Raw genomic sequence first — 57,671 nt, 5'->3', positions numbered from 1 at the left:
GGGGAGTGATACGGTCAAGTAACGTATTTATTTCTTCTATAACCATTCCATCCGGCATAGAATCTTTATATCCCATCGCCTCGTAGATATCGGACGATGGGATTTGCAGTTTCTGGTAAGTAAGTTCCTGTTCAACCATTATTGAACTCTTCCAATGCGGTATAAAATGCGTCTATATTAATAGAAGACGTATGTGGCGGAATATCACAACCACTTGACAATACGAAATTAGGATATGCACGGGTAGTCTCCAATAGTTGCAAAGTCGCTTCCTTCATAGTCTCCGGGCCTGCCATCTTGAAAAGGCTCACCGGGTCCAGATTTCCCATTGCCAGTGCATCGGCCGGAACCTCTTTCAACGCTTCCTCCATCTTGATTTTATTCCCGAAGTGGTAAGCGGCTGCACCGGTATAAACCATCGCTTGCGTGCAATTCCCTGTGTTTCCGCAATTATGAAGTACTACGGCAAAGTGATCATCCTGTACCTTCTCTATTATTTCTTTCACAAATAAAGAAGAATATTGCAGGCAATCTTCGTTGGATAACAGTCCTGCAGCAGGTTCAGCCATGACTACACCGTTCACACCAGTTGCTTTCAATGCCATGCAATAGCGGGTGATGAAGTCACTGCATTTTCTTAATAACGTATTGGCTGCATCGGGATTAATATAAATCAGCATCATGATTTCCGACATATCATACAAACGTCCGGCCAGCGAATAAGGACCGATGCAACCGGCAAAAACCGGACGGTCTGTTACATTTCTGGCTGTCAGCATATTTGCTTTAAGGTATTCAGGGATTCTTCCTTTATTCAATGCCGGAACTTCCAGCTTTTCAATAGCAGCTTCATCCGCCAGTAAACGGCCGGACACACTGGGCACCTCATTTTCCGGAAAGATAATCTCTGCCCCGAAAGCTTCCGCTTCTACCGTCAGATCCATGATAACGGTTGCTGCCGCAGCCGGATACTTGTCACAAAGAGCCTTGATAGCCTCATAATGAACCTGTCCGTTTGTCACTGCATCATGTACCGTTTTCCCGATAAACTCAATACCCGGATGTGTCATGATCGGAATTGCTATCGTTTCCTTACGTTGGATCGTTTGGCTGATCCATTCTTTCATATTCAGTTTACCCATAATTTCAGTTTTTATTATTTCGTCTTCTATAAAGACGAACCAACCGCTTTTTTGTAATCTTGGAATTCACTTAAAAATATCTGTTGGCGGAGTTAATTCATAAATGTACGGAAATGAACGCTTAACTACCCCGAAGGACTTGACAAACGCATTTTTATGTTGTATATTTGTAGACGAAACGTGCAGTAAAACTATAAATTAAAATTTGAAAATGAAAGAATATAATCCATATAAGCGTCTATATTTAGCTACGATAAAGTGCAATATTATAACAAATTCCATGGCTGATACTTGTGGAAATTAGGGCATAACTAATCCATTTAAAAGCTTAAGGCTGCAAACTCTTACGGGTTTTGTAGCCTTTTTTGTTGTATAAATTCAAATATAAACTACTGAAATGTCCTATAAGAGTTTATAATAAACTGTAGACCCGTTTCTAATAAACTATAAACGTTTTTATTATAAACTTAAAAAGAGTTTGTGTAAAAAAGATAAACTATTTTCAATGGATTGCGAAGGTGAGAATACGAGTGAATGGTTTTAGAATGTTTGAATGGTAAATATTGAATACATATTTCCTAGATGTGCGATTCAGTTATTCAGAAAAATAAAGGCAGCTATTTTATTTGAGGTTATCCCCCGAATAATAATAGCTGCCTTATTTGTTTTTATCTTCAGGCTTTATTTTACCGGAATCTTATCAATACGGTTCTGATGACGGCCGCCGTCAAATTTGGTAGAGAAGAACTCTGTCAAAATCATGTCCGCTTCTTCAGTGCTGATGAAGCGTCCCGGCATAACCAGTACATTAGCGTCATTGTGCTGACGAGCCAGGTGTGCGATTTCTGCATTCCAGCAGAGAGCAGCACGAACCCCTTGGTGCTTGTTCAGCGTCATATTGATTCCGTTTCCACTGCCACAGATAGCGATACCGGGATAACATTCTCCCGATTCCACTGCAAGAGCCAGCGGATGAGCATAATCCGGATAGTCTACGCTTGCGGTAGAGTTAGTTCCGAAATCCTTGTAAGCCCAGCCTTTTGCTTCCAGCCAGCCGCGAACATATTCTTTCAGTTCAAAACCGGCATGGTCGCATGCTAATCCGATTGTTTTCATTAGAGCATTGCTTTTACTTGGTTATATACGTTCTCGGCAGTAAATCCAAGTTTCTCATCCAACACTGTGTAAGGAGCAGAGAAACCGAAAGATTCCAATCCCCAAACTTTACCGTGGCAACCTACCAGACCTTGAAGAGTGACAGGCAGACCGGCAGTCATACCGAAAATCTTCGCATCTGCCGGAAGGATAGCTTCCTGATATTCTTTCGGTTGGTTGCGGAACAGACCTTCAGACGGAGCAGATACAATGCGTACCTTCACGCCATCTTTGCGAAGTAACTCTGTGCCGGCTACCAATGTAGCTACTTCAGAACCTGAAGCTACCAGAATAACATCCGGATTTTCGTCGGAACCTGCTACGATATAAGCACCCTTGGCTGCCTGTTCGTAATCTGTTCCTGCCGGTAAATTGGCAATATTCTGACGAGAGAAGATCAATCCTGTCGGAGTAGACATGTTTTCCATAGCAAGTTTCCAAGCGATGGTTGTTTCTTCTGCATCAGCCGGACGAAGTACCAACATGGAGTTGTGTCCCTTATGGTTTTTCAGTTTTTCCATCAGGCGGATTTGAGCTTCCTGTTCTACCGGTTCGTGAGTAGGACCGTCTTCACCTACGCGGAATGCGTCGTGTGTCCAGATGAATTTCACCGGTTGTTCCATCAAAGCAGCCATACGTACAGCAGGTTTCATGTAATCGGAGAATACGAAGAATGTACCGCAAGCAGCGATCACACCACCGTGGAGAGACATACCGATACAGATACAAGCCATTGACAATTCAGATACACCTGCCTGGAAGAATGCTCCGCTGAAATCACCTTTCTTGAAAGAATGAGTCTTTTTCAGGAAACCGTCAGTCTTGTCAGAGTTAGAAAGGTCGGCCGAAGCAACGATCATGTTTTCTACCTGTGTGGCAAGTGCGCCCAATACGGTTGCAGATGCAGCACGAGTAGCGCTACCTGCTTTCTGTTCGATAGCAGCCCAGTCCACTTTCGGAGCTTTGCCCGAGAAGAAGAGTTCCAGTTTTGCAGCCAGTTCCGGGTTTGCTTTCGCCCATGCAGCTTTCTTTGCATACTTTTCAGCAACGATCTTTTTCAGTTCTTCTGCTCTTTTTGCATACAATTCGGCTACTTCCGGGAATATAACGAACGGGTTAGTAGGATCACCACCCAGATTCTTGATTGTATTTACGTATGCGTCGCCGCCGAGAGGAGCACCGTGTGTAGCGCAGTTAGCTTCATAGCTGCTGCCGTCTGCCTTGCGTGCACCTTTACCCATTACGGTTTTACCGATAATTAGTGTCGGACGTTCTTTTTCAGCCTGTGCTTCTTTGATTGCCGCACGGATTTCGTCAGGATCATTACCGTTGATATTAAGTACGTTCCATCCCCATGCTTCATATTTCATGGCAGTATCTTCAACGGTTACGTCTTTCGTTTCTGTAGAAAGCTGAATATCGTTGGAGTCATAGAACATAATCAGGTTGTCCAATCCCAGTGCACCGGCAATACGTCCGGAACCTTGAGAGATTTCTTCCTGAATACCACCGTCAGAGATGTAAGCGTAAATGGTCTGATTCATCACCTCGTCGAAACGGGCTTTCAAGAATTTGGCAGCGATAGCAGCACCTACTGCAAAAGTATGTCCCTGTCCCAACGGACCAGAAGTATTTTCGATGCCACGCATGATGTCCACTTCAGGATGTCCCGGAGTAGGGCTTCCCCATTGACGGAATTCTTTCAGCTCGTCCAGCGTGAATTTTCCTGTCAATGCCAACGTAGAATAAAGCATCGGAGACATGTGGCCCGGGTCGAGGAAGAAGCGGTCACGTCCTTCCCAACGGGGATTTTCAGGATCGTATACTAGAAACTCAGAGAAGAGTACATTTACAAAATCAGCACCACCCATGGCGCCACCCGGGTGACCGGAATTGGCTTTCTCAACCATTGAAGCAGCAAGAATACGGATGTTATCCGCTGCACGATTCATAAGTTTGTTATCGTTCATATCATTAAAATTTAATTGATTTCTGTCAGATTGTTCGCAAAGATAACTCTTTATGTGGATTTAACAATCCAAAAGAGCTATCTTTTTTATCGACAATTTTACGGTCTTCTTGTTTGTGATACAATAAGTAATTGCTCTAAAATTACTGTAACTCTAAAGTAACAATGGACTTAGCAGGAAGTTTTACCTTCATTGTACCTTTATTGATTTTTACCTCTTTGAAAGGTGCCGGTTTTACAATATTAGGTTTTTCAAAAGAATTGTAATCGGTCAGTTTGGAAGCGGTCAGAATCTCTCCGATAGCTTTCTTGGCTTTCGTATCACCCAGATTGATGGTGATTTCCTGCGCTTCATCAGCATCTACATTGGAAAGAGAAATATGGATCACCCCATCTTTATTTTTGGAAGCTGTGGCGCTCACCATCGGTACAGTGCGGTTATCACGTACACTTATCTTTTCGCAAGTCAGGTCGATAGGAAGATAAGTGGCATCCTGGTGTACTTTATACATTTTGAAGACATAATAAGTAGGCGTCAACACCATTTCTTTGTCTTTCGTCAGAATCATCGATTGAAGTACGTTGACAATCTGTGCGATATTTGCCATCTTCAGGCGGTCTGTATATTTGTGGAATACATCAAGACTCAAAGAAGCCACGAAAGCATCACGCAATGTGTTCTGCTGATACAGATGTCCTTTGATGGTTCCCGGTTCCTCATCCCACCAGGTTCCCCATTCGTCCAGTAAGAGAGCGATTTTCTTGTCCTTGTCATATTTGTCCATGATGGCACAATGTTTCTTGAGTACATCTTCTACTTCCAGACATTTGCCCATCGTCCAGTAATAATCATCCTTGTTGAATTGAGTGGCTGATCCTTTGCTGCCACTCCATCCGGTTACGGTATAATAGTGCAGAGAAAGACCGTCCATCCGGTGTCCTACACGATTCATCAATACATCTGTCCATTTGTAATCATAGTCACTTGCGCCACTGGCAATCTTGAACAGACGGTTGCCGTCATAATTGCGGCAATAAGTAGAATAACGACGATATAAGTCTGCGTAATATTCCGGACGCATGCTGCCACCGCATCCCCAGCTTTCATTTCCTACGCCGAGATATTTCAATTTCCATGCTTTGTCGCGACCATTCTTACGGCGAAGGTTGGCCATAGGCGAGTCTCCGTCAGAAGTCATATATTCCACCCATTTAGCAAGCTCTTCCACTGTGCCGCTACCTACATTTCCACTCACGTATGGTTCGCAACCCAGCATTTCGCAAAGATTCAAAAACTCGTGCGTTCCGAAACTGTTATCTTCAATGGTACCGCCCCAGTTGTTGTTCACCATCTTCGGACGGTTCTCTTTCGGACCAATGCCGTCCATCCAGTGGTATTCATCGGCAAAGCATCCGCCCGGCCAGCGAAGAACGGGAACGGACAAGTCTTTCAGTGCATTGAATACGTCTGTGCGATATCCCTTGATATTAGGAATATCCGAGTTTTCGCCTACCCAAAGACCGCCGTAGATACATGAACCCAAGTGTTCGGCAAACTGGCCGTAAATTTCCTTCGGTATGATTTCTTTGCCTTGGTCGGCATGTACGGTTATGGTAGCACTCTTTTGTGCAGAAAGAGATACAGATGCTGCCAGAAAAGCCGTGCTGACTAATAGTTTTGCTTTCATAAATGGTATTTGTTTAATGATTATTTTTTACCACAGATTACGCAGATTATCACAGATTGATTTTATTCTGACTACTATCATGTTATAACCCATAAATAATCTGTGTTAATCCGTGTAATCTGTGGTGACTTCTATTTTAGTAAACGAACTTCATAAACGGCAGAGGTCCATTCCGTCCCGTCAGGGATAAAACGTATCGGACAACTACCCGTATTCAGTTTTTGAGGCAGAACGTATGAAAGGGTTATGAAACCGTCTTTATCCGCTTCACTGACAGTCGGATGAACAGCCAACTTTTCGTTATTCAGAAGAATAGCCACTTTATTGCGGTCATCTTTCCGTACCGTAATCAGGAGGCGGCTTGCTTCCTCTTTTACCTTCAATTGATAGCCGAACCAACCTTTGGCGCGACGGAAATGTCGGTCTTTATTCGTTCCTGTTTCTGCCTGCTCATACTGGATGCCATGGTCAGACTCCGGCTGCTGTTCACCGGGGAAGATAAGGTCAATGGTTTGATTAGCCAACTCCGTTGCTTTTCGTTCAGCTGTTGCCATCTCTTCCTGAATCGCTTTAAACTGCTCTTCGCTTGCCTGCCGGAAATAAACGGCATAACGGGAATTATGCAGGCGGAAGAACGGAACGAGTTTCAATGCTTTGCCTTGTGCAGGATAAACCTCTCCGTTATAGCTGAAAGTAATCCGGCTATTCTGTTCTTTCTGAAGAGACTTGCAGATTGAATCTGGATTTCCTATCAGCATCGGAACTTCTTGCAGAGGAATTTGTTTGCCATGAGCGATATGTCCGCCACGGCTGTCATCGGCATATAAACCGTCAAGATGTTCTGTGCCTGTGGAAGCTGCAAGAACGATCGGACCATATAAGAAAGCATAATAATCTTTCTTGTCGGGAATTTGTTCCACGCTGACTTTCATAGGCAAGTGGAAAGTAATGACATCCCCTTTTTTCCATTTGCGGGAGAGAGGAAGATATTGGTTACCTTTTGCCATAACGAACATTTTTCTTTTTCCATTGATGCTGACGCTATATCCTTTGGATTGGTTCGCCCATTCCGGAATACGTATCATTAAAGTACGTTTTTTCTTAGGGGCTTCATCTATTCGTAAAGTTACCTTGCCGTCATCGGGGAAACGGGTTTCCTGTGTCAAAATAATGCCTTGCTCTTTCCAGGTCAGTTGTGAAGGAATGAAGAGATTGACATAAAGAGTGTCTTTCCGATACGCATAGATAAATTCACCGTATTTGGTATGATTCTCCAAGCCTGAACCTACACAGCACCACATTGATGTTTCCGGTTGTGAGTACACGCGATAATGTCCCGGACGCATAGGAGTGAAGTAGACAAATCCACCTTTATCCGGCTCTTGTGACGCTAGAATATGATTGTAAAGCGCACGTTCGTAATAGTTTACGTAGTTGGGATCAGGTTCGTTTGTTTGATTCGGATTGTGAGAATTCTGATAAAGCATTTTGGTAAGACGGAGCATGTTGTAAGTATTACAGGTCTCCGGTCCTTGAACGTCGTTCAGCATGGACGTGAAGTTATCCGACGGATGGAAATGTTCGCGGACGCTATTTCCTCCGATGCAGACAGAACGGTGATTGACTACCGTGTTCCAGAAAAAACGGGCGGCATGATCCCATTCTGCAGCATGATTCCAAGTCTTGTCGTCTTGTGACACTTCGGCTATTCGCTTGTAGCCGATCACTTTCGGAATCTGTGTGTTGGCGTGCATCCCCGTCAATTTGTCTTCCTCTTTGATAAGCGGGTCTAAGATAAGCTTGTGAGAGAAACGGCGTGCCAGTTCCAGATACTTCTTGTCGCCTGTGATTTCGGCCACGTCAGCGAACGTTTCGTTTAATCCGCCATGTTCGCTACGAAGCATATCCTGCATTTGTTCGTCGCTCAAGCCGGAAGTGATATCGATCATCCAGTCTGTAAAAGCGATAAGCATTTGGCGTGCAAGGTCGCTTCCTGCATAGAGATATGCATCCCGCAATCCGGCGTAAGTCTTATGTATATTGTATAGAGGCACCCATTTGCCGTTAAGGTCGAAACCTCCGGCACGGATTTTTCCTGCTTTTATATCTTTCCAAAGTTGAAGGCTTCCCGGAGTTCCTCCGATGAATCCTGTGCCGACAGTTTGCTGTGCCCGGTTCAACTCATTCAGCATGTAGTTGAGGCGATTATAGACTGCGGTATCTCCGGTGGCGGCATACATCATAGAAAGTGCGGATAAATAATGTCCGCCGATATGTCCGTCCAATCCGGTATTTTCCCAATTGGTGTAGCTGGGGGCTTTAGGCTGTAACCCTGCTTCGCGGAGAAAAGGAGCGAGCAGACGGTCGGGGTCTAATGCAAGTATGTAATGTAAATCAGTCTGTTGAGCTTGCAGAAACGGACTATCCAATAGTTTCACATTCTGTAAAGGGAAGTAAGACACTTGTGGGGCGTTTTGAGCTTTGCCCAGTGAGGTGGACAGGACAAGTGCAAGTATGAACGAGGTGGTTTTCATGATAATAGTCTCCCCATCTCCCTCTCCAAAAGAGGAGAGGGGTGGAGATAATTAATGTTAATACTTAGTTAGAATTGACTCTTGATAAACAGCGATTTATCGGCAATCTTTGATGAATAACAATGGATTGCCGACTGTCAATTATTTAAATTTGACTGCTGCCTCTTCGATAGGCAATCCTGCCTTATAGTTTTCGATGTATGTATTGAAGCCGGCTACATCTTCGGGTGTAGGTGATACCTCGATACCCGCGTCACCGACAAATACACTGTCATCCAGAAAATCGGCAAGAGATTGTTTCTTTTCATTGTTCACGAGGTAAGAACCTAACAGGGCAATACCCCAGGCACCACCTTCGCCGGCTGTTTCCATCACAGAAATAGGCGAGTTGATAGCTGCAGCAAGTATTCTTTGACCTACTCCTTTGGTTCTGAATAATCCTCCGTGACCAGTAATTCTGTCCACTTTGATTTTTTCTTCGTTGAACAGGATATCGTTGCCAATCTTGAGTACTCCTACTGAAGCATACAAGTGAGTACGCATAAAGTTTGCCAGGTTGAACTTGTCATTTGCCGAGCGTACAAACAACGGTCTTCCATCAGCAAATCCTGTTACGGGCTCGCCTGAAATATAATTGTATGAAAGCAAACCTCCGCAATCGGTATCACCGGTGAGCGCAATATTGTAAAGTTTGCTATAGATTTCATCCATATCTACAGGTATGCCCAGAAGTTCCTGATATTCCTTGAACAGGTTGACCCATGCGTTGAGATCAGAAGTACAGTTGTTGCAATGCACCATGGCTACCAGACTTCCGTCAGGAGTGGTCACCATGTCAATCATTTCGTATGGCTTCGACAAATCTTTCTCCAATACAATCATAGAGAATGAAGAAGTACCTGCCGATACATTTCCGGTGCGTTGTTTGACTGCATTGGTTGCCACCATTCCGGTACCTGCATCTCCTTCCGGCGGACAAACCGGTATTCCTGCCTTCAAATGACCCGATGCATCGAGCTTTTTACTTCCTTCCGGAGTGAGGACGCCGGCATTTTCACCTGCCGACAATACTTTAGGCAAAATATCCTCCAGTTTCCAGCTATATTCTTTCGGAGCAATCAGTTTATCGAACTTAGCCACCATTTCAGCCGAATAGTTGTGGGTTGTCGGATCGATAGGGAGCATACCCGATGCGTCACCGATACCCAATACCTTTTCGCCAGTTATCTGCCAATGCACATAACCTGCCAGAGTAGTCAGGAAATCAATGTCATTCACATGCGCTTCATTGTCCAGGATAGCCTGGTACAAATGAGAAATGCTCCATCGTAGCGGAATGTTGTAGACAAACAGTTCTGATAAGGCTGCTGCTGCCCGACCTGTATTCGTATTTCTCCAGGTGCGGAAAGGTACGAGGATTTCTTCTTTTTTGTTGAACGGCATATAACCATGCATCATGGCGCTGACACCGATAGCAGCCAGCGTCTCAATCTCTATGCCATATAAGTTCTTTACGTTAGCGCGAAGGTCAGCATAGCAATCTTGCAGTCCCGACCAGATAGCTTCAATATTATAAGTCCAAAGTCCGTCAACTAACTGGTTTTCCCAAGTGTGGCTACCTTGAGCAATCGGCTTGTTTTCCTGGTCAATCAAAACTGCTTTAATTCGTGTTGACCCCAGTTCTATACCAAGAATGGCTTTGCCTGCTTCGATGGTTGATTTTGCATCTAATTTCATGTTGAAATCAATATTTTAAGGTATAACGATAATGATAGAAAAAATCAAGTTTCGCAGGTGCTTAATGATTGGATTAAGCTCTTGCGAAACTTGAGAGATCGGCTTTTTAGCAAAGCGCTTTATTCAACATGTAATAAACTTCGTTCATGCGCAGTTCTTTTTTGAAGCAGCTGATCGTAGTATCCTTGTTGATATGTACCATTTCGATACCTGCGATTTCAGCATAATCTTCCCAATATTCTGCTGTCAGGTCGTAAGAGAAGCAAGAGTGGTGAGTTCCACCAGCCAGGATCCATGCACCTGCACCTACTTCGAGGTTAGGCATCGGAATCCAGAGAGCAGAAGCAACCGGCAACTTAGGCAGCGGTTTCGGTTCGATACATTCCACATCGTTCACAATCAGGCGGAAGCGGTTACCCATATCTACTACTGTAGCAGTGCATCCTGCGCCTGTCTTTGAAGTAAATACCAATCTTGCTGTCTGGCTCTTGCGGATACCTATACCGAGGAAGTGTACTTCCAGGCGCGGTTTGTTGGCTGCGATAAGCGGGCAGATTTCCAACATGTGTGACTGCAGGATAGAGCTGTTGGCACCGTCGAAGTTCAGCGTGTAGTCTTCCAGGAATGAACAACCTCTGGGAAGTCCCTGATTCATTACCCATACTGTACGGTAAAGAGCAGCCGATTTCCAGTCACCTTCAGCACCGAATCCGTAACCTTCCGCCATCAGACGTTGTGAAGCAAGACCCGGGATCTGATCGAAACCATTGTATTCGATGTCGCCCAAATCGTCGAAGTTGGTTGTAAATCCTTTAGCGCCTTTAGCTTTCAGGATAGCACGCATGGCAAGTTCTGCTTTAGCGGCGTTCCATACTTTCTGATAAGCTTCAGTCGATTTGTCTTCCAAAGAAGCATCGTGGTCGTATTCTTTGAAGTAGGTAGCTACCAATGCATCTACATCTTCATTCTTGATTTCTTTGTGGTATTCCATCAATTCGCTTACCGGACAATAATCTACGTGGTAACCCATACGTTGTTCAGCTTCCACTTTATCACCGTCGGTTACAGCTACATTGTTCATCTGGTCGCCGAAACGGATAATCAGCATATCCTGTGAATCTGCCCAACCGGCACAAACACGCATCCAGACAGCGATCTTGTGCAAAGTGTCTTCCTCTTTCCAGTAACCTACCACTACTTTACGACGGATGCGCATACGGGTACAGATATGTCCGAATTCGCGGTCACCGTGAGCTGACTGGTTCAGGTTCATGAAGTCCATGTCCATTGTGTCCCAAGGAATTTCCTTGTTGAACTGTGTGTGCAGGTGCAACAACGGTTTCTTCAACTGTTGCAGACCATGAATCCACATCTTAGCAGGAGAGAAAGTATGCATCCAAGTGATTACGCCGACACATTTTTCATCGTTATTGGCTGCTTTGAATATAGTTTCTACTTCTTTAGAAGAGTTGGCAGTACCTTTGTATACCACCTTGACAGGAAGTTTACCGGATTCATTCAGTCCGTTTACCATTTCATTAGAGTGTGCGTCTACTGCGATTACTGCGTCACCTCCGTACAGAAGCTGTGCTCCTGTTACGAACCATACTTCATATTGATCAAATACGTTATTCATAATGTTATTGCTTTAATTTTTAATATCTGTTTTTTTAATTGTTATTGTCCATAATAAGCATTCGGACCATGCTTGCGGCTGAAATGTTTTTCTACCAGCAATGGGTTCATTGTTAAATTCGGGTTTACCGCATAAGCGATACTTGCCATTTTGGCTACCTGTTCCATTACCACAGCATTGTGTACAGCATCGTGCGCATCTTTTCCCCAAGAGAAAGGACCGTGATTCTTCACCAACACTCCCGGTGTATGTACAGGATTCAATCCTTCAAAACGTTTCACTATCACATTACCGGTTTCCAGCTCGTAAGCGCCTTTCACTTCCGCTTCCGTCATATCTGCCGTGCAGGGAATGGCATCATGGAAATAATCCGCGTGAGTCGTTCCGATGTTCGGAATGTCGCATCCCGCCTGTGCCCAGGCAGTCGCATAAGTAGAGTGAGTGTGTACCACTCCGCCAATCTCCGGAAATGCTTTGTAAAGTACTACGTGAGTAGGTGTATCCGAGGATGGCTTCAGTCGTCCTTCAACGACCTTGCCATCCAGATCCACTACTACCATATCTTCGGCTTTCATATCATCATAACTTACACCACTGGGTTTGATTACTACCAATCCACTTTCACGGTCGATAGCAGAGACATTGCCCCAGGTAAAGATGACTAATCCATGCTTTACCAATTCAAGATTGGCATGAAATACTTTTTCTTTTAGTTCTTCCAGCATAATGATTATATTTTAAATTTCGGGTCTTTGCGGTAAGCCTTGCCGTTGAACTTATACAAGGCAGCCCCCCGTTTGGAACCCAGTTTATCAATTTTATCAGTCTTTTCTATATAATCCATTTCAGCCACTCTTTTACGGAAGTTCCGTTTATCCATTGTTTCACCGTAAATGGCCTCATATAAACTTTGTAATTGGGATAATGTAAAGAGTTTCGGAAGCAGATTGAATCCGATAGGTTCTACGGATGCTTTCTGTTTCATCAGTTCCCGTGCTTTTTCTACCATTTCAGGATGGTCGAAGATAAGCGGGGGAAGTTCGTTCATATTCACCCAGTAAGCATTGTGCTTCTGAACCAGTTTTCGGTCATACTCATTGATGTTAATCAATGCATAGTAAGCCACGGAGATAACCCGTTCACCCGGATCGCGGTCGATTGCTCCGAAAGTTCCTACCTGTTCCATGTAAACGTTTTCCAGTCCGGTAAGCTCATGCAATACACGTTTGGCGGCATCATCCACACTTTCATTGTTTTGCACAAATCCTCCCATCAGTGACCATTCACCCATTGCCGGCTCGAAGTTTCTCTTCAACAATAGCAAGCTGATTTCCCCTTCGTTGAAACCAAAGATGATACAGTCGATGCCGACATAAAAGGTGGGATTCGAGCTATAATAAGCCTCCCCCCGGTTCTTTCCAAAAGAGAGGGAGTTTGAGCTTATCATTGACTCTTGTGAATTATCTTTATCCATTTAGATTGTGATTTTAGTTATAATAAACCAGTCTTTCCGTTGGCAAGACTATTTTTAGCTTCCTTCAACCTTTCCCAAAGAGAAGATTGAAGGAAGGGCTTATTTTTTACCAGAAATACCAGTAGAAAGCACCTGTAATAGCCAGGATAATTACAGTATGAATAATATCCCAGTGATTCCAGCTAGCACGTGTAGCAGCTTTTTGTTCTTTGGTAGCCGTACCGAATACCAGTCCCTGAATCTTTTCTGCAGTCGGAGCTTTGGTTGCCAGGCTGACTACGATTACTACAATAATGCAGAACAAGAACATCCATCCACAGAAGAATAACCAATTCATATCATAGAACAAATATTTGAATGTAGAATCTGCTACTTCACCTGCATTGCTATAATATACTTTTGCACCGAGGCGAGTTAAACCGATTACCATACCAGCAATCAATCCCCACATACCACCCTGGGCGGAAGTACGTTTCCAACAGATACCCAGTAAGAAAGCCGCAGCGATACCTGGTGCCAGTACGGATTGAACGTCCTGCAAATAAGTATAAAGTACATCGCCTACACTACGCATGATAGGAATCCAGAGAATACCTAAAATAACGATTACAACCGTTGCAACCTGACCGATACCTACCAGTTTCTTCTCCGGAGTTTCCGGTCTGAAACGTTTGTAGAAGTCGATAGTAAACAGCATGGCTGACGAGTTAAACAGAGATGCAAGAGAACTCATCAAGGCGGCAAGAATACCACATACTACCAAACCTTTCACACCGGCAGGAAGTAATTTGGCTACTAATGTCGGGAAAGCGGCATCAGCATTTGCTGTTCCGTTGGCCAGCATCGGCAAGAAACCTTCGCCACCGGCACCGATATATTTTTGATGTAATGCAAATGCGATCATACCAGGAATCAAGAAAAGGAATACAGGCAACAATTTCAGATAAGCACCGAAAATAGTACCACGACGAGCTTCCATTTCATTTTTACCTGAAAGTACACGTTGAACGATGAACTGGTCGGTACACCAGTACCAGAAACCGATAATAGCCGAACCGATCAAAGCGCCCAACCAAGGGAAGTTTGCATCATCATTGCTACGGATCAGGTTAGTCATTGTATCACCGTAATCATTTACGGTAACAGCCCCACAGACTCTCATCATTTCGTCCCATCCACCTAATTCTTTGAAGCCGAGTACCAGAATTATTAATGATCCTAGCAGTAGGATAGGGGTTTGAAGAACAGAAGTGTAAAGAACTGATTTCATACCACCGAAGATCGTATAAAGTGCAGTTAACACTACCAGACCGATAGCTGCAATCCAGAAGAAATCAATTCCCCAAAGCTCTTTGATACCGAATACTTGTTGGAATACAAGACCACCGGCATATACAGTCACAGCTACTTTGGTTAACACATAACTTACCAAAGAGATGACCGACAGGATGGTACGTGATTGAGGATTATAGCGGCGTTCCAGAAATTCCGGCATTGTATATACCATGCTTCGTGTGTAGAAGGGTACAAACACCCATCCCAGAATCAAGATCATCCATCCCTGAATTTCCCAGTGTGCCATAGCCATACCACTGGATGCACCGGCTCCTGCCAGTCCGATCAAGTGTTCCGAACCGATGTTGGATGCGAAAATAGAGGCACCGATCGCAAGCCATGTTGCGTCGCGTCCGCCCAAGAAATAATCTGCCGAGTCATTTTGTTTTTGTCTGACTACCCAAACAATAATACCGATCAGAGCCAGAAAAAAGACTCCGATTACTAGCCAATCTAATGCTTCCACAATAAATATGATTTATGAGTTAATATTATTTCTCTACAGAAAATTTGAAAATACATTCACTATTATAAGTTTGTCCCGGTTCCAGTACAACAGAAGGCCAGTCTGCCTTGTTAGGACTGTCAGGATAATGTTGTGTCTCCAGACACACAGAAGCACGTTGGTTGTAAACGATGCCTTTCTTTCCGGTTACGGTTCCGTCGAGGAAGTTTCCTGTGTAAACCTGTACACCCGGTTCGTTGGTATATACTTCCAGAGTAATACCGCTTTCAGGTGAGGTGAGTTTTGCAGCAACTTGCGAAAGATCTCCCTTTGTGTTGAGTACCCAGTTGTGGTCATATCCTTTTCCGTTCTTCAGTTGAACGAAATCGTAGTTGTCGATCTCTTTGCCTACAGCTTTCGGAGTGGTGAAGTCCATCGGAGTGTCTTTCACCGGAGCGATTTCGCCTGTAGTCATAAAGGTGCTGTCTACTGGGGTATAGTAGTCTGCGTTCACATACAATATATTGTCGGTTGAAGCTTTTGACGGATCACCAGCCAGGTTGAAGTAAGAGTGGTTGGTCATATTGATGATCGTCTTTTTATCGGTAGTTGCGCTATATTTGATGTCGATAGCGTTGTCTTCAGTCAGTTTGTAAGTCACTTTAGCTGTCACATTACCCGGGAAGTTTTCGTCTCCGTCCGGTGAGACAAGTGTCAGTTCCAGCGTTGTCGGATCAATCAGATTAGCTTCATAAACTTTGTATTGCCAACCTTTCGGACCTCCGTGCAGGCAGTGGCCGAAATTGTTTTGCGGCAGTTGGATCGTGTCACCGTCCAATGCGAAACGTCCTTGGTTGATACGGTTTGCATAGCGTCCGATAGAAGCACCGAAGTCGCTGGGTACATTAATATAGTCAGCAATGCTGTCAAAACCTAAAACTACATCTTGCATCTTACCGTTCTTGTCGGGTACCATGACAGACACGATACGTCCTCCGAAGTTAGTGATGCATACTTCCATGCCTGCCTTGTTCTTTAAGGTGTAAAGAGCTGTTTTGGCATTGTTCACTTCTGTTTGAAATTTTACCGGATCAAGACCGGACAAGGTCAGCTCGGAAGCCGGCTTGTTATTGCACGCAACCAGCATCAGCGCGGCAAATCCTGCAAGTAGAAAATGTTTTTTCATGGCTTTATTTTTAATGTAAATGAGATATTTATCTTATTTTGGGTGTAAAAGTAACACTTTTGTTTGGTGTATCAAATACACTCTTGTATGTTATGCAGCATAAACGGTATATTTTATGATTTCCCATACACCTTATTATATATATAAATGTACGCTTTCCATCCGTTTATTTTTCATATAATAGAGCGGGTTAATAGGTATTTTTTGATCTGGTTTCGTATTATAAATATCAGATACGGATGGAAAATTGTGCAAATGAATGGAATTTGATCCTTTTTGACCGATATACACCTGTTAATGATAAAATCGGGTACGGGGAAAATAGAGAATCTGATTATCTTTGCATTTTAACTATATATAATTTTTTATTGAGAACCATGAGAAGATACGCAAATTTATTGGCAGTATTAGCCTTGTCTACTAACCTTGCGCTTCATGCGCAAACTAATGAGTTGGTGATACAGACGAAGAAGCTGGGTGCAGAAATCCAACCTACTATGTACGGACTCTTTTTTGAGGACATCAACTATGCTGCCGACGGCGGACTTTATGCCGAACTGGTGAAGAATCGTTCCTTTGAATTTCCACAACACCTGATGGGATGGAAAACGTATGGAAAAGTATCCTTAATGAATGATGGCCCTTTTGAACGCAATCCGCATTACGTGCGCCTTTCTAACCCCGGACATGCACATAAACATACCGGATTGGATAACGAAGGTTTCTTTGGTATCGGTGTCAAGAAGGGGGAGGAGTATCGCTTCTCCGTTTGGGCGCGTTTGCCGCAAGGAAGTACGAAAGAAACATTGAGAATCGAACTTGTAGATACCCAATCAATGGGCGAACGTCAGGCGCTTGTCGCAGGGAATCTTACGATTGATTCTAAGGACTGGAAAAAATACCAGATAATCTTGAAGCCCGGCAGTACTCATCCGAAATCCGTACTTCGTATTTTCCTTACTTCCAAAGGAACAGTAGATTTGGAGCACGTCTCTCTTTTCCCGGTTGATACTTGGAAGGGACACGAAAATGGTCTTCGTAAAGATTTGGCACAAGCATTGGCGGATATTCATCCCGGAGTCTTTCGCTTTCCCGGTGGTTGCATTGTAGAAGGTACCGACCTGGAGACTCGTTACGACTGGAAAAAATCAGTTGGCCCGGTAGAGAACCGTCCCTTAAATGAAAATCGTTGGCAGTATACTTTTACTCACCGATTCTTCCCTGATTATTATCAAAGCTATGGATTGGGATTCTACGAATATTTCCTGCTGTCTGAAGAAATGGGTGCGGCACCTCTGCCGATTCTGAATTGCGGACTTTCCTGCCAATATCAGAATAATGATCCGAAAGCTCACGTAGCCGTTTGTGATTTGGATAACTATATTCAGGATGCACTCGATCTGATTGAGTTTGCTAATGGAGACGTGAATACCAAATGGGGAAAGGTACGTGCCGATATGGGACATCCTGCACCGTTTAACCTGAAGTTTGTCGGTATCGGTAACGAACAATGGGGAAAAGAATATCCCGAACGTCTCGAACCGTTTATCAAAGCCATTCGTAAAGCTCACCCGGAAATTAAAATAGTAGGTAGCTCCGGTCCGAATTCCGAAGGAAAAGAATTTGATTACTTGTGGCCTGAAATGAAACGTCTGAAAGCCGATTTGGTGGACGAACATTTTTATCGTCCCGAAAGTTGGTTCCTGGCACAAGGTGCCCGCTATGATAACTACGATCGTAAAGGTCCGAAAGTCTTTGCCGGCGAATATGCCTGCCATGGAAAAGGAAAGAAATGGAACCATTATCATGCTGCTTTGCTCGAAGCTGCTTTCATGACCGGATTGGAACGTAATGCTGACATCGTTCACATGGCTACCTATGCTCCGCTTTTCGCTCATGTGGAAGGATGGCAATGGCGTCCTGATATGATTTGGTTCGATAACCTGAATTCTGTACGTACCACTAGCTATTATGTACAACAATTGTATGCACAAAACAAAGGAACAAATGTACTTCCCCTTACCATGAACAAGAAAAATGTAACGGGAGCCGAAGGACAGAACGGACTCTTTGCCAGTGCTGTTTTCGATAAGGATAAGAATGAACTGATTGTAAAGGTTGCCAATACTTCCGCCACAATACAGCCAATTACCTTGAATTTTGAAGGATTAAAAAAACAAGATGTATTGTCTAATGGCCGTTGTATCAAACTTCGTTCGCTTGATTTGGATAAGGATAATACACTTGAACAACCTTTTGCCATTGTTCCGCAGGAAACTCCGGTATCTATTGAAGGCAACGTGTTTACTACCGAACTGGAACCCACTACGTTCGCGGTATATAAATTCACGAAGAAATAAGTAGAACTAATTAGATGTTACTAGATCAATAGGTTTTAGATTTTTGTTAATTGTAAAAAGTAAGGGCGGCTCCCATCACGGAAGCCGCCCTTCTTACTTATTTAATAACGAATAAATTCTTATTCCAGTCTACGAGAACCGTCACCGATTACTACGTCATACACTTTCGGGCTTCTGCCGAATTTAGCTTTGAAAGCAGCTTTTGTTTTTTCAACGAAGTTGTCATACAACTCATCCTTAACAAGGTTGATCGTACAACCACCGAAGCCACCACCCATTACGCGTGAACCGGTTACACCGTATTCTTTAGCGCAGTCATTCAGGAAGTCGAGTTCTTCGCAGCTTACTTCGTACAGCTTGCTCATGCCGTGATGAGTTTCGTACATCTTCTTACCTACAGTTTCGTAATCATCCTTTTCCAATGCCTCGCAAACATCGAGTACACGTTGGATTTCTTCGATTACATATTCTGCACGCATATAGTCTTCAGCGCTGATATCAGCTTTCGCTTCTTCCAGCATAGCCATCGTACAGTCGCGCAGGAATTCTACGTGCGGATGTTTTTTCTGGATAGCGGCAACAGCAGCTTCACAGCTTTGGCGACGCTTGTTGTAAGCAGAAGAAGCCAGTTCGTGTTTAACCACTGAATCCATCAGAACCAGACGATAGCCTTCCGGATGGAATGGGAAATACTGATATTCCAGTGAACGGCAATCCAGACGGATCAAGCTGCCTGCTTTACCGAACACAGAAGCAAACTGGTCCATGATACCGCAGTTAACACCGCAGTAGTTGTGTTCTGTTGCCTGGCCCACTTTAGCCAATTCAAATTTATCTATTTTGTTTTCACCGAACAGTTCGTTCAATGCGAAAGCATACGTACTTTCCAAAGCAGCAGAAGAAGACATACCTGCACCCAGAGGCACATCACCTGCAAAAGCAGTATTGAATCCCTTCACGTCAACGCCACGTTTAATCATTTCACGGCATACACCGAAAATATATCTTGCCCAGCTGGCACGTGGAGCATCCTCTTCGTTCAGACCAAATTCTACATAGTCTTTCAAGTCGATAGAGTAAGCTTTAACCTTATCAGTGCCGTTTGGTTTGATTTCAGCAATCATGCCTTTGTCTACGGCTCCCGGAAATACGAATCCACCGTTGTAGTCAGTGTGTTCACCGATCAGGTTGATACGGCCCGGAGAAGCATATAAAAATCCAGTAGTTCCGTCAAAGTGTTTAATGAAGCGACTTCTTACGTATTCTGTATCCATGATATTTATATTTTAAAGGTGAATAATAATAATAATAATATAGAGATTTCTGATTTATGATTTCTGAATTATGAGCAATTCAGAAATCATAAATCAGAAATCGAAAATTATTCCACAGGAATATCCTTGTTTACATTTTTGCAACCTACTAGGCCGTAGAACAGCAGGTAAGCAAGTGCGGCGATGATAACCCAGTAGCTAGGCATGAAACCGGCGATGTCAGCCACCCAACCTTGGATAACAGGCAGGATACCTCCACCACAAACCAGTACCATAAACAGACCGGAAGCAGCAGCCAGATATTTTCCTAGTCCTTCTACTGCAAGGTTGAAAATACCACCCCACATGATAGAAGTACAAAGACCTACTAATACCAAATACATAGCGTTGATAGGTACTTCAGCAAAACCGAATGACAAACCGCCGGTAGCACTCTGTTGAAGTACAGGCAGGTTAACCAATGTTCCGGTAGAAGAGAAGATAGCAAGGAATACTAAAATCAAACCCAGTGCAGATGTAAACGTAAGCATCGCTTTACTGGAAATTTTAGCACCGAGTGATGCGCCTGCCAGACGGCCGATCAACATTAAGAACCAATAAGTTCCTACCACGAAACCTGAAATAGTAGAAGCGATACCTGCTCCGCCTTTTTCTACAGGGTCTGTCAGGAATAGATTCAAAGTACCCGGTACACCAACTTCAATACCTACATATACAAAGATTGCAATAGCTCCCAAGATGAAATGACGGAACTTTAAAGCACCCTTCATCAATTTGCCGATAGGCTCTGTTGCAGCATTGGCATTAGGTTCGGGGATTTGTACAAACAGAAGTACGAAGAATGCGAAAGCGAACACAGCCATAGCAGTGTACATCACAGGGAATATTTGAGAAATAGTAGCTTTTTCGATAGATCCGGCGATCAGGATACCTACAAACATCGGAGTAATGGTAGCCATTACAGAGTTGAAAGATCCACCTACCTGGATAAGCTGGTTACCTTTGTTACCTTCGCCACCCAGTTTGTTCAACATCGGGTTTACAACAGTGTTAAGCAAACACATAGAGAAACCTGCTACGAATGCACCAATCAAATAAACGGCAAATGCCATTTCCGGGCTTGAATGACCGGATAAGAATTGGATACCTACGCCAATGAAACCGATAGCTACTGCGATCAGTGCTGTTTTCTTATAACCCACGCGTTGCAACAGGATACCGCTCGGAATACCCATTACTGCGTATGCAATAAAGTTTCCGAAGTTTCCCAGCATACCTAATGCGTTTGATACGTCAAACTGGTTTTTCAACACGATACCCATAGGAGCAGCGAGGTTGGTAACAAATGAAATCATACCAAAAAGGAAAATCATCGTAATGATTGCAATGATTTTACCGTTCTTTTTTTCTTGTGTCATGGTTCAAAAAAAATGTTAGTTTATAAAATTAGGTTAGTTGTTTTTTCAAATCTTATTCTTCCACAGCAAACTTGTAGACAGTGATCTGTTGGTATTCATCACCCGGCAGCAAAGTAGCCGATGGGAAATGCGGTTTGTTCGGGGTATCCGGGAAACACTGTGCTTCAAAGCAGATAGCGCTTCTTGCAGGGAATGTAGCTCCGTGTGCGCCTTCAAATCCATTCAGCCAGTTGCCTGTATAGAGTTGCACGCCGGCTTCGGTGGTATACACTTCCATGATACGGCCGCTTTTTGGGTCTTTGCAAGTAGCAGCCAGGTCGAGTGAGCCGCTCTCTATCTTGTTCAGTACATAGCAGTGGTCGTAACCGGCACCGAAAATCAGTTGCTGGAATTTGTCATTGATACGTTCGCCTACGGTATGCGGAGTGCGGAAATCCATCGGAGTACCCTCTACTTTGGCAATTTCGCCTGTTGGGATAGAAACTTCGTCGATAGGCGTATAGAAATCAGCGTTAATAGTAACGATGTGGTCGTTGACGGTAGGAGTAGGAGTGGAGATACCGGCGAGGTTGAAGAAACCGTGGTTAGTCAGATTAACGACTGTGGCTTTGTCGGTTGTTGCGCGGTATTCGATAGTCAGTGCGTTTACTTCGTTTTCCAGGCGGTAGGTCATTTCTACTTCCAGGTTGCCGGGGAATCCTTCTTCGCCATCGGCAGAAACATAGTTGAATTGCACTGTGCTCTCGTCAAGTTGTATAGCGTCCCATACACGAGCGTGGAAACCGGTAGGTCCTCCGTGCAGGGAGTTAGGTCCGTTGTTGATTGTGAGTTCATGTTCTTCGCCGAACAGAGTGAATTTTCCTTTGGCGATGCGGTTGCCGTAGCGTCCGATAGTAGTGCTTAGGAAAGGTTCCGGGCTGTTGATGACGTGGTCGATGCTGTCGTGTCCGAGGATTACATTGGCATACTTACCGTTTTTGTCCGGTACCATGATAGAAAGAATGGCGCATCCGTAATTTGTTACAGCTACTTCCATTCCCTTTGTGTTTTTGAGGATAAATAAATCAGTTTTCTTATCATTTATATCCTTTTGGAAATCTTTCCGGCTGAGCCCTGATAGATTCCCTTCTGTTGGGAATGTGTTATTCATGTCTGGTATTATTAAAAATTTCCTGCAAATAAAGGGAAATTCTTTCTTACTCACAAATTATTCCGACTAAATATAACAGGTACTTTAGGAAAGTTTAGCTTTATTACTTCATGTTTTTTTCGGAAATGACAAAAGTCTTGCCGTTAATACAGAATTGGAATTGAAAAATATTCGATATAAAAACGAAAGAATCTTTCTTAAATGAATTTTCATCCTCCTTTTCTTAAAAACTGAACAATTTTTTGTATGTTTGTTCCCGGATTGTAACAATCCGAGCGAATTTAATCTAGGTTTATAACAAGAAAAACAAAAATGTATCCATTAAAATTCGAACCAATTCTGAAGCAGACGCTTTGGGGGGGCGACAAAATTATTCCGTTCAAGCATTTGAACTCTGACTTGAAAGGAGTAGGAGAAAGCTGGGAGATTTCTGGCGTTGAGGACAATGAATCCGTAGTGGCTAATGGCCCGGATAAAGGTTTAACCTTAGCCGATATGGTAAGAAAGTATCGTGAGGAACTGGTTGGTGAAGCGAATTATGCCCGTTTCGGCAACAAATTTCCGTTGCTCATTAAGTTCATCGACGCCAAACAGGATTTGTCAATCCAGGTACACCCAACAGATGAGTTGGCGAAGAAACGCCATAATTCGATGGGAAAAACCGAGATGTGGTATGTGGTAGATGCCGACAAAGGAGCTAAATTGCGTTCAGGATTCTCTGAACAGATTACCCCGAAAGAATATAAAGAACGCGTGTTGAACAATACGATTACCGACGTATTGCAGGAATATGAGATCCATCCGGGTGATGTGTTTTTCCTTCCTGCCGGACGCGTACACAGCATCGGGGCAGGTTCTTTCATCGCCGAGATTCAGCAAACCTCTGATATTACTTACCGTATCTACGACTTTAACCGTAAAGATGCGAATGGTAAAACCCGCGAACTTCACACCGACTTAGCCCGTGAAGCCATCAACTACGAAGTGTTGGATGACTATCGCACTAAATACGAACCGCTGAAAGACGAACCGGTAGAACTGGTTGCCTGCACCTACTTCACGACTTCTCTGTATGACATGACTGAAGAAATCAGTTGCGACTATTCCGAACTCGATTCATTCGTGATCTTTATCTGTATGGAAGGATCCTGCAAGATGAGAGACAATGAAGGCAATGAACTGACTGTTAGTGCTGGAGAATCTATTTTGTTGCCTGCAACTACACAAGACATCACAATCACTCCTGAAGGAGGAAATGTGAAATTGTTGGAAACATACGTATAAAACTAGGAAACAGGAAGTATAAAGGGGCATTCTTTTGAAGGATGTCCCTTATTATTTGGCAAAGTGGAAAAATTGGCAATAAAATGTGTAGAATGTTATGCATTATCCATGAAATCGATGATGAGAGCCATCATTTTTAGAAGTCTTTTTTCCAAATCAATATTGGAAGTGCTACTTCCTCCATGGGTGTTGTTGTTTCTTGTAGAGTTTAATTCCAATAATGTCATGAAATGTCGGTTTGTGGTACGGGCAAACATCCATGAACCAATGCGTGCGTATGGTGTCAGTTCTAACTCTTTTTCTTTATGAGTACCTTGTGTTTGTTGAATCAAATTGCCCTTCCAGGTTTTATCATATATCATTTTTAGCTTTTCAGAACAATTAATATCATTTCCGTTTATATCTTCGCAATAAATATCCTTTTTGTTTTTGATTTTGATATACATATCAGGGCTTGGTTCTGCAAAAAGTTCTAGAATCTGATAATATGACAAGTAAGCATATCGTAGATATCTTTCATCAAAGCGGTAATTTGTTAACATGATCCATGCTATTTCTATTTGTTCCCTTATATTATCAAGCATCTTTTTTCTAATAGGAACACTTATTGTGCTTGTTTTATCGTTTAATCTGTCCAAAATCTTTTTTTCATTTTCTGCCACTTTCTTGAGAAAATGACTTTTAGAGATTGCATTGACAGATTGTTTTAATAACTCTTCCAGTTTTTCTTTAGAGCAACTTTTATCAAAAATAGATTCTTTAGTGATATAAGCAAATACATTTTTGTTTAAAGTATATTGTAGGTTCCATGCCTTATTGGAGGCTGTCACGATGATAATTTGGATTCCCTTATTAAGTGTTTGCAACATATTGATAACATCAAAGCTGGAGAAGTCTGTTTTCTTGTTAAAGTCATCTTGCAGTAGCCGGATGTCAAGTAATACTAAATGGTATGGTTCAAACGGTTTTTCTTCAATCGTCTCCTTTACTTTTGGAAGTAAGGCTTCTTTGGTGTCAGATGCATAATCAAAGCCTTTCAGCGTATTTACTTCAATGTTGGAGTAGTGGGAAAATAGTCTCTTATAAAGTTCACCCCATCCTTTATCTGCTTCATCATCAATAATAAGAATGCGTTTTTTTTCCGACTCTGATTCTGATGGATATGGAGGATAATCAATCGTTACTTTATCGCCGCACTCGGGGTGTTGTGATGTAACATACCTGTAATATAAATTCCTTTCAATATGATTTTCTATAGCCGATTTGATATTCAGACATTTAGACCATTGGTAGAGAGACCACTCGCTTGTTATAGAATGATGGGAAAGATAGTTGTTAGGTTGAGGTATATGAGTTTTTTTTAGATATCCTTCATAATTTTCCAGATGTTTATAGGTATGAATATTGTCAATGACATTTTTCACTTTTTCTTTAGAATAAGGTAAAAGTTCCACCGCCGGAGTCTGTAGAATGGAGGAATAATCTGAAAGACGTAATAATTCGGTGATATTTTCTGAACCAATTAAGAAAATGGGCAGCTTTCCTACTCCTTCGCCTCTGGTTATAATACGTATATAGTGTGCCATCTGAAGTCCTTGCAATTCTATAGCATTATCAGATAATGTGTTCATAATGAAAATGGCTGTGATTTCTTCTTTGTTGTAGCTTTCTGATAAGTCATTGAATGTCAGATAAAATCTTTCATCAACAGTGTGTCCGGAAGTGGCTAAACGGATGTTTTGAAAATAATCAAGTTGAGAAAATACATTTTCTTTATAGTAAATCAAGGCAGGTTTCATATTTTTTGTTTTATAAGTGAGGATATACTATTAATCTGTTCGCGTAATAGGGTCGGATTATACCCTTTATCTTCATGCACACATTCGGTTAACGAAGCATCGTTGGCTAATTCTAATACATAACTGTCTAAATCAAGTTCTGAATATGTCTGCGTGTCGTCTTCAGCTTCAAGCCATTCTATCAATTTATTTCTTGTGTTCATTAATATGGCAACTTCATAATCTTCTCCGAATTCTATTTTTTCAAGTATCAGCGGATTTTCTGCTTTTATATCTTGCACTATGCATGGCAATGCCTGTGTGTAAAATTTGTCGACGCTCAGTTGCAATACATTATCACTCATGTAGGAGTAGGAATAACGTCCGGAAAAGAAAATTAGTGGAATACTGTTTTTCCGGCATATCTTTTTTAGCTGATCTTCTATTTTTTCCACAAATGTGTGGTGGCAACAAATGATTGCATACTTCGCAATATGGGATGTCTCTTTGTTGGAACGAATTTCTTCAATAAAAGAAGTACATTCGTTCCCTGTCAGGATGTGAAGCTGGTCACAGTTCTTCAATATGTTGTTTACTTCCTTATTTATTGAAGCAAGCTCTTCTCGCCGTGTTTTCTTTTCATCTATAATTAGGATTTTCATAAGCATAATGTTTATATATACGGATTCGGTGAGTGAATCCCTTTACTCCATCTAAAAGTAAAGGTTCTGCTATTGTCCGATCAGACTGAATACTATTTAAATACTTGATGCGGAATACTCCATCTTTACATTGTGCTTCCACATACCAGTCGCATAAGTTTATCATTTTTCTTTTCCATTCACAAAAATCTCCTGATTCAATTTCCTGCATCAGTTGTTGGTGAGTGGCGTAATAATTCGAATCTTGTTGACTAAGTAAGATGTCTACATAATCAGAACCAAGGTCTTCTACTTTTACGAGAATGTTGGGAAACTGCTTCCTTTGTGCCATGTCATGTAGTATGTCGGATAGAATATTACGTATCATATATACGTTTGTGTATAATTTGGTGTCTGTTAGTTCAAAAGTAACATGAAAATCGAAATTTAAATATTGCTTGACTAGTTCTCGCAGAAGTTTCTTTAGTTGATGTGTCTCCAGCCTGAACTGAAATTCAGACTTAAATAGTTCTACGATATCACTGAAATAGTTCAATTTTACATTTTTTGCTATTTCGCGTTTATTTTCCGGAATCGGGCAATCGAAAGGAGAACGTTCCGGATGTTCAGAACACCATGCTTTTAGCCATGAAGAACTCCATCCGGATTTTATTTTATATTGCCCCCATCCTCTGTTGTTGAGGGGATTATGTAGAAAACCGTAAAAACAGTAAAAAAGATTCTTATCTATTGTTTTAAAACGTTCGGTTATCTCTTTAAATGCAATTTGTTCCTTTCGGATAAAATCCTCATATCCTTCAAATTTGCAATTGTCAGCATTTCCATCCCAGATATGAGTGATAAATTTGAGCGGATCGTTTTTGCTGAAATTCTCATATAAAAAGGATGGTAGTAGTGTGGCATTGTGTATTTGTTCCTTAAAGACAGTCTGTGTGGGAGTATCAGATGCTTTTAAAGTTAAACAAGACAGAGCTTTGGTAAGTGAAGTATAGAGGGGTGTGTCTTTTAGCAGGTGTATGTTGATGTTTGTACTAATTGTTTTATACCATTTATTTAGCTCTTCTATACTTAATTTAGAGTTCTGTACCGCATCACAGAAGTCGAGTATATTCTTTTTCCATTCTTTCCACTGAGGAATATATAAGTAAATAAATTTATTTTGCAATGTTTTATAAGTAGTATCACCATTTCCTTTTATCATCCGCATATATTGGATTTTTCCACTTAAATAGTTGGATAATTGAGGAATGTCAGAACAGTTGTCTTTCGTTTTCTTTATATCTGAATCGAGATACATCTGCGCGCGTTCGTATCCATATCGTTCCCATAAATATAAATATAACCGAATCTCTTTGACATACGATTTTGAGACATTTACCTTTTCATTGATCGTTAAGCCGCAAACAGTCTGTCTGTAGCCTCTGCCTTCTGCTCTGGTTTTGGAAGGTTGAATTTGGAAGTTCTGTCCCGAAATGATCCTGACTAGTTCTTGCTGGAACTCTGTGTTGTTTGCGATGTCCTGATAGGATGAAAAAGTTATATCATCTGCATAGCGTGTATATCTAGCACTGAATCTTTTGGCAAGTCCGGTAAGTTTACGATCCAGACGCAGACTTACAATGTTAGATAAAATGGGAGAAGTCGGTGCGCCTTGAGGTAAGAAGGCTCTGTTGCCGTCATTAGTACAACATATATTGGCAATACAATAAGCTATTCTTTCTTTATCTCCATTCAGATTGAATGGAGGTAATGTAAGACAGGCCTTTACCCGATAAAGAGAAATAGAAGTAAAAAAGTCTTTTAAATCTAAATGAAAAACATAAGGCATTCTTACATGTGGTTTTGCTGCGTCACCTATGTTTTGTCCCAAAATAAAACCCTTAGCGGAAGGATGAGGGTGATAGAGACTGGACAGGATAAAGTTCAGACATATTTGCAGACGTTTTAAATCTTTTATGGGTGCTTGTATTTCACGTGTTTTTCCGCTTTTTTTAGGAATTAAAAACTTGTAATATGCATCTTTAGCCAATTTATAATTACTAAAATAGGTCACGTCTTTTAGTGGAATTCTTTTATGTACACCTTTGCATAAGTATGACCAAACCTCATTCATCAGTTTAGTCAAATCTGCAACAGTCTTTATATCTTGAAAAGACTGAGCTACTTGCTGACGTATCTTAATTTCTTGCTCTGTCATTAATAGAGGAAAGTATACTAAAAAATTCTTTATGTATAAACGAGCACGCAGAGCAGTCTGCGACTACGGCAAATGATAAAACCTATAGTCTTCCGAAGAAGACATCAAGCCGATCTGTTAATTTCTTAACCAGCTTGCTAAATTCAATTTATGTAATAGCATACTTTCCTTGCTGCAAAGATAAGATTTTCGTTTGAAATAGGAAAGAATTAGAAAGTTTTTCGTTCTTTTGCCACTTGCCAAATGGCATAATATACCAAATAATTAATGATGTAATGAGGAACAAAAATGGATTTAGCCGGTGTGCGGAATTCTACATCGGTCGTTTGCGAAAGGAGGGACGGCATTCTACGGCGCATGTCTACAAGAATGCCCTCTTTTCTTTCAGCAAATTTTGCGGCACGTCTAACGTGTCGTTCAGACTGGTCACCCGTGAGCGTTTACGGCGTTACGGTCAGTATCTTTATGAGTGTGGCTTGAAGCCCAATACGATTTCTACGTATATGCGTATGCTTCGTAGTATCTATAACCGTGGAGTGGAAGCGGGCAGTGCGCCATACGTGCCGCGACTGTTTCATGATGTTTATACAGGTGTGGATGTCCGCCAGAAAAAGGCTCTGCCTGCTACGGAATTGCATAAGCTTCTGTATGAAGATCCAAAATCGGAGCGTTTACGTCGTACGCAAGCTATCGCTGCCTTGATGTTTCAGTTTTGTGGAATGTCATTTGCCGATTTAGCCCATTTGGAGAAGTCGGCTTTGAATCAGAATGTGTTGCGATACAACCGTATCAAAACCAAAACTCCGATGAGCGTGGAAGTGCTGAATACAGCAAAGGAAATGATTAACCAGCTCCGTAGTAAGGAAAGTTCTCACCCCGATTGTCCGGATTATCTGTTTGATATTCTTCGTGGGGATAAGAAACGGAAAGATGAAAGAGGTTATCGGGAATATCAGTCCGCTCTTCGTCGATTTAATAATAATCTGAAGGATTTGGCAAGAACCTTGCATTTGCAATCTCCTGTCACTTCCTATACGCTTCGTCATTCCTGGGCAATGACTGCGAAGTATCGGGGAGTCTCCATTGAAATGATTAGTGAATCATTGGGCCATAAATCTATAAAAACCACACAAATCTATTTGAAAGGCTTTGAGCTTAAAGAACGTACGGAGGTAAATAAAGGGAATTTATCTTACGTAAGAAACTGTTGTGTAGGCAGAAATAAAAGTGTAAAGTTCTAATAATCAGGACTGATATATGTGTGTTACTTCTTAGGTAACGGAACTTAAATTTGACGCAAAGATAGACAAAAACATAAATAGTAAGCAAATATTCTTCCATTTTTTTTCGTTTTATCTAAAATATAGGAAAAAAACTATCCGAACATGAAATAAGATTATTTTCATGCCCTATACTTTTTATTGCCTAATCTCTGAATTCTTCCCGTTGAGTATTAGGCTGTTTCCTTCTTATGCCCTATTTCTATATGTGATTTCCATTTTTTGTTGAGATGTGTGTCCTGTGTATGTATTGTCCGTTACCTAAGAAGTAACGGAAGAACATGAGGTAAAAAACATGATTTTAACAAAGCCGAAATCAATTAGTGCTGGGCCTAGCGATGGGACAGGGGAAGGCGTAGCACACTCTAAACGCTGGTATGTTGCTCTGGTTCGTATGCATCATGAGAAGAAAGTAGCCGAACGTTTAGATAAAATAGGGATTGAGAATTTTGTTCCTGTTCAGCAGGAAATTCATCAGTGGAGTGACCGGCGCAAGATGGTTGAGTCTGTCCTTCTTCCAATGATGGTGTTTGTACACGTTAATCCGAAAGAACGCAAAGAAGTTTTAAGTTTTTCTACAGTGAGCCGTTATATGGTGATGCGTGGTGAGAGCTCTCCAGCGGTGATTCCAGATGAGCAGATGGCTCGTTTTCGTTTCATGCTCGACTATTCAGAGGAAGCTATTTGTATGAACAGCTCTCCTTTGGCACGTGGTGAGAAGGTTCGTGTTGTGAAAGGACCTCTGACCGGGCTGGTTGGTGAACTGGTTAATGTAGATGGCAAAAGCAAGATTGCCGTCCGGCTGAATATGCTGGGATGCGCTTGCGTGAATATGCCTATTGGTTATGTCGAAGCTATCTGCGAGAAAAACTAGTACTCGTCATCATTTATCCACAAATTACATGAATATGAAGTTTTCTTGTGCTTTTGCACTGATATTCTCTTTCTTCTTCTTTTCAGCTTGTCAATCCTATAAGAAAGTACCTTATTTGCAGGATGCGGAGGTTTTGAAACAGGTGAATACGCAAGTTTCCCCTGTTCAGGACGCCAGGTTGATACCGGGAGATGAGGTTTCCATTCTTGTTTCTACTTCCGATCCGGTTGTTTCGCAGCCATTCAATGCACAAGGCAGTACCTTTTTGTTGGATGACCAGGGAAATATCAATTATCCGGTTTTAGGTAAACTCCCTTTAAACGGATTAACGAGTCGCGAAGCTGAAAACCTGATAACGGAGCGACTGAAATCTTACGTGAAAGAAAGACCTACGGTAGTAGTCCGCATGTCCGGTTTTAAAGTTTCGGTTTTGGGAGAAGTGGCCTCTCCGGGTGTTTATCCGGTGGTGAATGAGCAGATCAATGTACTCGAAGCCCTTGCCATGGCAGGAGATTTGACCATTTATGGTGTTCGTGATAATGTGAAACTAATCCGCGAAGACAAGAACGGGCATAAACAGTTTGTTACACTCAATCTGAACGACGCGGATTTGTTATTATCTCCTTACTATCAGTTGCAACAGAATGACATCCTGTATGTCACTCCCAATAAAACCAAAGCACAGAGCGCGGACATCGGAACAAGTACCACGATGTGGATTTCGGGATTTTCTATCTTAGTGTCTATTGCCAGTCTGCTGGTCAATATACTTAGATGATCCTTACAACTCTCCATATTCTTTGATACAGTTAAAACACGGACATTCCTTCATCGGATTTAAATCATGATGGCCTACAATCAATGCTTTGGGGAATCTTTTCCTCAATTCGCGGAGCAAAGCGAGCAAGGAACCTCGTTGCGCCAATGTACGTGTGTCTTGGGGACGTCCGGCAATATCCAGCCCTCCTTCGTAACAAATACCTATCGAATGGGTGTTATGGTCACGGCAGTGTGCCCCGACCTTTTCCAGAGGACGGCCCTGGCAAATTTCTCCATCGCGGGTGATGTAGAAATGGTAACCAATGTCACGGAACCCACGGTGTTGGATATGATCTTGTCGGCAAGCCTCCGCCGAAAGGAATTTTCCTTCCGGCGTGGCACTGCAATGAATGATAATCAGCGTAATGGTGCGCATGAGCTACATACAACTTTGTACTCCAATCAGGCCTCCGATAGCGGTGGCAACGGTGATAATCACTTTGATAATGAAGCTCCATACGGAGCGGGGAGAAGATGAATTACTCATAAATAAGAGGTTTTAAATAAATTAATAATATTCCCTTAGGCAGCCGGGTCAGGTGCTTCACCGCTTCCGCCCGGATTCGGATTCGGCGTATTGCCTGAATCGGAATCTCCACCAGGGGTGGTTGGTTTCTGATACTCCGCTTGCTGCTTCAGTTGACTGTCGAGTTTCAGGTTGGTAGTCGACAAATTACCGGTGGCACGAGCTTTAAGGCGCATACCAGTGATGTTTTTCTCTAACGAAAAATCTTCCAGTGTTTCAGCCGCCTTACTTCGGATGCCTACCCCAAAGATGGCAAGGTCGTCGATTTTCACGCATTTGCCGTCGAGCAGCAATTCTTTGATGCAGTCTACCATGTCAGAAAGTACACCTTTGATGACACCACCGGAATACGGTGAATTGTGTTTCGACATGTGTTCGGCAAGCTTGGCCAAATCAAACGTCTCGTCGCTTACCGCACGGGCGAACCACTTGCCTGCATTCAGGCCTTTCTGCTGTTGGTTTTGATAAATTTTGTAACGAATCATAAAACAATAAATTAAAGGGTTAAACATATTGTCCGGGGATTCTTTTCCCCTTCCGACAATACAAAGATACTACCCTGAAATATCGATAAATCAATTGTTTGCGATTGCACACGATTGTTGTCAATTATATGTCGTAATGGTCGTTTATTCAATGGAAAAGCGTTGGTTATGTGGTACTATTTTGTTATTTTTGTAACTGTAAATCAAAATTTTATCCATTATGACCGAATTCAAAATACGTGCCTATGGGCGCATGGAACTGGCGCAACTTTATTCTCCGACACTTACCGACATTGCTGCTTATCGAAAAATGAAGAAATGGATCTCTTTATGTCCCGGACTTCTGCAACGTCTGTACGACTTAGGGTACGAATCAAAGCGTCGCTCATTCACACCGTTGGAGGTGAGAGTGATTGTGGACGCTTTGGGAGAACCTTGAAGAAGTTGAGAGTTGAGAATTGAGAGTTGAGAGTTGAAAAATGAAAGTGGGAGATGGAGAGAGGAATAGAGGCGGTTTGTGTGGGATAAAGCGGTGCTTTATGGTTGCTAAACCTATGCTTTACGAACGCTAAAGCGATGCTTTATTAAAATACAAGAAATACACTTTTACCCCCCTCTCCCTAACACACGCACACGTGCGTGCGTGTATAGATGCCTTTATCGTCTGCGTTGGTAAACAATCCTTTTTTAATCAGACGGTTCAACCAGCCGAAAGCAGTGTTAGGTTTGATTTTCATGGTTGTAGCCTGTTCCGACAGCTGTGCACGGGTGAATTGGTTGCCCATTGCTTCGAAAAGTGCATCCCGGTCGGCATTGGCTCTGTGTTTGACTTCTGTGGAAGGAAGAAAAGACAAGATATGCGTGGCATGACGATAAAGCGGAGTTACAAGTTCCAGAACCGCATGAAAATCTTCGGCGGTGATCGTTACATCCCAACGGGTGATAATGCCGTCTTTGATATTATCAGTGGCAATCTCCTTATCAGGAGTAAGCAGATGGATAGAAGAATTCTTGAATTGGTAAGGTTGATCACATTCCAATGCACGTATCATAGCTACTTCTGCCATGATACGGCACGTGTTGACAGCCAGTCGGGCGATGGAACTGCTCATTTCGTTGTCGTTGGCAAGTCCCGAACGGAAGAACAAATCGGAAAAGAGAGCGTTGAACTCTTGCTTTTGCTCGTCGGTGAGCCGGAGCGTATGGACTCCATGTGTTTTCATCAGGTCGAGTTGCTTTTTCCATTCCAGGCCTATGTCTGTGAAGATAGCTTCCAGATCGGCTTCGCCACTTTCAAACTGATTGATCCATGCCCATATACCATGCATGTAATAAAACAGTTGGCGCGAGAACAAGCCGTTCTCTGTCGAGGGAATAAGTGGTTTCACTTGTGCGGGCGTACCGGAAAGCAGGACGGACAGATAGCTTTTCTTTACTTCCCGGTATTCCTGGTCGGTACGCCGGTTGTACGACAAACGGTCATGGTCGAACGCTTTGCGGAGCGTGTCGCTCCAGTGTCCGTATTCCGAGCCGATGGCAGCAGAAATAGTATCTGCTTCCGTTTCGCAGATAAGTCCTGTGCCGTTGGCATCCATGATATTTTGCAGAATACCTGTTCCGGTGTTATTGCCCGAGATGAGAAACATTCTGTTTTTGGGCATTTGGGGAGCTTCCACTTTGCTACGCTCTTTTCCCATGACGTCGTAGGCGGCTTTCTCTTTTTTGTAAGCCTTGACCTCTGCCGCTACTTGCTGGCGGATCTCGTCATGGATAGGTTCGACGAGCAGACGGATAAGCGAAAGAATTCCCTTACCCGAGGCAGAAGGAGCCACGATGAAACTTTGCAGGCAAGGAGACTGGAGTTTGCCAGCGTATGGACATCTCACATATCGTTCCATGCTGGCACCTATGGCAGTCAATGCTCCGAGCAGCATGACGTCACGCTGGGTAGGGCTGGTGGCATAGCTCATGATGAGCAAGAGGATTTTCGGCCAGTCCGCTTCGGGGAAAGTAGGCAATGGCTGGTTGGGGTCACTACCGTTCAGCAGCTCTTCGGATTCGTCCGGTTCGTCATTCTCCACCTTATTATATACGTGTGCGTGTGTGAGAACTTTGGATGGTGTATTTTCCGTATTTTCTGTATTTCTACGGTTGTTCATAACTTCCGTATTACAGAGTTTCACATTTGCCGTCTCGGCAAGATGGAAAGCTGTACCCAGGTGCACTTCCCCATGTCGGGTAGTGAGAGCATTGGAGAATATCCGTTCGGCATGTTCACGTTGGTACTTGGCGGACATCCGGCACAAACGGTGGAAAAACTCGCGTCCCGCTTCTCCGCAATCCGTTGCGATGGCAAACGCCAGTTGTACATATTCAGCATAGGTAGGAGCAATATCCGCTCCTGCAGTTTCAACCGCTTCAGTGAGGCGGCGTAAAGATTCAATATCAGTCATTTTTTTGATTTATGATTTATGATTTATAATTTATGATTTATGGTTATTCGTTGGTGGCTCTAAATAATGCTCCCGGGTCATGGCAAAGGAAGCAGGATCTCACAATGTCTTTACCGGAAAAGTCCACGCCTTTTTTCTTTTCTCCGAAAGGAGGAGGTGTTTCTGTACCATAGATCATCACAGTGTATAACATTGCTAACTTCATTTTTTCCGTAATACAGTTTGCGTCATCGACCGTGGGTAAATGATTATAGGGTATGAAGGCTTTTACGCCTCGTCCGCTAGGACTGATAAACGTGAGCACAGGGTGGAGGAGAGGATCATTGAACAACGTCTTACGCATCTCCACTGCTTCCTGATAGGAGGTGAGGTAGTCTATATCTACTACTGTTAGGAGGGAAGGACCTATGAGGCATTTGCTGCTGCGACGCGAGAATGTACCACAGGGAGTCACGTATGGTAATAGTGATGCTTTTGCCGTCCGTATATCTTCGGAGTTGCGTACTTGTTCGGTCAGAACTTTGAGATTCTCGTTGCAGGTAATCATTTGAAAGACTTGCTCTACGGAGACTTCGCAGCAGGGAATAAGCGTAGGAGGAGTAACTAATTGTCCGTGTTCGTCTTTAATGGGCGCAATGGGAGGCATGAAATAAGACATTCTAAAATCGTTTGTCATAACGTATCTAATTATTTGATTATCGCCTTGAATTTTCAAAACGCGGGGCGAAGGTAGGAATAGCTTTTAAATCAACTGTTCTGACATATCAGAACAGTTATAGGTAGAATCATGTATTATTTAATAACTTTAACAATTAACAGAATTACAAAAATGAAAAAGTACTCTCATGTAGCACTCGGTCTTTTCATCGCCGAGCAGTTTAAGAAAGCAGGTGTGAAGATAGCTCCCATGTGCGCTGAAATAGGCTTGGGCAAAGCTGTCTACTATGCAAAGGTTATAAAAGGGGAGACGTTCGTTTAAGCCATTTCACCCGTCTTTTGGCTTACTTCTATGACTGTCATACCAAAGAGGAATTTCGAGCCAAAGCAATTGAATGGGTCGACCGTTATATTGATTATCGTGAGAAACACGGGTGATGGGAAAGAAATTTAATCAGTTGATAATAAAATAATGCAGGAAGTCCAACGTTTCAATAAAGTCCTAAAATCTTTTGTCCTTCTAGGGGACATCATCTTATTGAACTTGCTGTTATGGATGTTTACTTCGATCTGGGAAAACCGGTCTCCATTTGAGTATTCAATGCCTCTTCTCCAGAACATGGCTCTGATGACTTTATGTTATCTGGTTTGCAACATCCGTTCAGGAGTGATCCTTCATCGTCCGGTGGTTCGCCCGGAACAAATTATGCTTCGGGTGGCCCGGAATATGATTCCTTTTGTGTTGATAGTCTTTGGGCTTTCATACATATTCCATTTTGAATGTGTCAATCTGCGTCAGTTAGGGGTATTTTATATAGTTCTCATTATCGTTATCATTTCCTATCGTCTGACGTTCCGATCTATTCTGGAGCTTTATCGCAAAAGTGGGAAAAATGTCCGAAAGGTAGTGCTGGTGGGTAGCCATGAAAATATGCAGGAACTTTATCATTCCATGACGGATGATCCGACATCCGGGTATCGTGTATTGGGATATTTTGAAGATTTTCCGTCAGACCGCTATCCTATGAATATAGCTTATTTGGGACAGCCGTGTGAAGCTGTTGATTATTTGACTCGTAATGCGGGAAAGGTGGATCAGCTTTATTGTAGCCTTCCTTCCGCCCGTAGTGCTGAAATTGTGCCGATTATCAACTATTGTGAGAATCATCTGATTCGTTTCTTTAGCGTTCCCAATGTCCGGAACTATTTGAAACGGAGAATGTATTTTGAAATGTTAGGTAATGTCCCGGTACTTTCTATCCGTCGTGAGCCACTTGAGTTATTGGAGAACCGTATTATGAAACGTGGCTTTGATATTATTTGCTCGCTACTGTTCCTTTGTACCCTTTTCCCGATTATATACATCATTGTGGGACTGGCTATAAAGATAAGTTCACCTGGACCTGTCTTTTTCAAACAGAAACGAAGCGGGGAGGATGGTCGTGAATTCTGGTGTTATAAGTTTCGTTCAATGCGGGTAAATGCTCAATGTGATACATTACAGGCTACAGAACATGATCCTCGTAAAACCCGAATCGGTGATCTGATTCGTAAGACGAATGTGGATGAACTTCCTCAATTTATTAATGTCCTGAAAGGGGATATGTCTTTAGTGGGTCCCCGTCCGCACATGTTGAAGCACACAGAAGAATATTCCCATTTAATAAATAAATATATGGTCCGTCATTTTGTAAAGCCTGGTATTACAGGTTGGGCACAAGTGACAGGTTTCCGTGGAGAAACGAAGGAGCTTTGGCAGATGGAAGGACGTGTGCAACGTGACATCTGGTATATTGAGCATTGGACGTTTCTTTTGGATTTATATATCATGTATAAGACTGTGTATAACGTAATCCGCGGGGATAAAGAGGCTTATTAGGTGAAGAGTTGGAATTTGAATAAAAATTAAATCAATAGTTGTAAAATTACATGAGTAGGTGGTTATGAGAAAATTGAAACGATTGACTTTGGGTGCGTTACTTGCTTTTTTGCTGGTATCCTGCCAATCATATAAGAAAGTGCCTTATTTGCAGGATACGGCTTTTGTGAATGATACAGAACAGAGTGTTCGTCAGACAGGTGTGAAGGTTATGCCCAAGGATTTGTTGACGATTGCCGTATCTTGTTCTACTCCGGAACTGGCTGCACCTTTCAATCTGGTAAATTCGGGTACTGCTAGTGGAACGGAGGGAAAGACGGTAGGACAAAGAAACGCGTCATCTGCTCTAAAGCAATATTTAGTAGATAATCAGGGGAATATCAACTTTCCAGTATTGGGCGAGATTCATGTAGGTGGATTGACTAAACTGGAGATAGAAAATCTGATTATAGATAAGTTGAAGGTTTATTTGAAAGAAGCACCGCTTGTAACTGTGCGTATTGTTAATTACCGGATTTCGGTATTGGGAGAGGTTACTAAGCCAGGAAGCTTTGTAGTCTCTAACGAGAAGATTAATTTGCTGGAAGCGCTCGCTATGGCTGGTGATTTGACTATTTATGGTATGCGTGATAATGTGAAATTAATCCGGACAGGGCAAGATAACAAGCAGGAAATTATTACTATGGACTTGAATAAGGCTGAAACGGTATTGTCTCCTTATTATCAGTTACAGCAGAATGATATTATTTACGTGACACCTAATAAGACTAAGGCTAAGAATTCGGATATAGGAACTAATACGGGATTGTGGGTCTCTGCCACTTCTATCTTGGTTTCACTTGCAAACATATTGGTAATTTTATTAAATAAGTAATTAGTAATGAAAGAGAATTCGTATGACAATAATATGAGTGAATTAGACGAAGAGAAAGTTAATTATCAGGAACTTCTCTTTAAGTATATAATTCATTGGCCTTGGTTTGTTGCTTCGGTTTTAGCTTGTTTTATTGGTGCTTGGATGTATTTGCATTTTCAAACTCCCGTGTATCAGGTTTCTGCTTCTATCATGATAAAGAATGATAAAAAGAATGGTGGTGGAAATACTGCAGATTTGGAAAGTTTGGGATTAGGTGGAGTGATTACTTCTACGCAGAGTATTGATAATGAGATAGAAGTGCTACGCTCAAAAACAATACTGAAAGAGGTCGTTAATAATCTGGAACTTTATATTACTTACTATGATGAGGATGAGTTTCCTAAAAAGGAACTGTATAAAACCTCTCCCGTAATTGTGAATTTGACGGCACAAGAGGCGGATAAATTGCCAAATGTAGCTTTGGTTGATATGAAGTTATCTCCAGAGGGTGGTCTGGATGTGAATCTAAAGATAGGCTTGAATGAATATAATAAGCATTTTGATAAACTTCCAGCAGTGTTACCTACGGATGCAGGTACATTTGGGTTTACATTGAAAGATTCTTTATCAAATGGGAAGATAGTAGGGCAAAGTGTAGTACGAAATATCAGCGCTGTAGTTAGTCAGCCTTTTGGGGTGGCAAAAGGATATCAGTGGGCATTGGAAATAGCACCTACCTCAAAAACGACTTCTGTAGCAGTTGTTTCATTGATGAATACGAATATACAGCGGGGACAGGACTTTATTAATAAGTTAATGGAAATGTATAATCGGAATACGAATAATGATAAAAATGAGGTTGCCGAAAAGACGAGAGAGTTTATCAATGAACGTATTAAGATTATTGATGAGGAACTTGGCACTACAGAGGATAAGCTGGAAGCTTTTAAAAGAAATGCAGGATTGACGGATATCAGTAGTGATGCCCAATTAGCAGTATCGGGAAATGCTGAATATGAAAGAAAACGTGTAGAAAATGGAACTCAAATTAATTTAGTTCGTGATCTTAATAAATATATCAATAATCCGTCGAATGAGTATGAAGTATTACCTAGTAATATTGGTTTATCCGATAATGGTTTAACTACTCAAATAGATCGTTATAATGAATTGATTATTGAACGTAAGCGTTTACTTCGTACTTCTACGGAAAGCAACCCGATGATTGTAAATCTGGATACAAGTATTCGTGCCATGAAAGCAAATGTAAAAGCTGCTATTGATGGGACTTTACAAGGCTTGCTTATCGTGAAGGCTGATCTGGATCGTGAGTCCAGTCGTTTTTCCCGTCGTATCAGTGATGCTCCGGGACAGGAGCGCCAGTATGTAAGTATTGCACGTCAGCAGGAAATCAAGGCTGGGCTTTATCTGATGCTTTTGCAGAAACGTGAAGAGAATGCTATTACTTTAGCCGCTACTGCGAATAATGCGAAGATTATTGATGAGCCAGCAGCTGAAGGTGCTCCAGTTTCTCCTAAGCCTAGGATAATCTACTTAATTGCTTTAGTGGTAGGAGTGGGATTGCCTGTTAGTATTATTTTTTTAATTGGTTTGACTAAATTTAAAATAGAAGGGCGTGGTGATGTAGAGAAGTTAACAAGTCTGCCTATTGTAGGTGATGTACCGTTGACAGAAGAAGCAAATGGTTCTATTGCTGTGTTTGAGAATCAGAATACTTTAATGAGTGAAACTTTCCGTAATCTCCGTACTAATCTTCAGTTTATGCTTGAGAATGATCAGAAAGTGATTTTAGTGACTTCGACAGTTAGTGGTGAAGGTAAATCTTTTATTTCTTCCAATCTAGCAATAAGTCTTTCTTTATTAGGAAAGAAAGTAGTGATTGTGGGGCTTGACATTCGCAAGCCCGGTTTGAATAAAATTTTTAATATTCCGAGGAAAGAGCAGGGAATTACTCAATATCTGTCGAATCCGGACAAGAATCTGATGGATTTCGTTCAGCCTTCGGATGTTAGTAAGAATTTGTTTATTCTTCCAGGAGGAACTGTACCACCTAATCCAACAGAGTTATTAGCTCGTGATAGTTTGGATAAAGCGATTGAGGTATTGAAAAAGAACTTTGATTATATAATTTTGGATACTGCCCCGGTTGGTATGGTAACTGATACTTTGCTCGTAGGTCGTGTGGCTGATTTGTCAGTTTACGTATGTCGGGCAGACTATACTCGGAAAGCAGAGTTTACCTTGATTAATGAATTGGCTGATAGTAATAAGTTGCCTAATCTTTGTACTGTAATCAATGGTTTGGATCTTCAGAAGAAAAAGTACGGCTATTATTACGGTTACGGTAAGTATGGCAAATATTATGGCTATGGTAAGCGTTATGGCTATGGTTATGGCTATGGGGAGACACACCATGGTGGTAAGGGAGAAAGGACAGAAGAATAGACGAATGTGATTTTGGAGAAGACAAATGAATTATATAATATGAGAATTAAACAATTACGCATAAAAGGTAGAATCATAAGATTATTTAGGCTTATTGTAAATACAGGTTATATGCTTTTGCATAAAAGAGCAGATGAGATTGTACTTAATGTGTCTATGAATTTGTTGTGTAATAAAGTGTTTCATAGTAATATAGGTGATGACATAAACTATTATCTTATAAAAGAATTGAGTCATAAACGTATATTGAATTATTGGGATTTTTTCAATCTACGGGAGCAGCCTAATTTTATGGTTATAGGTTCGATAATAGGTTGGATGACAAATAAAGATAGTATCATTTGGGGGAGCGGAGTGCGGGAACCGGATAATCCTTTGCCAGCTATTCCTCGTAAGGTATTGGCTGTTAGGGGGCCGCTTACACGCAAATACTTGATCTCACAAGGGGTGGAGTGCCCGGAGATATATGGAGATCCCGCTTTATTGTTACCTAAGATTTACCCTCTTCCATTTGTAAATAAAAAATACCTAATAGGGGTGATTTTACATAAAAATGATCTAGGTAATTCTATTATAAAGGAATTTATTGAAAGAGAAAGAAACAAGGCGAGACAGATTGATATTAAACATTATAAGGATTGGAGGCAAGTGATAAAAGAGATCGTAGAATGTGAAATGATTATATCTAGCTCATTGCATGGTCTGATTCTGTCTGATGCGTATCATATTCCCAATATTTGGATTAAATTCTCTGATGAAACCTTTGATGGAAGTTTTAAATATTTGGATTATTTCGCTTCTGTGAAAAGGCCGATCGATAGACCACTAATCATACGATCACGTTTGGATTTATCGGATTTGCTTCAATATAAAGATAGTTATTCTCCTATTACTTTTGATGCTCAAAAATTGTTGTCTGTCTGTCCGTTTATAGATAAAAACAAAATTTTACCTTAATGTCAGGAAACGATAGAATCGCAAAGAATACAATATTCTTATATTTTAGAATGTTGTGTACAATAGTCGTATCATTATATACATCACGAATTATTCTCCAAACATTGGGTGTCAATGATTATGGTATTTATCAAACTGTGGGTGGAGTAGCAGGTTTATTAAGTTATATTATTAATGGTTCATTGGCATCCGGTTCATCGCGATTTATTACATTTGAAATGGGGAGGAGAGATAAGGGAAAGCTAAGTGATACTTTTTCCTCTTTATTGACTGTACATCTATTATTCGGCGTGGTCGTTGCTTTATTGGCAGAAACTATCGGATTATGGTTTTTATATAATAAATTAGTCATTCCCCCGGAACGATTTTCCGCTGCTGTATTTACATATCATTTATCTATATTAATGTCTATTGTCGGTATTACGCAGGTGCCATATACCGCTGTGATTATTGGACATGAGAAAATGAATATATATGCTTATACGAGCATTATTGAAGCTATATTGAAATTACTGCTTGTATATATACTCATGGTTTCCGATTGGGATAAATTAATGCTTTGCGCTTCATTGCTTTTTGTGGTTCAATGTGGTATTACTTTTTTTTATCGTTATTACTGTATTCGTCATTATGAGGAATCTCATTACCATTTCTCTTTTGACAAGTCTATTATAAAGAAAGTACTCGGCTTTTCATCGTGGAATTTGGTAGAAAACACTTCTATTTCATTAAATGCTCAAGGTACTACTATTCTTCTTAATATGTTTTTTAATTCGGGCATAGTGACAGGACGTTCAGTGGCCAATATTGTTTCTATGACAGCTAATTCATTTGTTAACAATTTCCGAACAGCAGCAAATCCGCAGATCGTTAAGAGGTTTTCGGCAAATGATTTTGATGGCAGTAAGCATTTATTGCTAATATCAACAAAATATTCATATTTTTTAATGTTGATATTAGCATTTCCAGTCTTTTTAGTTGCAAAGCAATTATTATATCTTTGGCTGGGACAAATACCTGATTATTCTGTTGTATTTCTGCAATTCGCAATTGTTACTACGCTTTTTGGAGTGTTTGACCAATCGTTTTACAGTGCGTTTACAGCAAAAGGTCAGATAAAGGAAACTACTATATGTTCCATTTGTGTCGGCTATTTATCCTTTCCTGTCATCTATGTTTTGTTCAAGTTAGGTTATTCTCCAGTTTCATTGTCCTGGGTCATGTTATTTTCATCTCTGATACTCGCTATTTTTATAAAGCCTTTCCTACTGGTGAAAATTATGGGATATACGTGGACAGATATTTTTGTTTTATTTAAATCTTGTATCATAGTAACTGTTGTTTCTGTGCCTATACCATTACTGTTATATATATTTAGAAATACATTGTTTCACACGCCATATTTGGATTTTTTTATCCTCTCAATAAGCGGCGTAGTTTGCGTAGCTTTGGCTGTTTGGTTTTTGGGTTTGGATGATGGCATACGTAAGAGAATACAAAACAATATTAAGATAAAGTTATTAAAAAGAAAATGATGAACTCGAGAATTGAACACATTGACTGTTTGAGAGGACTAGCCATTTTTTAACATTCTAATATGATACCTAAAATAATACATTATTGTTGGTTGAGTAACGACCCGATGCCTGCAGAGCTCAAACGTTGCATTAAAAGTTGGAAGAGAAAGCTTCCTGATTATAAAATAAAGAAATGGGATACACACAATTTTGATATTTATTCCATCCCTTTTGTAGCAGAAGCATGTAAGATGCGAAAATGGGCATTTGCTTGTGATTATATTCGTGTATATGTACTTTATACGGAAGGGGGAATATATATGGATTCAGATGTTTTTGTCAGGAATAGTTTAGACTTTTGTCTTGCTAACAGGGCATTTAGTGCGGTAGAGTGTTATCCGGACTTAGTGGAGAAAATTTATGCTGAAGGGTCGGTTGATGCGGAAGGTAACAAAAGAAAAGATATTCAATATATAGACGGAATTCAGATTCAGGCGGCTATTCTTGGTGCGGAAAAAGGACATCCTTTTATGAGGGATTGTATGAACTATTATCATGATAAGCATTTTATATTGCCGGATGGTTCATTGAATAATAAAATTATTTCTCCTTTTATTTTTGCAAATATTGCGATTGATTATGGTTTCAAATTTAAGGATGAAGAACAGGATTTGAAGAGTGGATTAAAAATTTATTCGTCAAGTTTGTTTGCAAGTAATATGGAGCTTATAACAGGGAAAGCCGTTGCAATACATTGCTGTGCCGGTAGTTGGCGTTGGATGCCTTCCTCATCAATGGCGTATGCTGTGCAGTATATGAAAGAAATAATCAAAAACATACTTTTCAGATTACATTTGAGAGGCGGCAAAACTAGAGGAACTTTGAAATAATTTGTATTTTTATTATGCGTATAGATTCACTTGATATTTTAAAAGGAATAGGTATTATCCTTGTGGTAGTTGGTCACATGATTGGGAATCAACTATATATCCGTCCATGGATATATGCATTTCACATGCCTCTTTTTTTCATGCTATCGGGATACTGCTTCAATATAGCGAAGCATCCTCAATTGTTACCGTTTGCTGTAAGTAGGGTTTGGACACTTCTCGTTCCTTGTGTTCTATATACGGTGGTTAGTCTTGTAGTTTCTCCGGAATATATTTGTGAAGGGAGATATTATGAACTGAAGACATTGCTTCCCGGCGCACTTTGGTTTCTTCCAATATTATTTATAGTAGAAGTTCTAGGGTATAACGTGGCTCGCTTTAAGGGGGGGTGGTAAAAATATTTGTCATATTGTTATGCGTGGTCTTAGCTGCTTGCTTTCGTTTTTGGGAATTCCCTTTAACATATAGGCTTATTCAAATTCCAATGTGTCTTTTGTTCTATCTAATAGGAAATTCATTGAGAAAATATGCTATTGTTGAAAGGTTTTTGATGAATAGCAATTGGATGTCTTTGTGGAAATATTGTTTGTTGGGTTTGTTGGGGTGTGTTTTGACTTATGTATATGTGAGAACTGATGCGTTAAAACATAGTCAGGAAATTTTGAACTATTTTGAGATAGGGATGGTTCTTGCTTGTTTCAGCGCTATTGTCGGTGTAGCTTCATTCTCGGTTTTTTCTCTCAAAAGAATGCCTAAATTAGGAAATGTATTGATATATATAGGTAGAAATACATTGATAATTATGTCTGTTCAGGGTATATTTATATCATTAGCTGATTATTTTTTGCGTCCATTGATACCGTCGTTTGCTATCGGTAAGTTAGTTCAGTTTATTTTTGTATTTTCCTGCTGTTTGATAATGATACCACTAATCAATAAATACATTCCTGTACTAGCCGGTAAAGGGATAAAACATCGTTCACTTTAATTAAATATGTTTCTTTCAGTTATTATTCCTGTATACAACGTAGAACCTTATTTGCATCGTTGTATTGATAGTGTCATAGCCCAAGATATGAGTGATGAAATAGAATTGCTGTTGGTGGATGATGGCAGCAAAGATGCATCGGGGGCAATATGTGATGAATATGCATCGAAGTATAGTTGGATTCATGCTTTTCATATTCCCAACGGAGGAGTAGGCAATGCGCGTAATTATGGTATTGAACATGTTCAAGGTGAATACTTTACTTTTATAGACTCGGATGATTTTATTGATCCCGGTTTCTATAAAGAGGTGTTAAGGTTGCATCGTCAAACTCCTTCAGACGTATATTTATTTGGTTATAAGGATTATCCTCTTAATAGTAGCGATGGGCATAGGTTGAAACAATGTCGTTGTGATGATACTGAATCATTGGCGCAATTGTATTTAGATATGAAGAAAAACTATCTGATGTTTTCGGTTATCAACAAAATTTTTAATTCTATTGAAAATCGGAAACATCGATTTTTGACAAATATTCACTATTTTGAGGATTGCCTCTTTGCTCTTGATTGTCTGGGTAAAGCAAAATCTGTAGGAGTGATTGAGCAGGCTCCTTATAATTATGTGCATCATCCGGGGGAACATTTAGGCGGAAAATATACTGCACCGGAGGTGGTGGTTGAAGTAGCTCGTGAATTGAAGAGGCGAAGTGACTTACTTCCTCAAAGTGATGAACTGACTCAATATACAATTCTTGAATACTATAATAACATGCTTCATGCGGTTGATAGCAGCCGTGGCATAAAGCAAAGATTACAATATATACGCATACTTTTGAGAGAAATCGAGACGTTTGGTTTCAAGACTGAATTCAAGAAGTATCTAGGCAGGAGAAAAATACTGATGCAGTTCTCGAGTCCTGTAGGTGTACTTATGATGTGCCTCTTACGTAATTTAATCCTAAAATTCAGATGATATGTATCAAAATTATAAAGTTGTAGTGAATACGGCTGCAGGTCGCCGCCGTTATATGCAATATTTGGTTCCTCCCATTTTGAATGCTGATATTGTGGATCGGTATGATATATGGGTTAATACTCGCAATATGGTGGATATTGAGTTCTTTAAAAAGCTTGCGCAGAAATATCCGAAAGTTAATTTGGTGTGGCAACCGGACGGAGTTGTTAATGGCATTGCGAGCATTAATGCATTTTATCGTGATTGCTGCGACAAAGATACTATTTACATGAAACTTGATGATGATGTGGTATGGTTTGAACCCGAACTGTTTGAGAAGATGGTGAAGTTTCGTGTGGATAACCCAGAGTATTTTTTAGTATCACCGCTCGTAATCAATAACGCTTTGTCTACTTATCTTTTACAGGTGCATAATAAAATCAAGTTGGATAAGTATTATATGAGTATCTGTGGGGAGAGAACTATCTGCTTTGATGGCTGGTTTGCGGCAGATTTGCACGATTGGTTCATGGAGAAATATCTTATTGCCGGTAAATATCAAGAGCTGTATGTTGGTAAGCATCCTATGGGGATGGCTCGTTTTTCAATCAACTGTGTTTTATGGTTTGGTAATGAAATGGCTGAATTTAAAGGTGAAGTGCCAGGAGATGATGAAGAGTTTTTGAGTTGTATCAAACCAACTCAATTAGGTAAGGCTAACTGTTTTAATGGCGATGCTCTGATTGCTCATTTCGCTTTTGGACCTCAACGAGAGGGGCTTGATAAGATGGATATTCTGAATCGATATGGTAAAATATTGCATGATTTGTGGAAGCAGGATGAATCAATGCGTGAGATAGACATTTCTGTACAACAAATGATTAAGAAAGTTGAAGCGCGTGAAGCTGAATTGAACAGCCTTCCATCACCATATAAATGTATACCTAAAGTAAAAGTGCCTTTCTTCATGCGTTTAGGAAAAAAACTGCCGGAAAGGGTGAGATGTGCAATCAGAGAACTACAACGTAAACAGCGATATAAATTCATAGAAAGATAAAAAATATCTGTGAAAAAATCAGAATAGAAAAAACTAACATATTATGAAACAATATGATTATTTGATAGTGGGTTCCGGACTTTTTGGATCCACCTTTGCCTGTATGGCTAAACGACAAGGTAAGAAATGTTTGGTCATTGATAAGCGTCCACAGCTGGGTGGCAATCTTTATTGTGAAAATATAGAAGGGATAAATGTTCACCAATATGGAGCGCATATCTTTCATACTTCAAACAAAGAAGTGTGGGATTTTGTCAACTCTATAGTGGAGTTTAACCGATATACCAATTCACCGGTGGCTAATTATAAAGGCAAACTTTATAATCTCCCCTTTAATATGAATACCTTCTACCAGATGTGGGGCGTGACAACCCCTCTCGAAGCTGAAGCTAAATTGGAAGAACAGCGGACGGAAGCAAAAGTTGCTCTTAATGGTCGTGAACCTGAAAATTTGGAAGAACAGGCGCAGCTTCTTATTGGAAAAGATATTTATGAAACACTCATCAAGGGATATACTGAAAAACAATGGGGACGACCTTGTACAGAATTGCCTGCTTTTATCATTCGTAGATTGCCGGTACGTATGGTATTCGATAATAACTATTTTAATGACAAATATCAAGGAATTCCAATTGGTGGGTATAATAAGCTGATTGAAGGCCTATTGGATGGTGTGGAGTGTCGTCTAAATTGTGATTTTGGGGAGAACCGTGAAGAACTGACAGCTCTTGCCGATAAGATTGTTTATACAGGTGCAATAGATGAGTTCTATGGTTATCGTTTGGGGCGTTTGCAATATCGCACCGTATCTTTTGAAACAGAGATCTATGATACTGCTAACTATCAAGGTAATGCTGTAGTGAATTATACTGACCGAGGAGTACCCTATACTCGTATCATTGAGCATAAACATTTTGAGATGTTCGGTCAGCAACTTTTTGATTGTCCGAAAACTGTAGTTAGCAAAGAGTATTCTGCAGAATGGAAACCCGGTATGGAGCCCTATTATCCGGTAAATGATACTCTGAATAATGATTTAGCCGATAAATATCGTGCGTTGGCAGCTCATGAAAAAGATATCATCTTTGGAGGTCGATTGGCTGAATATAAATATTATGATATGGCTCCTATTGTGAAAAGGGCTTTTGAAGTAGTTAGATCACAAGGTTTATAAAAATGAAGAAATACATACTTATTATTAAAACTATAGCAAATGATAAACTTAGTAAATCTTTAATAGGTGGTGGAGCAAGTGTTAAGGCTCCTCAAGATATACATAAAATTGCTTTACAAAATGGTTATGAAGAATATCCTATCATTTTGAGAGGGTATAAGAATAAGCTACTTTTTATTGTTGTTTTATTCCTAAAAATGATTCGTCTTGCTATCAATTTACCTAATGGTGCAACATTGTTGATTCAGTATCCAAGCTTAAATCCTAAAATGCTTTATTTTATTTTTCCTTTCTTGAAAAAAAAATATCTGATAACATTGTTGCATGATATTAATTCTGTAAGAGAAAAAGGGGAGCTATCGGGCTTTGAGAATAAGGTTTTGTCAAATTTTGATGAAATAATTGTGCATACACCTGAAATGCAAACTTATTTTGAGCAGCGATTGAGACCGGGCATTAAATATCATTATTTAGGTTGTTTCCCTTATATTGCAGTCCCAGATAAAGAAGCACGTCAGTTAAGTAAGCAGGTTTGTTTCGCAGGTAATATAGATAAGAGCGTGTTTTTTAGTGATTTTGTTTTTGAGAATAAAGATTTAGATCTTATAGTATATGGTTCTTGTTCCTCAAATAATGCTATGAAGAATAAATATGAGTATAAAGGAGTTTTTAAGCCTGATATGATTGGTCACTTAGAAGGGAGTTGGGGACTTGTTTGGGACGGAGATTCCACAGAAACCTGCTCTGGTACATGGGGGAGTTATCTTAAAATTATTGCACCTCATAAATTTTCGTTATATGTGTTAGCTGGATTACCATTAATAGTATGGAAGGATTCGGCGATGGCGAAATTGGTAGAGATGAAGAATCTTGGTATTACCGTGACATCGCTTTCAGAGATTTCTGCTAGAATTTCTGCTGTTTCAGATAATGATTATAAAGAATATTGTGCTAATATTCTAAAATTCCAGCCAGTTCTATTGAAGGGTGAAAATGTGTGTTTGTAGAACATTGGGTATTATAGCCATATAGGAGTGCATAATTTCTAGTAAATTTTATTATTATATGTTGGGTCTTAGCTTGGTAATAATTAATCGTGATATTAAGGAATATTGTTTTCCTTCCTTAATGGCTTTTTTTCTTATTTGTTCAAATTCAATTATTTTTCCTGGTATATATACATTACTCATTGCATTTGGGTATGTGGCATTTTACAAAATTAGATATGGAACCTTTACCATTAAATATTCAAAACTAAATATCTTACTTCTTTTAGCCTGCTATATTTCTGTATTTTCAAATTTATATATCGATTATCGCATTCTTATGTTTACTGGGATGATGCTTATTTGTGCACCATTTTATGTATCTAAAAAAGTCTTCTTATTTGAACGCAAAATTTTATCTGTAATTTTATTATTTTTTCCTGTTGTATCAATGATAGCTATGTATTGCTATCTAAAAGGCATAAATGCCTTTGCACAGGAGGGGGTACATATTGACCTCTCTTTTTCGGCTATTTATTATCATCCTATGTGGTTAGCTCCTATTGCAGGATTAGCTAATGTTATTTTGTTGTGGTGTCTATTTCAGTTACAAAATAAATGTTTCAGATGTATTGTGTTGTCTATTTTGTTACTGTCTATTTATGTCACTGTTGTTGCTGCCTCTCGTACTGCTCTTTTTGCATCCGTGATAACCATGGTGTTATACATTGTATACAATGCAAGAAATGTAAAAAAAATAATATTGTATTTGTTAGTTATAGGATTTCTTGCAACAATATCGATTCCTGTATATCTTGAGCATTCAACTCAAATACAAAATAAGTTTGAAGGGGGAAAAGGTGAAAAATATGGTTCTCGCTCTGCCCATTTTGGAGAGGGGTTTGATAAATTAAATGAATCTCCTCTTATTGGAAGTGGATTTGCAACGGCTTGGTATAGAGGCGTACTTCATAAAGGTCGATTGGAGAGTGGTAGCGGATGGTTGTCTATATTATTTCAATTAGGTGCCTTAGGTGCAATAATAATGTTATTCATTCTAAAGAAAGTAACTCGAGTTTTTAAATATATTAGACATGATCGAAGGTTACAATTGTTTGTTATTTCTTTACTTTTTCTGTGTTTGCATTCTTGTTTTGAGGGGTATTTATTAACTGTCGGTTATTATATAGGTTTTGTATTTTGGCTTCTAATTTCTCATATAATATGTTATCCGGATATGGTGAAGAAGTACAAATTAAATTTTGAATCATGAAAATGTTTTCTTTGGATACTTTTGTTTATAGTGTATTGTTCTTTTGTATTGATTGTGACGGGCTTGAATCTGTTTATAATATTTGATGTCATTCTGTCTTCATTCAGTTGATGTTCATGTGTTAATAGCTTATTTGTTATGATCTTTTTTATTTGCAAAATCTTGTTTTGAAATGAACTTATTTTTTTTCCAAAATTGTATTAGTCCGCATCAGATACCTTTTATCGAAGAACTGTCAGTTTTTACAGATGTTGATAGGGTAGTGGTGATAGCTCCTCGTGTGGATTACGATGATCGAAAGCTGATGGGATGGAAGACATCAAAATTGCTTGAGACAAAAGGTATAGAGTTTTTGATTACTCCTACTATGAAAGTAGTGCAAAGACTATATGAGGAATGCAAAGGTATTGAAACGTTTTGTTTTTTTTCTGGTATCAATGCTTTTCCTGAAATTGTGCCATGGATGAAACTCTCATTCAATTATTCTTTTAAGCGAGGAGTAATAACCGAGCCACCATTACTCTATAATCATCCACTATGGTTGCATAAACTAAGATTTGCATTGAAAGATTGGCGATACGTAAAGTATTTTGACTATTTATTGGTGATGGGCGATGAATTTGTGCCTTATTATCGCTTTTGGAGTAAAAAATGGAAAGTATTACCTTTTGTATATTGTACAGAGTGGAGAGAACGTATATATCCTATACCGACTTCAGAGAAGCTTAAGGTACTCTATGTGGGTAGTTTGTCAGATAGAAAGAATGTGGTGGAGATGTTTCAAGTGTTGTGTCAAAAGACTGATTTAGAGCTTGGTATTGTAGGTGACGGTGAGAAGCGAGCACAAATTGAGGAGATGAGTATGCAGGCTAATACAGAAGTAGTGCTTTATGGTATGCAACCGATGGAGAGGATCTCGGATATTATGCAACAATATGACGTACTGATTTTGCCTTCGAAGCATGATGGGTGGGGAGCTGTTGTGAATGAGGCGTTGATACTTGGACTATATGTGATAACAAGTAATCATTGTGGAGCTTCGTATCTATTAAAAGATAAGCAACAGGGTATGATATTTACTTTAGAAGAGGCACAGAGTTTAAGCAACGTGGCTGATGTTTGTATTGCAAAAAAAGATTGGATAAGGGAGACGGTAAATGAGCGTATTACATGGAGCAAAAACTACATCTCGGGTAAAGCAGTGGCGAACTATATAGTCCAAAATTTATAAATAAACGCTTATGAAAGTAATACATTATATTCCTAGTCTAGACCGTTCTTCAGGTGGTACAACTGCCTATATGCAGTTATTGACTAAAGAATTGACACGGTTGGTAGAACTCTATGTAGTGAGCCATGCTAGTGAGAATCCTGTAGTAATAGATAATTGTACGGTGTATTTCATTCCTGAATTTAGAAACTTCATGGGGATGAAACGACAGTGGAGAATATTGTTAACTCAATTACAGCCTGACGTGGTGCATGTAAACTGTTGTTGGATGCCTGCTTGTGCCTTTATACAAAAGTGGGCACAGGCATTGGGGTATAAAGTGGTGCTAACACCTCATGGTATGTTAGAGCCGTGGATTATGGCGCGTCATTATTGGACTCGTAAATTACCGGCACTGTGGTTTTATCAAAAGGCGGCAGTGATGAAGGCGGATGTATTGCACGCTACTGCAGAAAGCGAGAAGGAGAATTTACTGAAGTTGGGCTATAACAATAGGATTAAGATCATTGCTAACGGTATTGATGTAGAGAATATAGAGATGAAGTCATCATGGAAGCGGAATAAGGAGATTCTTTTCTTGAGTCGTGTACATGTGAAGAAGGGAATTAATTTTCTTCTTGAGGCAGTTGCTCAATTGAGGGAACAGGTAGAGGGGTATGTGATACGTATTGCTGGTGAAGGAGATGCTATCTACATTGATGAGTTAAAGCAATTAACAGAACGTCTTGGTATATCAAAACTAGTCTTCTTTGAAGGTGGTGTATATGGTAATCGTAAATGGGAATTATTCCGTCAAGCGGATCTTTTTATATTACCTACACATAGCGAGAATTTTGGTATTGTGGTGGCAGAGGCATTAGCTAGTGGTACACCTGCGGTAACAACAATGGGTACACCATGGAGTGAGTTAGAGAGTCGACGGTGTGGCTGGTGGACGAAAGTTGGTACAGAGGCAACCGTACAAGCACTTCGTAACTTTTTATCGCTTACTGAAAATGAGTTGGAGAAGATGGGACGTAATGGTCGTAAACTGGTAGAGGAGAAGTATTCGGCACGTAAGGTGGCAGAGGAGTTTGTGGAAATGTATAAATCAATTTTATGAAAAAGGATTTGATGGGATTTAAAACTCTATATTCGAAGAGGAATAAGTTTCGCAGATTGATATGGAGTATGGTTTGGACTTGTCTTGCCCGTCCGTTTCCCCGCTCTATGGCAATGGGATGGAAACGTATGCTGCTTCGTGCTTTTTGGGCAAAGATTGCATCTACGGCTGCAGTGTATGCTATTGCTAAAGTGTTCCAATCTTGGTTGCTGGCAATGGATGATTACCCCTGTTTGGCCGAGGGAGTAGATTGCTACAATACAGTACCCATTCGGATTGGGCGTAATGCTACGGTCAGTCAGCGGGCTTTCCTTTGCACTTCAGGACATGACATTACCGACTCACGTTATCATCAGACCAATGCTTCGATAGTGATTGAAGATAGGGCTTGGGTGTGTGCCGAAGCTTTTGTGGGACAAGGAGTGACTGTAGGAGAAGGTGCTGTATGTGCAGCACGTGCAGTAGTGATTAAAGATGTTGAATCATGGACTGTGGTTGGGGGGAATCCGGCAAAGTTTATAAAGAAAAGGATGTTAATAAATATCAACAGGACACCCTTGTCTCTTATTTTATATAATCAGTTAGCTTGATGCTGCATAATATAATTGAGCTGACATGAAAGTAAATATAATAACAGGGCCTTTTGGCTGTCTACCCCCATATGCTATTGGAGCAGTGGAAAAATTATGGTACTCTATCGGTACAGATATGAGAAATAAGGGACATCAAGTCATCTTTATATCTAAGAAGCCACTAAAAGAGAGTTCTATGGATGATAATCTTCTTCTGCATGGCTATGAAAGAACTGGATCTTGGGTAAAAGACTTTGTTCTGGATTTTGTTTTTTCAATAAAGGCATTAAGTAAAATGCCTAAATGTGATATGCTTGTGCTTAATTCAATATGGAGCCCTATTCTTTGTCTATTATTTAAATGGAAGTATCGTAGGGCTTTATATAATGTGGCACGATTTCCGAAGAAACAGATGGGGGCGTATTTTGCTATGAGTAGTTTGGCATGTGTGTCAACTGCAGTTTACAATGCATTAATAGAACAGAGTCCGAGTATGAAATCTAGGGCTTGTGTCATACCCAATCCGATTGATACTCATATATTCTGTAATGAACACATGGTAAAAACTCTTTCAGATAGTCCGGAAGTGGTTTATTCTGGCAGAGTACATAAAGAAAAGGGACTGGATATATTAGTAAAAGCAGTGACAAGACTCCATGAGGTGGGGGTATCTGTTGGATTACGGATAATTGGTGCAACGAAAATAGAAGACGGAGGTAGCGGTGAAGACTATGTAGATTATTTAGAATCTTTGGTAAGAGGATACAGGATAACATGGGTGGAACCTATTTTCTCACCTAGTTTGTTGGCAAAAGAAATACGTAAAGGTGATATTTTTTGCTATCCTTCTATAGCTGGATTAGGTGAGACATTCGGTGTAGCCCCTCTTGAGGCAATGGGCTTAGGATTGGTTCCTATTGTTTCGAATTTAGATTGTTTTAAGGACTTTATAGTGGATAATGAGAACGGATTGGTCTTTGATCATACTGATGTACGATGTGATGAATTGTTAGCTAATTGTTTAATGCGCTTATTATCAGATGAAAAAATGTATTCAGAAATGTCAGCGAAAGCAATTAAAAAGTCTGCAGGTTTTAGTGTGAGTAGAGTGTCTGATATGTATATGAGTATTTTTAAAAAAGTATTAGGTGGTGAGTAAGCTTTATCATAAAAATAAAAACCAACGTGATGCGTATTCTAGCCCATGGCCAAAGAAAGAAGCAATCATGATTCGTATATGGGAAGTGGTTTGGACGCTTTTTGTAAGGTGGCTGCCAAAGCCTTTTTATCGGTGGCATATATTTCTATTGAAGTTGTTTGGGGCACATATTAGTGGTCATCCTTTTATTGCGCCTACTGCCCGTATATATGCCCCATGGCTTTTAACCGTAGGAGATAGGTCTTGTATAGCGACTCGAAGCGAAATATATAATTTGGGACCTGTTATTATAAAAGAGAGAGTAACCATAGCGCAGTATGCTTATATATGTAATGGATCCCATGATTTATCTGATAATAAATTACCTCTGGTTGTAGGTGATGTGGTTATTGACAATGATGTGTTTATTGGAGCAAGAGCCATAATTCTGCCAGGATTACATCTTTGTCGATATTCGGTTGTTGGTGCTGGCGCAGTACTTACCAAAAATACTACTGATTTTGGCATTTATGCAGGTAACCCTGCAAGATTTATAAAAGAAAGAAATATTTATGGTGAATAATCATTATTATGGTGGCTCTTATGTTGCATAAATCTCCTAAAATCTGTTTAGCTTGTTCGGCAGGCGGGCATTTACGTGAGCTACAATTGGCTATCGGTGCTATTCCCGAGCAATGGGATTGCTATTGGCTTACCTTAAAAACGACATCAACTAAAGCTTTTATGGCAGACAAGGAACATGTATTTTTAGTGAATTTTCAACCAGCAAAGAAATGGACACTGATAGTGAACTGTTTGCAAGCAATATTCTGGGTGCTGGTGAAACGCCCAGATGTAATCATTACTACAGGAGCTGGTGTGACTGTACCTACGGTTTTTTTCGCAAAAAAACTGTTGGGGACAAAAGTGATATTTGTTAATTCGGCTGCTGATGTGACACATGCTTCTAAAACTCCCGTATGGATAGAACGGTATAGTGATCTGTTTTTGGTCCAATGGGAAGAGATGCGGCAATTATTCCCTAATTCAATTTGTTGTGGTGTTTTATGATTTTTGCTAGTTTAGGTACAATGAACATAGCCTTCAATCGTATGGCAAAAGCCGTGGATGAATGGGCAGCTATAACTAAGGATGAGGTAATAGTACAAACTGGGTATACAGATTATCCCTACAAACATGCGAAAGCTTTTAAATTTTGTACAAAGGAGCAGATGAAGGGGTATATTTCTAGAGCTGATATATTAATACTTCAAGGTGGTTGGGGAGCAATATCGGAAGCGATGGAATTGAGGAAAAGAATAGTTGTGATACCAAGATATGACAAGGTAGAGCATATCCATGACCAGTTTCAATTAATTAGGAAATTGGATACTTTGGGATGTGTGCTAGGGGTATTTGACGAAAGGGAGCTTGCTGCAAAAATGGAACAGGCAAAAACATTTGAGTTTAAGCAAATAGAGAAAGGAGACGCACAGAAACTGATTGAGAAGAAACTGCAGGAGTGGTTTCCGAGATGACAATAATTAGCGAGTTCAAAATAGAATCTTATGAAAGTATCTATAATAACGTCGTGCTTTAATCGTGCGGCGACGATTCGTGGTGCCATAGAGAGTGTCTTGGCACAAGATTATAATAACATAGAGTTTATTGTTGTAGATGGGGCGAGTACGGATGGTTCGTTAGAGATTATTAGAGAATATGAAGGTCGTATCTCAACTATTATCTCGGAGCCCGATCATGGAATGTATGAAGCCATCAATAAGGGAATTCGTGTGGCTACAGGTGATGTAATTGGATTACTACATTCGGATGATTTCTTCTATGATAATGGGGTCATAAGCCGCATTGTGGAACACATGAAGACTACTCGAGCAGATTTTCTGTATGGTGATGGACTTTTTGTGAATCCTGATAATACAGACAAGGTGATACGTAACTGGATTGGCGGTGATTATCGTTTATGGAAGGTACGTCATGGCTGGCTTCCATTACATCCTACTTGTTATATTCGCCGCGAGGTAATGATGAGACTAGGTCTTTATAACGAAAGTTATAAGATTGCTGCGGATAGTGAACTGTTGGTGCGTTATCTGATGACGGGCGGACTTTCTGTTACTTATTTGAAAGAGTATGTTGTACGTATGCGCATGGGAGGGCTTTCTACCGATAGTGCTAAGCGTAAGAAAATGTGGGGAGAAGACATTAGAGTGTATTCCTCTCACGGTCTATGGCCTACTCTGACTAAATTAGAGAAGATGGCATGGAAAGTACCACAGTTTGTGTTGGCATTATTGAAAGGATAATGGCAATTAAATGAGATTGGTTGCTGATTTGTGCAGAGCAACTAGCTATTTTCTAAAAATAGCTCCTGAAGATTATTAGCTTATAATATAACGATACATGTAGGTCCCTAATTTCATGCTACACACATGAATCCCCTACATTTTGCAGGTTGGGAAAAATACAGCGGTATATTCCTGATCTGTCCCCCTCATATTAGCAAAATGCTGATATGTATTCTAAATATATCAACTGTCTGTGAAGATCGTTGATATATTGTTTTTTAATAGTATGCTTGTTGATTAAAAATAATATTCAGATTTCTAGTTTTGTATTATAGAAAGGATTAGGATATTTTTTATTGATTATCTATTGTATTTTTGAAAGAAAATGCATTTCTTTGTGGTATAGATAAAAAGCAATTTATTATGTTGACTACTGTAGAATATTTATCCTTGCTTCATGAGTATATGCGAAAGAATTCTGCTAAATATGGTATTTCTCGCATGGGGATATTTGGCTCCGTTGCTCGTGGTGAACAACGTGAGGGTAGTGATGTCGATATTTGTGTTGAAATTGAAAGACCTTCTATCTTTACTTTAGTTCATATTAAAGAAGAATTGGAAAAACTATTGAAATGCCCTGTTGATGTGGTTCGGTTGCGGAATAATATGGATGAATTATTGAGAGGGTGTATCAATAAAGATGGAATTTATGTGTAAAAGTCAGATAATAGAATCATTGCTAAAGAAAATTCGGCTCACCCGATAATCATTGGGGGTATGCATAAATCTTAGCCAGTCTAAAGA

General features: G+C 40.4%; 52 protein-coding genes (1 of these 52 running past the window's edge). 29 read left to right on the top strand and 23 right to left on the bottom strand.

All coding sequences use genetic code 11. The features are described 5' to 3' along the window. The 12 genes from DW173_RS00255 to DW173_RS00200 form a co-directional block, all read right to left on the bottom strand. On the bottom strand, positions 1 to 139 hold the beginning of the coding sequence (locus DW173_RS00255) for a vitamin B12 dependent-methionine synthase activation domain-containing protein (protein WP_120143327.1). 539 nt of this gene lie to the left of the window's left edge; only the first 139 of its 678 coding nucleotides appear in the window; its start codon is at positions 137 to 139; its stop codon lies beyond the left edge, outside the window. Then, positions 132 to 1,142: a uroporphyrinogen decarboxylase family protein gene (locus DW173_RS00250; protein WP_120143326.1), complete on the bottom strand. Its 1,011-nt coding sequence runs from the start codon at positions 1,140 to 1,142 to the stop codon at positions 132 to 134. The genes DW173_RS00255 and DW173_RS00250 overlap by 8 nt, the downstream gene beginning before the upstream one ends. Before the next feature lie 681 nt (positions 1,143 to 1,823). After that, positions 1,824 to 2,258, bottom strand: a complete 435-nt coding sequence (rpiB, locus tag DW173_RS00245) for a ribose 5-phosphate isomerase B (RefSeq protein ID WP_004297448.1) — start codon at positions 2,256 to 2,258, stop codon at positions 1,824 to 1,826. Next, the gene (locus DW173_RS00240) at positions 2,258 to 4,267 is read right to left on the bottom strand and encodes a transketolase family protein (RefSeq protein ID WP_022199860.1); all 2,010 of its coding nucleotides are present in this window, start codon (positions 4,265 to 4,267) and stop codon (positions 2,258 to 2,260) included. The genes rpiB and DW173_RS00240 overlap by 1 nt, the downstream gene beginning before the upstream one ends. Positions 4,268 to 4,409: 142 nt before the next feature. Then, complete coding sequence (locus DW173_RS00235) at positions 4,410 to 5,954, bottom strand: alpha-N-arabinofuranosidase (RefSeq protein ID WP_008021901.1); 1,545 nt, start codon at positions 5,952 to 5,954, stop codon at positions 4,410 to 4,412. Positions 5,955 to 6,085: 131 nt separating this feature from the next. Continuing rightward, positions 6,086 to 8,488 (bottom strand): glycoside hydrolase family 127 protein, encoded by a 2,403-nt coding sequence (locus DW173_RS00230; protein WP_120143324.1) that lies wholly within the window; start codon positions 8,486 to 8,488, stop codon positions 6,086 to 6,088. Between the two features lie 141 nt (positions 8,489 to 8,629). Then, positions 8,630 to 10,225 (bottom strand): xylulokinase, encoded by a 1,596-nt coding sequence (locus tag DW173_RS00225; protein WP_120143322.1) that lies wholly within the window; start codon positions 10,223 to 10,225, stop codon positions 8,630 to 8,632. Between the two features lie 106 nt (positions 10,226 to 10,331). Continuing rightward, entirely contained in the window at positions 10,332 to 11,861 is a 1,530-nt protein-coding gene (gene araA, locus DW173_RS00220; RefSeq protein WP_120143320.1) for an L-arabinose isomerase, read from the bottom strand. Positions 11,862 to 11,902: 41 nt separating this feature from the next. Next, positions 11,903 to 12,586, bottom strand: coding sequence for an L-ribulose-5-phosphate 4-epimerase (locus tag DW173_RS00215; protein WP_004309172.1), 684 nt, complete (start codon positions 12,584 to 12,586; stop codon positions 11,903 to 11,905). A gap of 5 nt (positions 12,587 to 12,591) precedes the next feature. Beyond that, positions 12,592 to 13,308, bottom strand: coding sequence for an NUDIX hydrolase (locus tag DW173_RS00210; RefSeq protein WP_008770909.1), 717 nt, complete (start codon positions 13,306 to 13,308; stop codon positions 12,592 to 12,594). Between the two features lie 133 nt (positions 13,309 to 13,441). After that, positions 13,442 to 15,136 carry a sodium:solute symporter gene (locus DW173_RS00205; protein WP_004314122.1) on the bottom strand — a complete coding sequence of 565 codons (1,695 nt, stop codon included), beginning with the start codon at positions 15,134 to 15,136 and terminating at the stop codon, positions 13,442 to 13,444. 25 nt (positions 15,137 to 15,161) lie between these two features. Further along, a complete protein-coding gene (locus DW173_RS00200) occupies positions 15,162 to 16,301 on the bottom strand; it encodes an aldose epimerase family protein (RefSeq protein ID WP_004309169.1) in 1,140 nt (379 codons plus the stop codon). Positions 16,302 to 16,678: 377 nt separating this feature from the next. Between DW173_RS00200 and DW173_RS00195 the strand changes: the two genes are divergently transcribed. Next, positions 16,679 to 18,661: an alpha-L-arabinofuranosidase C-terminal domain-containing protein gene (locus DW173_RS00195; protein WP_074708529.1), complete on the top strand. Its 1,983-nt coding sequence runs from the start codon at positions 16,679 to 16,681 to the stop codon at positions 18,659 to 18,661. 119 nt (positions 18,662 to 18,780) lie between these two features. Here the strand turns inward: DW173_RS00195 and galK are convergent, their stop codons facing one another. The 3 genes from galK to DW173_RS00180 all read right to left on the bottom strand — a co-directional run bounded on the left by galK (position 18,781) and on the right by DW173_RS00180 (position 22,503). Continuing rightward, positions 18,781 to 19,935, bottom strand: coding sequence for a galactokinase (galK, locus tag DW173_RS00190; RefSeq protein ID WP_004297463.1), 1,155 nt, complete (start codon positions 19,933 to 19,935; stop codon positions 18,781 to 18,783). 107 nt (positions 19,936 to 20,042) lie between these two features. Next, positions 20,043 to 21,353 carry an MFS transporter gene (locus DW173_RS00185; protein WP_004307295.1) on the bottom strand — a complete coding sequence of 437 codons (1,311 nt, stop codon included), beginning with the start codon at positions 21,351 to 21,353 and terminating at the stop codon, positions 20,043 to 20,045. A gap of 52 nt (positions 21,354 to 21,405) precedes the next feature. Further along, a complete protein-coding gene (locus DW173_RS00180) occupies positions 21,406 to 22,503 on the bottom strand; it encodes an aldose epimerase family protein (protein ID WP_008021915.1) in 1,098 nt (365 codons plus the stop codon). A 312-nt stretch (positions 22,504 to 22,815) separates the two neighbouring features. On the opposite strand from DW173_RS00180, the gene DW173_RS00175 reads away from it, so the two are divergent. After that, entirely contained in the window at positions 22,816 to 23,787 is a 972-nt protein-coding gene (locus DW173_RS00175) for a type I phosphomannose isomerase catalytic subunit (RefSeq protein ID WP_004313588.1), read from the top strand. Positions 23,788 to 23,882: 95 nt separating this feature from the next. On the opposite strand, the gene DW173_RS00170 is transcribed toward DW173_RS00175, so the two are convergent. Genes DW173_RS00170 through DW173_RS00160 form a run of 3 tightly spaced genes read right to left on the bottom strand, consistent with a single transcriptional unit; the run spans position 23,883 to position 28,424 of the window. Continuing rightward, a complete protein-coding gene (locus DW173_RS00170; RefSeq protein WP_004313587.1) occupies positions 23,883 to 25,586 on the bottom strand; it encodes a response regulator in 1,704 nt (567 codons plus the stop codon). Continuing rightward, a complete protein-coding gene (locus DW173_RS00165) occupies positions 25,583 to 26,227 on the bottom strand; it encodes a hypothetical protein (protein ID WP_004313586.1) in 645 nt (214 codons plus the stop codon). Before DW173_RS00165 ends, DW173_RS00170 begins: the two co-directional genes overlap by 4 nt. Beyond that, positions 26,205 to 28,424, bottom strand: a complete 2,220-nt coding sequence (locus DW173_RS00160) for a reverse transcriptase family protein (protein WP_004313585.1) — start codon at positions 28,422 to 28,424, stop codon at positions 26,205 to 26,207. Before DW173_RS00160 ends, DW173_RS00165 begins: the two co-directional genes overlap by 23 nt. 275 nt (positions 28,425 to 28,699) lie before the next feature. On the opposite strand from DW173_RS00160, the gene DW173_RS00155 reads away from it, so the two are divergent. The 3 genes from DW173_RS00155 to DW173_RS00145 all read left to right on the top strand — a co-directional run bounded on the left by DW173_RS00155 (position 28,700) and on the right by DW173_RS00145 (position 31,356). Continuing rightward, positions 28,700 to 29,665: a tyrosine-type DNA invertase cluster 3b gene (locus tag DW173_RS00155; RefSeq protein ID WP_158593280.1), complete on the top strand. Its 966-nt coding sequence runs from the start codon at positions 28,700 to 28,702 to the stop codon at positions 29,663 to 29,665. A gap of 334 nt (positions 29,666 to 29,999) precedes the next feature. After that, positions 30,000 to 30,578, top strand: a complete 579-nt coding sequence (locus tag DW173_RS00150) for a UpxY family transcription antiterminator (protein ID WP_008018120.1) — start codon at positions 30,000 to 30,002, stop codon at positions 30,576 to 30,578. 28 nt (positions 30,579 to 30,606) lie between these two features. Further along, positions 30,607 to 31,356 carry a polysaccharide biosynthesis/export family protein gene (locus tag DW173_RS00145; RefSeq protein ID WP_015531610.1) on the top strand — a complete coding sequence of 250 codons (750 nt, stop codon included), beginning with the start codon at positions 30,607 to 30,609 and terminating at the stop codon, positions 31,354 to 31,356. Positions 31,357 to 31,359: 3 nt separating this feature from the next. On the opposite strand, the gene DW173_RS00140 is transcribed toward DW173_RS00145, so the two are convergent. From DW173_RS00140 to DW173_RS00135, 3 genes are read right to left on the bottom strand one after another with little or no spacing between them, the layout of a single operon-like run. Then, entirely contained in the window at positions 31,360 to 31,773 is a 414-nt protein-coding gene (locus DW173_RS00140) for an N-acetylmuramoyl-L-alanine amidase (protein WP_004313206.1), read from the bottom strand. Positions 31,774 to 31,776: 3 nt separating this feature from the next. Then, positions 31,777 to 31,884, bottom strand: coding sequence for a smalltalk protein (locus DW173_RS23765; protein ID WP_004297473.1), 108 nt, complete (start codon positions 31,882 to 31,884; stop codon positions 31,777 to 31,779). 35 nt (positions 31,885 to 31,919) lie between these two features. Then, positions 31,920 to 32,408, bottom strand: a complete 489-nt coding sequence (locus tag DW173_RS00135) for a DNA-binding protein (protein ID WP_008770913.1) — start codon at positions 32,406 to 32,408, stop codon at positions 31,920 to 31,922. A 220-nt stretch (positions 32,409 to 32,628) separates the two neighbouring features. On the opposite strand from DW173_RS00135, the gene DW173_RS00130 reads away from it, so the two are divergent. Then, entirely contained in the window at positions 32,629 to 32,847 is a 219-nt protein-coding gene (locus tag DW173_RS00130; protein ID WP_004313208.1) for a DUF4248 domain-containing protein, read from the top strand. Between the two features lie 181 nt (positions 32,848 to 33,028). On the opposite strand, the gene DW173_RS00125 is transcribed toward DW173_RS00130, so the two are convergent. Both DW173_RS00125 and DW173_RS00120 read right to left on the bottom strand, forming a co-directional pair. Further along, positions 33,029 to 34,861: a DUF3987 domain-containing protein gene (locus tag DW173_RS00125; protein WP_120143317.1), complete on the bottom strand. Its 1,833-nt coding sequence runs from the start codon at positions 34,859 to 34,861 to the stop codon at positions 33,029 to 33,031. Between the two features lie 43 nt (positions 34,862 to 34,904). Further along, complete coding sequence (locus tag DW173_RS00120; RefSeq protein WP_120143316.1) at positions 34,905 to 35,537, bottom strand: BT4734/BF3469 family protein; 633 nt, start codon at positions 35,535 to 35,537, stop codon at positions 34,905 to 34,907. 153 nt (positions 35,538 to 35,690) lie between these two features. Here DW173_RS00120 and DW173_RS00115 point away from each other — a divergent pair, with 153 nt between their 5' ends. The 23 genes from DW173_RS00115 (at position 35,691) to DW173_RS00005 (ending at position 57,584) form a co-directional block, all read left to right on the top strand. Beyond that, on the top strand, positions 35,691 to 35,840 hold the full coding sequence (locus tag DW173_RS00115) for a hypothetical protein (protein ID WP_008021935.1): 150 nt from the start codon (positions 35,691 to 35,693) through the stop codon (positions 35,838 to 35,840). Positions 35,841 to 35,990: 150 nt separating this feature from the next. Beyond that, positions 35,991 to 37,397: an undecaprenyl-phosphate glucose phosphotransferase gene (locus tag DW173_RS00110; protein WP_120143314.1), complete on the top strand. Its 1,407-nt coding sequence runs from the start codon at positions 35,991 to 35,993 to the stop codon at positions 37,395 to 37,397. Positions 37,398 to 37,455: 58 nt separating this feature from the next. After that, a complete protein-coding gene (locus tag DW173_RS00105; protein WP_004313212.1) occupies positions 37,456 to 38,271 on the top strand; it encodes a polysaccharide biosynthesis/export family protein in 816 nt (271 codons plus the stop codon). A gap of 6 nt (positions 38,272 to 38,277) precedes the next feature. Beyond that, positions 38,278 to 40,719: a GumC family protein gene (locus DW173_RS00100; RefSeq protein WP_004313213.1), complete on the top strand. Its 2,442-nt coding sequence runs from the start codon at positions 38,278 to 38,280 to the stop codon at positions 40,717 to 40,719. 39 nt (positions 40,720 to 40,758) lie between these two features. Next, positions 40,759 to 41,676, top strand: a complete 918-nt coding sequence (locus DW173_RS00095) for a polysaccharide pyruvyl transferase family protein (protein WP_229096971.1) — start codon at positions 40,759 to 40,761, stop codon at positions 41,674 to 41,676. Beyond that, complete coding sequence (locus DW173_RS00090; protein WP_004313215.1) at positions 41,676 to 43,211, top strand: MATE family efflux transporter; 1,536 nt, start codon at positions 41,676 to 41,678, stop codon at positions 43,209 to 43,211. Before DW173_RS00095 ends, DW173_RS00090 begins: the two co-directional genes overlap by 1 nt. Before the next feature lie 62 nt (positions 43,212 to 43,273). After that, positions 43,274 to 44,083, top strand: coding sequence for a glycosyltransferase family 32 protein (locus DW173_RS00085; RefSeq protein ID WP_004313216.1), 810 nt, complete (start codon positions 43,274 to 43,276; stop codon positions 44,081 to 44,083). Positions 44,084 to 44,097: 14 nt separating this feature from the next. Next, complete coding sequence (locus tag DW173_RS00080) at positions 44,098 to 44,478, top strand: acyltransferase family protein (RefSeq protein ID WP_117515095.1); 381 nt, start codon at positions 44,098 to 44,100, stop codon at positions 44,476 to 44,478. 122 nt (positions 44,479 to 44,600) lie between these two features. Continuing rightward, entirely contained in the window at positions 44,601 to 45,071 is a 471-nt protein-coding gene (locus tag DW173_RS00075) for a hypothetical protein (RefSeq protein WP_225739724.1), read from the top strand. A 6-nt stretch (positions 45,072 to 45,077) separates the two neighbouring features. Beyond that, positions 45,078 to 46,046, top strand: a complete 969-nt coding sequence (locus DW173_RS00070) for a glycosyltransferase family 2 protein (RefSeq protein ID WP_004313218.1) — start codon at positions 45,078 to 45,080, stop codon at positions 46,044 to 46,046. A gap of 1 nt (position 46,047) precedes the next feature. Beyond that, on the top strand, positions 46,048 to 47,085 hold the full coding sequence (locus tag DW173_RS00065) for a hypothetical protein (protein WP_004313219.1): 1,038 nt from the start codon (positions 46,048 to 46,050) through the stop codon (positions 47,083 to 47,085). Positions 47,086 to 47,128: 43 nt separating this feature from the next. Next, the gene (glf, locus tag DW173_RS00060) at positions 47,129 to 48,259 is read left to right on the top strand and encodes a UDP-galactopyranose mutase (protein ID WP_008651624.1); all 1,131 of its coding nucleotides are present in this window, start codon (positions 47,129 to 47,131) and stop codon (positions 48,257 to 48,259) included. 2 nt (positions 48,260 to 48,261) lie between these two features. After that, on the top strand, positions 48,262 to 49,266 hold the full coding sequence (locus tag DW173_RS00055) for a hypothetical protein (RefSeq protein WP_008018133.1): 1,005 nt from the start codon (positions 48,262 to 48,264) through the stop codon (positions 49,264 to 49,266). A gap of 58 nt (positions 49,267 to 49,324) precedes the next feature. After that, the gene (locus DW173_RS00050) at positions 49,325 to 50,518 is read left to right on the top strand and encodes an O-antigen ligase family protein (RefSeq protein ID WP_004313222.1); all 1,194 of its coding nucleotides are present in this window, start codon (positions 49,325 to 49,327) and stop codon (positions 50,516 to 50,518) included. Between the two features lie 172 nt (positions 50,519 to 50,690). Continuing rightward, complete coding sequence (locus tag DW173_RS00045) at positions 50,691 to 51,749, top strand: glycosyltransferase family 4 protein (protein WP_004313223.1); 1,059 nt, start codon at positions 50,691 to 50,693, stop codon at positions 51,747 to 51,749. 10 nt (positions 51,750 to 51,759) lie between these two features. Beyond that, positions 51,760 to 52,851 carry a glycosyltransferase gene (locus DW173_RS00040; protein ID WP_004313224.1) on the top strand — a complete coding sequence of 364 codons (1,092 nt, stop codon included), beginning with the start codon at positions 51,760 to 51,762 and terminating at the stop codon, positions 52,849 to 52,851. 11 nt (positions 52,852 to 52,862) lie between these two features. Next, entirely contained in the window at positions 52,863 to 53,441 is a 579-nt protein-coding gene (locus DW173_RS00035; protein ID WP_008651628.1) for a putative colanic acid biosynthesis acetyltransferase, read from the top strand. Between the two features lie 25 nt (positions 53,442 to 53,466). Beyond that, a complete protein-coding gene (locus tag DW173_RS00030) occupies positions 53,467 to 54,582 on the top strand; it encodes a glycosyltransferase family 4 protein (RefSeq protein ID WP_004313226.1) in 1,116 nt (371 codons plus the stop codon). Further along, positions 54,575 to 55,144, top strand: coding sequence for a DapH/DapD/GlmU-related protein (locus DW173_RS00025; protein ID WP_008997745.1), 570 nt, complete (start codon positions 54,575 to 54,577; stop codon positions 55,142 to 55,144). The genes DW173_RS00030 and DW173_RS00025 overlap by 8 nt, the downstream gene beginning before the upstream one ends. 8 nt (positions 55,145 to 55,152) lie before the next feature. Next, the gene (locus tag DW173_RS00020) at positions 55,153 to 55,632 is read left to right on the top strand and encodes a hypothetical protein (protein WP_004313228.1); all 480 of its coding nucleotides are present in this window, start codon (positions 55,153 to 55,155) and stop codon (positions 55,630 to 55,632) included. Positions 55,633 to 55,673: 41 nt separating this feature from the next. Continuing rightward, on the top strand, positions 55,674 to 56,099 hold the full coding sequence (locus DW173_RS00015) for a glycosyltransferase (protein WP_229129660.1): 426 nt from the start codon (positions 55,674 to 55,676) through the stop codon (positions 56,097 to 56,099). Positions 56,100 to 56,129: 30 nt separating this feature from the next. Continuing rightward, positions 56,130 to 56,885, top strand: a complete 756-nt coding sequence (locus DW173_RS00010) for a glycosyltransferase family 2 protein (RefSeq protein WP_118408891.1) — start codon at positions 56,130 to 56,132, stop codon at positions 56,883 to 56,885. Positions 56,886 to 57,290: 405 nt separating this feature from the next. Beyond that, positions 57,291 to 57,584, top strand: a complete 294-nt coding sequence (locus DW173_RS00005) for a nucleotidyltransferase family protein (RefSeq protein WP_120143311.1) — start codon at positions 57,291 to 57,293, stop codon at positions 57,582 to 57,584. The last annotated feature ends 87 nt before the right edge of the window (positions 57,585 to 57,671 follow it).

The organism is Bacteroides sp. AM16-13 (genome assembly GCF_003602705.1).
Classification (GTDB): Bacteria; Bacteroidota; Bacteroidia; order Bacteroidales; family Bacteroidaceae; genus Bacteroides; species Bacteroides xylanisolvens.
This window is presented reverse-complemented; position numbering and strand designations above follow the sequence as displayed.

Excerpts from the sequence above, each read along its gene's own strand:
- DW173_RS00250 (WP_120143326.1), bottom strand. The coding sequence starts at position 1,142 with ATGGGTAAACTGAATATGAAAGAATGGATCAGCCAAACGATCCAACGT.
- rpiB (WP_004297448.1), bottom strand. The coding sequence starts at position 2,258 with ATGAAAACAATCGGATTAGCATGCGACCATGCCGGTTTTGAACTGAAA.
- DW173_RS00240 (WP_022199860.1), bottom strand. The coding sequence starts at position 4,267 with ATGAACGATAACAAACTTATGAATCGTGCAGCGGATAACATCCGTATT.
- DW173_RS00235 (WP_008021901.1), bottom strand. The coding sequence starts at position 5,954 with ATGAAAGCAAAACTATTAGTCAGCACGGCTTTTCTGGCAGCATCTGTA.
- DW173_RS00230 (WP_120143324.1), bottom strand. The coding sequence starts at position 8,488 with ATGAAAACCACCTCGTTCATACTTGCACTTGTCCTGTCCACCTCACTG.
- DW173_RS00225 (WP_120143322.1), bottom strand. The coding sequence starts at position 10,225 with ATGAAATTAGATGCAAAATCAACCATCGAAGCAGGCAAAGCCATTCTT.
- araA (WP_120143320.1), bottom strand. The coding sequence starts at position 11,861 with ATGAATAACGTATTTGATCAATATGAAGTATGGTTCGTAACAGGAGCA.
- DW173_RS00215 (WP_004309172.1), bottom strand. The coding sequence starts at position 12,586 with ATGCTGGAAGAACTAAAAGAAAAAGTATTTCATGCCAATCTTGAATTG.
- DW173_RS00210 (WP_008770909.1), bottom strand. The coding sequence starts at position 13,308 with ATGATAAGCTCAAACTCCCTCTCTTTTGGAAAGAACCGGGGGGAGGCT.
- DW173_RS00200 (WP_004309169.1), bottom strand. The coding sequence starts at position 16,301 with ATGAAAAAACATTTTCTACTTGCAGGATTTGCCGCGCTGATGCTGGTT.
- DW173_RS00195 (WP_074708529.1), top strand. The coding sequence starts at position 16,679 with ATGAGAAGATACGCAAATTTATTGGCAGTATTAGCCTTGTCTACTAAC.
- galK (WP_004297463.1), bottom strand. The coding sequence starts at position 19,935 with ATGGATACAGAATACGTAAGAAGTCGCTTCATTAAACACTTTGACGGA.
- DW173_RS00185 (WP_004307295.1), bottom strand. The coding sequence starts at position 21,353 with ATGACACAAGAAAAAAAGAACGGTAAAATCATTGCAATCATTACGATG.
- DW173_RS00180 (WP_008021915.1), bottom strand. The coding sequence starts at position 22,503 with ATGAATAACACATTCCCAACAGAAGGGAATCTATCAGGGCTCAGCCGG.
- DW173_RS00175 (WP_004313588.1), top strand. The coding sequence starts at position 22,816 with ATGTATCCATTAAAATTCGAACCAATTCTGAAGCAGACGCTTTGGGGG.
- DW173_RS00170 (WP_004313587.1), bottom strand. The coding sequence starts at position 25,586 with ATGAAACCTGCCTTGATTTACTATAAAGAAAATGTATTTTCTCAACTT.
- DW173_RS00165 (WP_004313586.1), bottom strand. The coding sequence starts at position 26,227 with ATGAAAATCCTAATTATAGATGAAAAGAAAACACGGCGAGAAGAGCTT.
- DW173_RS00160 (WP_004313585.1), bottom strand. The coding sequence starts at position 28,424 with ATGACAGAGCAAGAAATTAAGATACGTCAGCAAGTAGCTCAGTCTTTT.
- DW173_RS00155 (WP_158593280.1), top strand. The coding sequence starts at position 28,700 with ATGAGGAACAAAAATGGATTTAGCCGGTGTGCGGAATTCTACATCGGT.
- DW173_RS00150 (WP_008018120.1), top strand. The coding sequence starts at position 30,000 with ATGATTTTAACAAAGCCGAAATCAATTAGTGCTGGGCCTAGCGATGGG.
- DW173_RS00145 (WP_015531610.1), top strand. The coding sequence starts at position 30,607 with ATGAATATGAAGTTTTCTTGTGCTTTTGCACTGATATTCTCTTTCTTC.
- DW173_RS00140 (WP_004313206.1), bottom strand. The coding sequence starts at position 31,773 with ATGCGCACCATTACGCTGATTATCATTCATTGCAGTGCCACGCCGGAA.
- DW173_RS23765 (WP_004297473.1), bottom strand. The coding sequence starts at position 31,884 with ATGAGTAATTCATCTTCTCCCCGCTCCGTATGGAGCTTCATTATCAAA.
- DW173_RS00135 (WP_008770913.1), bottom strand. The coding sequence starts at position 32,408 with ATGATTCGTTACAAAATTTATCAAAACCAACAGCAGAAAGGCCTGAAT.
- DW173_RS00130 (WP_004313208.1), top strand. The coding sequence starts at position 32,629 with ATGACCGAATTCAAAATACGTGCCTATGGGCGCATGGAACTGGCGCAA.
- DW173_RS00125 (WP_120143317.1), bottom strand. The coding sequence starts at position 34,861 with ATGACTGATATTGAATCTTTACGCCGCCTCACTGAAGCGGTTGAAACT.
- DW173_RS00120 (WP_120143316.1), bottom strand. The coding sequence starts at position 35,537 with ATGACAAACGATTTTAGAATGTCTTATTTCATGCCTCCCATTGCGCCC.
- DW173_RS00115 (WP_008021935.1), top strand. The coding sequence starts at position 35,691 with ATGAAAAAGTACTCTCATGTAGCACTCGGTCTTTTCATCGCCGAGCAG.
- DW173_RS00110 (WP_120143314.1), top strand. The coding sequence starts at position 35,991 with ATGCAGGAAGTCCAACGTTTCAATAAAGTCCTAAAATCTTTTGTCCTT.
- DW173_RS00100 (WP_004313213.1), top strand. The coding sequence starts at position 38,278 with ATGAAAGAGAATTCGTATGACAATAATATGAGTGAATTAGACGAAGAG.
- DW173_RS00095 (WP_229096971.1), top strand. The coding sequence starts at position 40,759 with ATGAGAATTAAACAATTACGCATAAAAGGTAGAATCATAAGATTATTT.
- DW173_RS00090 (WP_004313215.1), top strand. The coding sequence starts at position 41,676 with ATGTCAGGAAACGATAGAATCGCAAAGAATACAATATTCTTATATTTT.
- DW173_RS00085 (WP_004313216.1), top strand. The coding sequence starts at position 43,274 with ATGATACCTAAAATAATACATTATTGTTGGTTGAGTAACGACCCGATG.
- DW173_RS00080 (WP_117515095.1), top strand. The coding sequence starts at position 44,098 with ATGCGTATAGATTCACTTGATATTTTAAAAGGAATAGGTATTATCCTT.
- DW173_RS00070 (WP_004313218.1), top strand. The coding sequence starts at position 45,078 with ATGTTTCTTTCAGTTATTATTCCTGTATACAACGTAGAACCTTATTTG.
- DW173_RS00065 (WP_004313219.1), top strand. The coding sequence starts at position 46,048 with ATGTATCAAAATTATAAAGTTGTAGTGAATACGGCTGCAGGTCGCCGC.
- glf (WP_008651624.1), top strand. The coding sequence starts at position 47,129 with ATGAAACAATATGATTATTTGATAGTGGGTTCCGGACTTTTTGGATCC.
- DW173_RS00055 (WP_008018133.1), top strand. The coding sequence starts at position 48,262 with ATGAAGAAATACATACTTATTATTAAAACTATAGCAAATGATAAACTT.
- DW173_RS00050 (WP_004313222.1), top strand. The coding sequence starts at position 49,325 with ATGTTGGGTCTTAGCTTGGTAATAATTAATCGTGATATTAAGGAATAT.
- DW173_RS00045 (WP_004313223.1), top strand. The coding sequence starts at position 50,691 with ATGAACTTATTTTTTTTCCAAAATTGTATTAGTCCGCATCAGATACCT.
- DW173_RS00040 (WP_004313224.1), top strand. The coding sequence starts at position 51,760 with ATGAAAGTAATACATTATATTCCTAGTCTAGACCGTTCTTCAGGTGGT.
- DW173_RS00035 (WP_008651628.1), top strand. The coding sequence starts at position 52,863 with ATGGGATTTAAAACTCTATATTCGAAGAGGAATAAGTTTCGCAGATTG.
- DW173_RS00030 (WP_004313226.1), top strand. The coding sequence starts at position 53,467 with ATGAAAGTAAATATAATAACAGGGCCTTTTGGCTGTCTACCCCCATAT.
- DW173_RS00020 (WP_004313228.1), top strand. The coding sequence starts at position 55,153 with ATGGTGGCTCTTATGTTGCATAAATCTCCTAAAATCTGTTTAGCTTGT.
- DW173_RS00015 (WP_229129660.1), top strand. The coding sequence starts at position 55,674 with ATGGCAAAAGCCGTGGATGAATGGGCAGCTATAACTAAGGATGAGGTA.
- DW173_RS00010 (WP_118408891.1), top strand. The coding sequence starts at position 56,130 with ATGAAAGTATCTATAATAACGTCGTGCTTTAATCGTGCGGCGACGATT.
- DW173_RS00005 (WP_120143311.1), top strand. The coding sequence starts at position 57,291 with ATGTTGACTACTGTAGAATATTTATCCTTGCTTCATGAGTATATGCGA.